At 70.3% G+C, this 57671-nt stretch carries 51 protein-coding genes and 2 tRNA genes (1 of these 53 running past the window's edge); 18 read left to right on the top strand and 35 right to left on the bottom strand.

The window, feature by feature from the left end:
• Both OP04_RS30790 and OP04_RS30785 read left to right on the top strand, forming a co-directional pair.
• A protein-coding gene (locus OP04_RS30790; protein ID WP_033343413.1) for a glycoside hydrolase family 88 protein crosses the window boundary here: on the top strand, positions 1-923 show its 3' portion. It extends 454 nt beyond the left edge of the window; the window shows 923 of its 1377 coding nt (coding positions 455-1377); its start codon lies off the left edge, out of view; the stop codon is at positions 921-923.
• Positions 920-1693: a 3-ketoacyl-ACP reductase gene (locus OP04_RS30785; RefSeq protein WP_033343412.1), complete on the top strand. Its 774-nt coding sequence runs from the start codon at positions 920-922 to the stop codon at positions 1691-1693. Before OP04_RS30790 ends, OP04_RS30785 begins: the two co-directional genes overlap by 4 nt.
• A gap of 298 nt (positions 1694-1991) precedes the next feature.
• Here OP04_RS30785 and OP04_RS30780 read toward each other — a convergent pair whose 3' ends face one another.
• Complete coding sequence (locus tag OP04_RS30780) at positions 1992-2225, bottom strand: hypothetical protein (protein WP_157240630.1); 234 nt, start codon at positions 2223-2225, stop codon at positions 1992-1994.
• A gap of 346 nt (positions 2226-2571) precedes the next feature.
• On the opposite strand from OP04_RS30780, the gene OP04_RS30775 reads away from it, so the two are divergent.
• The gene (locus tag OP04_RS30775; RefSeq protein WP_033343411.1) at positions 2572-3195 is read left to right on the top strand and encodes a hypothetical protein; all 624 of its coding nucleotides are present in this window, start codon (positions 2572-2574) and stop codon (positions 3193-3195) included.
• On the opposite strand, the gene OP04_RS30770 is transcribed toward OP04_RS30775, so the two are convergent.
• The 3 genes from OP04_RS30770 to OP04_RS30760 form a co-directional block, all read right to left on the bottom strand.
• Positions 3165-3575: a hypothetical protein gene (locus tag OP04_RS30770; protein WP_033343410.1), complete on the bottom strand. Its 411-nt coding sequence runs from the start codon at positions 3573-3575 to the stop codon at positions 3165-3167. The two genes, OP04_RS30775 and OP04_RS30770, sit on opposite strands and share 31 nt — an antisense overlap.
• A gap of 154 nt (positions 3576-3729) precedes the next feature.
• Positions 3730-3960: a DUF397 domain-containing protein gene (locus tag OP04_RS30765; RefSeq protein ID WP_033343409.1), complete on the bottom strand. Its 231-nt coding sequence runs from the start codon at positions 3958-3960 to the stop codon at positions 3730-3732.
• Positions 3930-4802 carry a helix-turn-helix domain-containing protein gene (locus tag OP04_RS30760; RefSeq protein ID WP_033343408.1) on the bottom strand — a complete coding sequence of 291 codons (873 nt, stop codon included), beginning with the start codon at positions 4800-4802 and terminating at the stop codon, positions 3930-3932. Before OP04_RS30760 ends, OP04_RS30765 begins: the two co-directional genes overlap by 31 nt.
• Before the next feature lie 446 nt (positions 4803-5248).
• Here OP04_RS30760 and OP04_RS30755 point away from each other — a divergent pair, with 446 nt between their 5' ends.
• The gene (locus OP04_RS30755) at positions 5249-5539 is read left to right on the top strand and encodes a hypothetical protein (protein WP_033343407.1); all 291 of its coding nucleotides are present in this window, start codon (positions 5249-5251) and stop codon (positions 5537-5539) included.
• A 7-nt stretch (positions 5540-5546) separates the two neighbouring features.
• Here OP04_RS30755 and OP04_RS30750 read toward each other — a convergent pair whose 3' ends face one another.
• Both OP04_RS30750 and OP04_RS55925 read right to left on the bottom strand, forming a co-directional pair.
• Complete coding sequence (locus OP04_RS30750) at positions 5547-6320, bottom strand: PASTA domain-containing protein (protein WP_033343406.1); 774 nt, start codon at positions 6318-6320, stop codon at positions 5547-5549.
• Entirely contained in the window at positions 6317-6508 is a 192-nt protein-coding gene (locus tag OP04_RS55925; protein ID WP_157240629.1) for a hypothetical protein, read from the bottom strand. Before OP04_RS55925 ends, OP04_RS30750 begins: the two co-directional genes overlap by 4 nt.
• Positions 6509-6891: 383 nt before the next feature.
• Here OP04_RS55925 and OP04_RS48640 point away from each other — a divergent pair, with 383 nt between their 5' ends.
• Positions 6892-8145 (top strand): hypothetical protein, encoded by a 1254-nt coding sequence (locus OP04_RS48640; protein ID WP_157240628.1) that lies wholly within the window; start codon positions 6892-6894, stop codon positions 8143-8145.
• 123 nt (positions 8146-8268) lie between these two features.
• Here OP04_RS48640 and OP04_RS30735 read toward each other — a convergent pair whose 3' ends face one another.
• Both OP04_RS30735 and OP04_RS30730 read right to left on the bottom strand, forming a co-directional pair.
• Positions 8269-9741, bottom strand: coding sequence for a glutamate--cysteine ligase family protein (locus tag OP04_RS30735; RefSeq protein ID WP_033343404.1), 1473 nt, complete (start codon positions 9739-9741; stop codon positions 8269-8271).
• A gap of 222 nt (positions 9742-9963) precedes the next feature.
• A complete protein-coding gene (locus tag OP04_RS30730) occupies positions 9964-10536 on the bottom strand; it encodes a YceI family protein (RefSeq protein WP_033343403.1) in 573 nt (190 codons plus the stop codon).
• 100 nt (positions 10537-10636) lie between these two features.
• Here OP04_RS30730 and OP04_RS30725 point away from each other — a divergent pair, with 100 nt between their 5' ends.
• The gene (locus tag OP04_RS30725) at positions 10637-11128 is read left to right on the top strand and encodes a MarR family winged helix-turn-helix transcriptional regulator (RefSeq protein WP_033343402.1); all 492 of its coding nucleotides are present in this window, start codon (positions 10637-10639) and stop codon (positions 11126-11128) included.
• A 433-nt stretch (positions 11129-11561) separates the two neighbouring features.
• On the opposite strand, the gene OP04_RS30720 is transcribed toward OP04_RS30725, so the two are convergent.
• The 13 genes from OP04_RS30720 to OP04_RS30660 all read right to left on the bottom strand — a co-directional run bounded on the left by OP04_RS30720 (position 11562) and on the right by OP04_RS30660 (position 26930).
• Positions 11562-14021 carry an ATP-binding protein gene (locus OP04_RS30720; RefSeq protein WP_033343401.1) on the bottom strand — a complete coding sequence of 820 codons (2460 nt, stop codon included), beginning with the start codon at positions 14019-14021 and terminating at the stop codon, positions 11562-11564.
• Between the two features lie 647 nt (positions 14022-14668).
• Positions 14669-15808: an acyl-CoA dehydrogenase family protein gene (locus OP04_RS30715; RefSeq protein WP_033343400.1), complete on the bottom strand. Its 1140-nt coding sequence runs from the start codon at positions 15806-15808 to the stop codon at positions 14669-14671.
• 10 nt (positions 15809-15818) lie between these two features.
• The gene (locus OP04_RS30710; protein ID WP_157240648.1) at positions 15819-17318 is read right to left on the bottom strand and encodes an acyl-CoA carboxylase subunit beta; all 1500 of its coding nucleotides are present in this window, start codon (positions 17316-17318) and stop codon (positions 15819-15821) included.
• Positions 17319-17471: 153 nt separating this feature from the next.
• Positions 17472-18785, bottom strand: a complete 1314-nt coding sequence (locus tag OP04_RS30705) for a hypothetical protein (protein WP_157240627.1) — start codon at positions 18783-18785, stop codon at positions 17472-17474.
• Positions 18786-18987: 202 nt separating this feature from the next.
• Positions 18988-19656 carry a hypothetical protein gene (locus OP04_RS30700; protein ID WP_157240626.1) on the bottom strand — a complete coding sequence of 223 codons (669 nt, stop codon included), beginning with the start codon at positions 19654-19656 and terminating at the stop codon, positions 18988-18990.
• A gap of 409 nt (positions 19657-20065) precedes the next feature.
• Positions 20066-20962 (bottom strand): hydroxymethylglutaryl-CoA lyase, encoded by an 897-nt coding sequence (locus tag OP04_RS30695; RefSeq protein ID WP_033343396.1) that lies wholly within the window; start codon positions 20960-20962, stop codon positions 20066-20068.
• Between the two features lie 2 nt (positions 20963-20964).
• Complete coding sequence (locus OP04_RS30690; protein ID WP_033343395.1) at positions 20965-22302, bottom strand: acetyl-CoA carboxylase biotin carboxylase subunit; 1338 nt, start codon at positions 22300-22302, stop codon at positions 20965-20967.
• Between the two features lie 18 nt (positions 22303-22320).
• Complete coding sequence (locus OP04_RS30685) at positions 22321-22938, bottom strand: TetR/AcrR family transcriptional regulator (RefSeq protein ID WP_033343394.1); 618 nt, start codon at positions 22936-22938, stop codon at positions 22321-22323.
• A gap of 20 nt (positions 22939-22958) precedes the next feature.
• Positions 22959-23516 (bottom strand): VanZ family protein, encoded by a 558-nt coding sequence (locus OP04_RS30680; RefSeq protein ID WP_033343393.1) that lies wholly within the window; start codon positions 23514-23516, stop codon positions 22959-22961.
• Complete coding sequence (locus OP04_RS30675) at positions 23513-24403, bottom strand: sulfurtransferase (RefSeq protein WP_033343392.1); 891 nt, start codon at positions 24401-24403, stop codon at positions 23513-23515. Before OP04_RS30675 ends, OP04_RS30680 begins: the two co-directional genes overlap by 4 nt.
• 10 nt (positions 24404-24413) lie before the next feature.
• Complete coding sequence (locus tag OP04_RS30670) at positions 24414-25190, bottom strand: SGNH/GDSL hydrolase family protein (protein WP_033343391.1); 777 nt, start codon at positions 25188-25190, stop codon at positions 24414-24416.
• 136 nt (positions 25191-25326) lie between these two features.
• Positions 25327-26439 carry an RNA-binding protein gene (locus OP04_RS30665; protein ID WP_033343390.1) on the bottom strand — a complete coding sequence of 371 codons (1113 nt, stop codon included), beginning with the start codon at positions 26437-26439 and terminating at the stop codon, positions 25327-25329.
• A complete protein-coding gene (locus tag OP04_RS30660) occupies positions 26436-26930 on the bottom strand; it encodes a SigE family RNA polymerase sigma factor (RefSeq protein WP_033343570.1) in 495 nt (164 codons plus the stop codon). The genes OP04_RS30665 and OP04_RS30660 overlap by 4 nt, the downstream gene beginning before the upstream one ends.
• 117 nt (positions 26931-27047) lie before the next feature.
• On the opposite strand from OP04_RS30660, the gene OP04_RS30655 reads away from it, so the two are divergent.
• The 3 genes from OP04_RS30655 to OP04_RS30645 all read left to right on the top strand — a co-directional run bounded on the left by OP04_RS30655 (position 27048) and on the right by OP04_RS30645 (position 29962).
• Entirely contained in the window at positions 27048-28781 is a 1734-nt protein-coding gene (locus tag OP04_RS30655; RefSeq protein WP_033343389.1) for a proline--tRNA ligase, read from the top strand.
• A 29-nt stretch (positions 28782-28810) separates the two neighbouring features.
• Positions 28811-29209 (top strand): CBS domain-containing protein, encoded by a 399-nt coding sequence (locus tag OP04_RS30650; RefSeq protein WP_033343388.1) that lies wholly within the window; start codon positions 28811-28813, stop codon positions 29207-29209.
• Positions 29210-29530: 321 nt separating this feature from the next.
• Positions 29531-29962 carry a SufE family protein gene (locus OP04_RS30645; RefSeq protein ID WP_033343387.1) on the top strand — a complete coding sequence of 144 codons (432 nt, stop codon included), beginning with the start codon at positions 29531-29533 and terminating at the stop codon, positions 29960-29962.
• 69 nt (positions 29963-30031) lie between these two features.
• Here the strand turns inward: OP04_RS30645 and OP04_RS30640 are convergent, their stop codons facing one another.
• From OP04_RS30640 to gyrB, 9 genes are all read right to left on the bottom strand, one after another.
• Positions 30032-30568 carry a YbaK/EbsC family protein gene (locus tag OP04_RS30640; protein WP_033343386.1) on the bottom strand — a complete coding sequence of 179 codons (537 nt, stop codon included), beginning with the start codon at positions 30566-30568 and terminating at the stop codon, positions 30032-30034.
• 15 nt (positions 30569-30583) lie between these two features.
• On the bottom strand, positions 30584-31477 hold the full coding sequence (locus OP04_RS30635; protein ID WP_232323796.1) for a glycoside hydrolase family protein: 894 nt from the start codon (positions 31475-31477) through the stop codon (positions 30584-30586).
• Between the two features lie 36 nt (positions 31478-31513).
• Complete coding sequence (locus tag OP04_RS30630) at positions 31514-32452, bottom strand: sulfotransferase family protein (protein WP_033343385.1); 939 nt, start codon at positions 32450-32452, stop codon at positions 31514-31516.
• 1248 nt (positions 32453-33700) lie between these two features.
• Positions 33701-33773: transfer RNA gene (locus OP04_RS30625), tRNA-Ala, on the bottom strand.
• Positions 33774-33786: 13 nt separating this feature from the next.
• Entirely contained in the window at positions 33787-33915 is a 129-nt protein-coding gene (locus tag OP04_RS55920; protein ID WP_232323795.1) for a DLW-39 family protein, read from the bottom strand.
• A gap of 85 nt (positions 33916-34000) precedes the next feature.
• A tRNA-Ile gene (locus OP04_RS30620) sits at positions 34001-34074 on the bottom strand.
• 141 nt (positions 34075-34215) lie between these two features.
• On the bottom strand, positions 34216-35163 hold the full coding sequence (locus tag OP04_RS30615; protein ID WP_033343384.1) for a DUF3566 domain-containing protein: 948 nt from the start codon (positions 35161-35163) through the stop codon (positions 34216-34218).
• A gap of 3 nt (positions 35164-35166) precedes the next feature.
• Positions 35167-37713, bottom strand: a complete 2547-nt coding sequence (gyrA, locus tag OP04_RS30610; RefSeq protein WP_033343383.1) for a DNA gyrase subunit A — start codon at positions 37711-37713, stop codon at positions 35167-35169.
• Positions 37714-37828: 115 nt separating this feature from the next.
• The gene (gene gyrB / locus OP04_RS30605) at positions 37829-39772 is read right to left on the bottom strand and encodes a DNA topoisomerase (ATP-hydrolyzing) subunit B (protein WP_033343382.1); all 1944 of its coding nucleotides are present in this window, start codon (positions 39770-39772) and stop codon (positions 37829-37831) included.
• Positions 39773-40292: 520 nt separating this feature from the next.
• Here gyrB and OP04_RS30600 point away from each other — a divergent pair.
• A complete protein-coding gene (locus tag OP04_RS30600) occupies positions 40293-40847 on the top strand; it encodes a hypothetical protein (RefSeq protein ID WP_033343381.1) in 555 nt (184 codons plus the stop codon).
• Between the two features lie 37 nt (positions 40848-40884).
• Here OP04_RS30600 and OP04_RS30595 read toward each other — a convergent pair whose 3' ends face one another.
• From OP04_RS30595 to dnaA, 5 genes are all read right to left on the bottom strand, one after another.
• Positions 40885-41586 carry a DUF721 domain-containing protein gene (locus OP04_RS30595; protein ID WP_232323794.1) on the bottom strand — a complete coding sequence of 234 codons (702 nt, stop codon included), beginning with the start codon at positions 41584-41586 and terminating at the stop codon, positions 40885-40887.
• Positions 41576-42742: a DNA replication/repair protein RecF gene (recF, locus tag OP04_RS30590; RefSeq protein ID WP_033343380.1), complete on the bottom strand. Its 1167-nt coding sequence runs from the start codon at positions 42740-42742 to the stop codon at positions 41576-41578. Before recF ends, OP04_RS30595 begins: the two co-directional genes overlap by 11 nt.
• Positions 42743-42816: 74 nt before the next feature.
• Positions 42817-43686 carry a phosphogluconate dehydrogenase (NAD(+)-dependent, decarboxylating) gene (gene gnd / locus OP04_RS30585; protein ID WP_033343379.1) on the bottom strand — a complete coding sequence of 290 codons (870 nt, stop codon included), beginning with the start codon at positions 43684-43686 and terminating at the stop codon, positions 42817-42819.
• Positions 43687-43720: 34 nt separating this feature from the next.
• Positions 43721-44854: a DNA polymerase III subunit beta gene (gene dnaN / locus OP04_RS30580; RefSeq protein WP_033343567.1), complete on the bottom strand. Its 1134-nt coding sequence runs from the start codon at positions 44852-44854 to the stop codon at positions 43721-43723.
• Positions 44855-46598: 1744 nt separating this feature from the next.
• Positions 46599-48524: a chromosomal replication initiator protein DnaA gene (gene dnaA / locus OP04_RS30575; RefSeq protein WP_033343378.1), complete on the bottom strand. Its 1926-nt coding sequence runs from the start codon at positions 48522-48524 to the stop codon at positions 46599-46601.
• Between the two features lie 631 nt (positions 48525-49155).
• Between dnaA and rpmH the strand changes: the two genes are divergently transcribed.
• From rpmH to OP04_RS30540, 8 genes are all read left to right on the top strand, one after another.
• Entirely contained in the window at positions 49156-49293 is a 138-nt protein-coding gene (gene rpmH / locus OP04_RS30570; RefSeq protein WP_033343377.1) for a 50S ribosomal protein L34, read from the top strand.
• 38 nt (positions 49294-49331) lie between these two features.
• Positions 49332-49787, top strand: coding sequence for a ribonuclease P protein component (gene rnpA / locus OP04_RS30565; RefSeq protein ID WP_051799371.1), 456 nt, complete (start codon positions 49332-49334; stop codon positions 49785-49787).
• Positions 49784-50068, top strand: coding sequence for a membrane protein insertion efficiency factor YidD (yidD, locus tag OP04_RS52155; RefSeq protein WP_085066889.1), 285 nt, complete (start codon positions 49784-49786; stop codon positions 50066-50068). Before rnpA ends, yidD begins: the two co-directional genes overlap by 4 nt.
• The gene (gene yidC, locus OP04_RS30560; protein ID WP_033343376.1) at positions 50061-51152 is read left to right on the top strand and encodes a membrane protein insertase YidC; all 1092 of its coding nucleotides are present in this window, start codon (positions 50061-50063) and stop codon (positions 51150-51152) included. The genes yidD and yidC overlap by 8 nt, the downstream gene beginning before the upstream one ends.
• A gap of 109 nt (positions 51153-51261) precedes the next feature.
• Positions 51262-51831 carry a Jag family protein gene (locus OP04_RS30555; RefSeq protein WP_033343565.1) on the top strand — a complete coding sequence of 190 codons (570 nt, stop codon included), beginning with the start codon at positions 51262-51264 and terminating at the stop codon, positions 51829-51831.
• Positions 51832-51888: 57 nt separating this feature from the next.
• Positions 51889-52680, top strand: a complete 792-nt coding sequence (gene rsmG, locus OP04_RS30550; RefSeq protein WP_033343564.1) for a 16S rRNA (guanine(527)-N(7))-methyltransferase RsmG — start codon at positions 51889-51891, stop codon at positions 52678-52680.
• A 542-nt stretch (positions 52681-53222) separates the two neighbouring features.
• Positions 53223-54251 (top strand): ParA family protein, encoded by a 1029-nt coding sequence (locus OP04_RS30545; RefSeq protein WP_085066905.1) that lies wholly within the window; start codon positions 53223-53225, stop codon positions 54249-54251.
• A gap of 141 nt (positions 54252-54392) precedes the next feature.
• Complete coding sequence (locus OP04_RS30540) at positions 54393-55469, top strand: ParB/RepB/Spo0J family partition protein (RefSeq protein WP_033343374.1); 1077 nt, start codon at positions 54393-54395, stop codon at positions 55467-55469.
• Positions 55470-57671 lie beyond the last annotated feature (2202 nt).

Raw genomic sequence — 57671 nt, 5'->3', positions numbered from 1 at the left:
CCGGCTACATCTACTCGTTCAACGGGCCGCAGTCGCTGTTCGTGGACACCATCCGGTCCTGCCGCGCGCTGGCCGTGTCGCACCTGCTCGGGCACGCTTTGATGGGCGAGCACGACGAGCGGATCTCGCTGCTCGGCCGGATCGTCGAGCACGCGCGCAACACCGCCCGGTTCAACATCTGGTACGGCGCCGGCCGCGACTTCTACGACCTGCGCGGCCGCACCGCGCACGAGTCGCTGTTCAACGTGAACGACGGTCACTTCCGCGCGCCGAGCACGCAGCAGGGCTACTCGCCGTTCAGCACCTGGACGCGCGGCCTGGCCTGGGCCATGCTCGGCTACCCGGAGCAGCTGGAGTTCCTCTCGACCGTGTCCGACGAGGAGCTCGACCCGTTCGGCGGGCGCGACGAGATCACCGCGATGATGCTCGACGCGGCCACCGCGACCTGCGACTTCTACCTGGAGAACACGCCGGTCGACGGCATTCCGTACTGGGACACCGGCGCGCCCGGCCTGGCCCACCTCGGCGACTACCTGGGCCGGCCCGCGGATCCGTACAACGCGCACGAGCCGGTCGACTCCTCCGCCGCCGCGATCGGCGCGCAGGGCCTGCTCCGCCTGGGCCGCTACCTGACCGGCGCGGGCCGCGCGGAGGACGGCCGCCGCTACTGGCAGGCCGGTCTCACGGTGGCGAACACGCTCCTCACCGAGCCGTACCTGTCGACCGACCCGCAGCACCAGGGCCTGATCCTGCACTCGGTCTACCACCGCCCGAACGGCTGGGACCACATCGCGGACGGCCAGCGCGTGCCGAACGGCGAGTCCAGCATGTGGGGCGACTACCACGCCCGCGAGCTGGCGCTCTACCTGCAACGGATCGCCCGCGACGAGCCGTACTACACGTTCTTCGGCGGCAACGCGTGAGCCGCGTCGCGCTGGTCACCGGCGGCTCGCGCGGCATCGGCCGCGGCATCGTGCTCTCGCTCGCGCACGCCGGCCACGACGTGGTAGTCAACTACGCGGGCAACGTGGACGCCGCGAAGGAGGTGGTCGCGGAGGTCGAATCGCTCGGCCGCCGCGCGCTCCCGGTGCAGGCGGACGTCTCCGTGGCCGAGGACCGCGCCCGCCTGCTCGACGAGACCTGGGCCGCGTTCGGACGGCTGGACCTGCTGGTCAGCAACGCGGGCGTGGCGCCGAAGGTCCGGGCCGACATCCTGGAGGCGGACGAGGAGTCGTTCGACCGGGTGATCGGCATCAACCTCAAGGGCCCGTACTTCCTGATCCAGTCCGCGGCCAACCGCCTGATCGCGCAGCCCTCCGACGAGGCCGGAACCCGCCCGAAGATCGTGATCATCTCGTCGAACAGCGCCTACACGGCCAGCACGAACCGCGGCGACTACTGCGTGTCCAAGGCCGGCCTGGCCATGACCACGCAGCTCTTCGCGGCCCGCCTGGCCGAACACGGCATCAACGTCTACGAGATCCGCCCTGGCATCATCGCCACGGACATGACCGACGCCGTCACCGCCAAGTACGACGACCTGATCTTCCACAAGGGCATCCAGCCCATCCGCCGCTGGGGCCGGCCGGACGACGTCGGCCGCGCCGTCGTCGCCATCGCCACCGACCTCTTCCCGCACAGCACCGGCCAGGTCATCGACGTCGACGGCGGCTTCCACATGAAGACCCTTTAAATCCTTCAAAAGCGGATATTCCCACTTACGCCGTGGCCGGGGCCCGCACGCTCCCGCGGGCTCCAGTCCCGCGCTGGTCCGGTCCAGAGCGCCCGCGAGGGCCGCCGTTGGTCGCGGCGGGTGACGCGACCAGCGGCGGCCCTCGCGAGGTTTTCCGGGACCAGCGGCGGAACCGGCTCCGATCGGCGATCGGAAGCGGAGCGCCAGCGAAGTCTTCCGAACGCCGGAGGTTTGCCCGCGGGAGCAAACGGGCTGTACCACGCCGGAAGCGGGAAATCCGCTTTGGGAAGCTCTTGACCTAGATCTGGCTCGGAAAACGAAGCGCGGCGGGAATGGCAGCCATGCGGACCAGGACCTGGCGGGGGTCGCGGGCGTGGCCGGAGTCGTCGAGGCGGACGCCGCGCACGAAGATCCAGAGGCCGTCGGTCATGCGCTGGGTGTGCATCAGGTCGTCGACCAGCAGCGTGAGCACGCCCGCGCCGAATTTGTAGTCACCTTCGGCGAGGACCAGCACGTCTCCGGGAAATACCACGGGTCCTGGCTCCACATCGACAAGACTGCGCCTGCCCCAGCCAAGAATGCAACTCCCACTTTTGTGGATTTTGCATTCGGGGTAGGAGTGATGCGGGGTCCCGGGCTCGATGACGCGCCCGGGACCCCGGCCGGGCCTCCCCAGGCCGGTCCTGCTCGCACCGCTCGCGTCGGGCGCGAAAACCTGTCCCGGCAGGTTATGGCGCGCCGACGGCTGCCCGCTAGATCCGGATCAGCCGTAATTTTTCGCACTAAAGGCCGTGCGGTCCCCTACGGGTGGCGGACCAGGGCACCGCCAGGGCGGATCCCCGATTCGCCGCACGTCGATGTGGGTAACGCTGAGTGGCATGACCGAAGCCGTGCACCTCGGGGCCATGCTCGCGCTCGCCGCTCTCTGGCTGACCGCCGGCGCACTGGCCGATGGTCTCCCCGGTGCGTCGTCCGCCCGGGTGCTGCGGCAACGGTCCGGCACGGTGCTCGCGCTCGCGGCCGGTGGCCTCGCGGTCCTGGTCGCGCTGCTGCTGATCCCGGCGCCGGAGTGGGCGCCGGCGACGCCGGGCGCGATCGATCCCCAACGACTGGCGCTGCTGCTTCCGCTGCTGCCGGCCGCGCTGGCCGCCGGGTTCGCGCTGCGCCGGGTGGCCCGCCTCTGGACCGGCGCGTCGGCGTTCACCTCCGCGCCGAACGTGCCGTTGCCACCGGCGCTGCGAGCCGGCGGCGCGCATCCGCTGCTCGCGATCCCGCTGCAGGCGACCGGCCTGGCCGCGCTCGCGGGCGGCGCGCTGGCCACCGGATGGCTACGGCTCGACGGCAGCGGCGCGATCGGTGTGCTGGTGACCGGGCTGGTGCTCGCGGTCATCGCACTCGGTGTCCGTCATGCGCTCCGGCACAGCCGGCTGGCCGAGAACGCGCTTCCGCTGCTGTCCCCCGTTCGGGTGGATCAGCGGCGTTCCATGACTCCCTGGGTGTAGATCAACTCCAGGATCGCGCGAGTGGCCTCGAACCAGCGGTCCAGCCAGCCCGGCTCCGGCAGCGAACCCTTCGGCGGCAGCTCCAGCAGCAGGCCGCGCAGCAGCGGGTGATCCGCGAGCGGGCCCGGGTCGGAGGTGTCCGGCCAGCCGGTGGTCGGGTAGATCGGCTCCTCAAGACCGGCCAGCGCCAGCGAGGGCAGCCGGGAGGAGTGGTCCATCGGCGGGTCGTCCAGCCCGCCGCGCGGGCTCAGCTCCACGTCCGGGCCGGGGTCGACGCCGTGCACCCGGTCGCGCTGCATCGGGCGGTAGCCGTTGAGGTGCCCGGTGAACCGGTCCTGCGTCGCCGACCCGTTGCCGAGATTGTCGGGGCCAATGCTCACTGATCTCGCCTGCCTTGCTCGCTTCGACTCGGCCCGGCGCCATACCGGGTTCATGAGTGCAACGAGGGTCCTGGCGGAACAGCCACGGCAATTGTCTGTTTTGCGGCATCCGGTGGGCCGGACGGCAGCGCGCGGCCCACCGGATGGACTGTGGTTAGAGGTCGGTCGTGGGTATGAACTCGCCGGTCTTGGTACCGGTGAGGAAAGCGGACCAGCCGCCCGGCGCGAGGATCAGCGCCGGCCCGTCCGGGTCCTTGGAGTCGCGAATCGCGATCGCCGGCGTGACGAAAGCGATCTCCACACAGTTGTCACAGTTGGGGCCGCTCCGAGTGCTCTTACGCCACGTCGCGTGCCTCAGGTCAACCTCTGTCTCCACTCCCACAATGGCTCCTTCGCCAGGTCCGCTAAGAGTGCGACGGACTCCTCCGGTCGGAGGGCCGCAGCGCGGATGTGATCGAAGATGAAGACGTACTTCCGCAACTCGTCGGCCTTCTCCAGGAACAACCCGCCGGTCGCGTTCTCCGCGTACACGACATCCGTGTCGGTGGGCTCGGGGAAGTCGAGAATTGTGAACGTTCCGTCCATGCCGGCATGCGCCCCTGCCGAGAACGGCAGGACCTGCAGCGTCACGTTCGGCAACTCGGCGCGGTCGACCAGATGCTGGATCTGGGCACGCATGACCGCGTCGCCGCCGACCGGTCGGCCTACTACCGCCTCATCGAGCACCATCCACAGGTCGATCGGGTCGTCCTGCATCAGCAACGATTGACGCTCGATTCGGACACGCACTCTCCGCTCCACCTCATCGGCGGATATATCCGGCCGAGCGGAGCGAATCATCGCCCGTGCGTACTCCTCCGTCTGCAGGAGACCGGGGACAACCTGCTGCTCGTAGGCTCGAACCGAGTTAGCCTCCGCCTCAAGGCCGACATATGCGCCGGTCAGGACCGTGCTGTACGGATGCCACCAGCCCTTCTGGCGGGCCTCGCGGGAAATCTGGACCAACTCGCTGGACTCGTCGCCATCAATGCCGTAAATGTCCAGCATCGCCCGGACATCGCGTGGCGTCGCACTCGTGTGGCCGGTCTCGATCCGTGAGACCTTGGAGGTGGAACAGTGCAGACGCTCGGCCACCGCTTCGATGGTCACACCGGCTTCTTCGCGGTGTTTGCGCAGCTCGGCGCCGAGACGGCGGCGCCGGACCGTAGGGCTTCGGCGCTGGGTCACCGCTACCTCCGGCTATGGGGCGGACCGGCCGGAACCACCCGGCCGGAAAGATCAATCGAGCCGGACCGGACCCCGAATTCGCGCCCACTGAACGGCACCACATTCAGTCTGACGGGTACGACGGAGTCGCATCAACCGGACCCGTTCCGAACGGGCGCGGTGCAACGTGCAACTTGCATTGACTAGGCTCGTGATGCAATCTGTGTGTATGGCGTGGGTCACTCAAAGTTCCCAGCTTGTCCGTTCAAGTAGGACGAAGTCCGACATGACGGGCAGGGCGGCGAGCCGGACACACCGCGCCACAGAGCACCCGTGACCCCTCACGCCGGTTCGATAACAATTCGCATCCAGCGAAACAGGTGATCAGAAACGCCATTCGTGGCCACCCCCGCACGTGCCACGGAACAAGACCCGATGCAGCGAAAACCGCGTATCAAGGAGTCGATGTGTTGCCCCGGTCCGGCGATATCCTCTGCGTAACCCGCTCGGCGAGCGTTCAGTTCGCGGAGCCGCTCTATTTCCGCGTGATCCGGGTCCACGACTGGCCGACCTATGACGGCTGGGTCTGGCTCGACGGATACGAGCTCAACGCGGGCGGCGACGCCGTGGAGCGCCGCTCGATCTTCGTCCAGGTGGACGGCCTGCGGCAGATCAACGCCTCGCCGGACACCAGGGCGGGCGCGCCGCGACGACCGGGTGGCCTGACCACCTCGGCCGTCGCGTTGCGCAGTCGCTGACCCTGGGTCAGCCGTTCGTGCCGGGGCTGGTGGGCGTGTTCGTCGGCCCGGTCGGCCCGGTGGTCCGCGGCGCACGCGCCACGGTGATCGTGACCTTCGTGCCCTTCGGGACGGTCGCGCCGCCCGGCGGGTCCGTGTCGATCACGGTGTCCGGGTCGAAGACGTCCGTGGTCTGGTAGACCAGCGCAAACGGCAGGTCGAGCGCGGCCAGCGACTGCTGCGCCTCCGCCAGCGTGTAACCGGTCATCCGCGGGACCTCCACGTCGGCGGCCTTGGTCGGGCTCGCGGCGGTGGTCGGCGGCTTGCTCGGCTCCTTGCTGGTCGGCTCCGCCGACGGCTCGCCGGTGGTCTTCTCCGCGGACGGCGTCGTCACGGCCGTGGTCGGCGTCGGATCCGCGTCGCCGCCGCCGGACTGCGTGGCCGCGTAGAGCGCGCCACCCAGCACCAGCAGCACGACCAGCGCGATCACACCCCACATGATGGGCAGCCACCACTTCCGGGTGGGCTCGTCCGGCGCGCCCCAGCCGGGATCGTCACGCGAGAACGGATCGGGCTGCTGCGCACCGAACTGGCCGCCGCCGGGCTCGGCGGGGCGGACCGAGGCGCGCGCGGTCCACGGGTCGGCACCGCCGGGACCTGCGGGTCCACCCTGGACCGGGTCCATGCGGCGGGTGCCGTCGTTGCCGACCGGGCGGTAGGGCGCGGTCTGGTCCATGCCGGGGCCGCCGGGGACCGGACGGTAGGGACGCGTCTGGTCGTTGCCGCCGGGGCCGCCGCTCACGGGGCGGTAGGGCGCGGTCTGATCTCCACCGCGCGGGCCGGGACCGGGACCGCTCGGACCGCCGGGGCCACCGGGCCGACCGGGACCACCCGGGCCGCCGGGACCACCAGGGCCGCCAGGGCCACCGGGCCGGCCGGGGCCGCCAGGGCCTCCGGGGCCGCCAGGGCCACCCGGTCCGTTTTGTCCACGCGGACCGCCCGGACCACCGGGGCCGAAGCCGCCGGGGCCGGGGCCCTGACCTGGACCGCCGTAACCCGGGCCGCCGCCCGTCGGGTGCTGCAGCCGAGTCTCCTCGTTCGCCGCCCACGGATCGGCCGGCGGGCGCTGTGGAGGCTGCTCCTCGCCGCCCCAGTAGCGCGCGTCGTCGCCACCCCATTGCCGCGTCTCGTCGGACGGGTTCCGGTCGTCACCGGGACGCCTGCCGTCAGCCATCGCTGTCCTCTCCCCGACAGTCGCCTGTCCTTGTGGCGGTTCGCCTAAACCTATCGGCCGATATAGCGCGGTGCGGTAACGACCCGCTCCCAGTTCGTCGCCTCGCGCCCGGTGGCCTCGGACCGTTACTCTCCCGGACATGGCCGTACGAGGCTGGGGTGGATCGATCGCGTCGGCAGTCGGCGTGGCCGCGGGCACCGGCGCAGCACAGTTAGGGCTCGGATACGGGCTCGGCATCATCGCATGGGTCCCGTCCCCGGACGGCACCGCGGAGCCGACCTGGGTGGCGAGCCTCACATGGGCGACCTGGATCGCCGCGACGTCCGTGATCGCCGGTGCCGTGTATGCGGACCGGCGCAGCGGGCCGAGCGCGCTGGCCGCCGATCCCACCGCGCGCAAAATCAGCGGAACGCTGGAGCTGGTGCTCTGGCGGATGGCCCTGTGCCTGGCCGCCGCGCTCGGTGCGGCACTGACCGTGGCGCTCGTCGCCGTGCCCGCACGTGAGGCCGCACAGGACTACACGTTCGCGCCGGAGACGATCGCGGCCGGTTACACCGTGATCGGCGTGCTGGTCGGGCTGGTGGTGTCGTTCGCCGCGGTGTCGTCCGCCGCCATAGCGGCCAACGTCATCACCACCACGGCCTGGCTGTGGCTGCTGGCCGTGGTCGCGGTGGTCGACGGCGCGATCGCCGGCCAGGGCTTCGCGGGCGCGCAGCTCGGCGTCTGGCGGATCACCGGCGACAGCGACGGTTACTGGATCCGTAGCCTGTACTGGCCCGGTGCCGCCATCTCGCTCTCCGCCGCACTGGTCGCGGGCCTGATCTCGGCCTGGTGGGGCGGGCGCCGCACCGATTCGAAGGTCGGCGTGTCGGTCTCCGGCGCGGTCGGCCCGATCCTGGTCGCGGCCGCGTACTTCCTGGCCGCGCCGCGCCCGGTCGGCATCGAGTCCTGGCAGGTGTCCGCGTACCTGGTCGCGCCGTACGCGGTGATCGCCGGTCTGCTCGGCTCCGTGATCATCGCGGCCGCCAGCCCGCGTCCGTCCTATGAGCGCGCGCTGCTGCCGGCTCGGGTGGACGACGACCCGGTCCCGGCGCCACGTGCGGCGCTGACCGCGGCGCCGGAGCCGGTCACGGCACGCGCGTCGGCCCGGGACAAGCAGGCACCGACCCCGGATCCGCAGCCCAGCGTGCCCGAGCAGTCGGGGCCGCCGAAGCTGCGGCTGAAGCCGAAGGCGGAGCGGCCGCAGCTGCCCACGTTCGACGAGCCGGAGCCGGACACCTCGGCGAAGCCACCCCGGAAGCGGCCCGGCGATGAGAACGACGCCGACCAGCCCAAACCCACGGGCCGGGCCCGCGCGTCGGTGAAGCCCAAGCCGCCTCCCTCCAAGGACTGACCCGCTGCCCTGAGGAAGATGCATGCTCAACCGCAGGCGACCAGAGGTGGCACATTGCCCCGAGGGAAAATGTGCCACCGCCGGGAGTGGCGCCGAGCCCGGGAGGAGCAGAGCGACGACCGGCTAGCTGGGCCAGAGGTGCACGGGCTCGTTGGTGCGCTGTAGTTCGGCGTAGGCGAGGACCATCTCGTGGAGCGCCTGCTCACGGTTCTTGCCGCGGCGTTCCGCGTCCGCGACCCGGGCGGTCTGCCACGCGGCGCCGGTCTGTCCGGTCCGGCACCGGCCCTCGATGATGCCGAGCAGCCGGTCGCGTTCGGCCGGCTCGACGCCGAAGCGGTCCAGGCCGTCGTACGCCATCGGCAGCAGCGTGCTCATGACCAGCTCGTCCGCGGGCAGCTCGCCCAGGCGCGGCCAGCTGATGTGCGCGTCCAGCCCGCGTCGTGCGGCCCGGTGGAAGTTCTCCTCGGCCGCGCTGAACGTGAGCTGCGACCAGACCGGGCGGTCCGCCTCGGCCAGCTCGCGGACCAGGCCGAAGTAGAACGCGGCGTTGGCCAGGATGTCGACCACGGTGGGGCCGGCCGGGAGCACCCTGTTCTCCACCCGCAGGTGCGGCCGGCCGTTCATCACGTCGTAGACCGGCCGGTTCCACCGGTAGACGGTGCCGTTGTGCAGCCGCAGCTCACCGAGGTGCGGCACGCCGCCGTCGTGCAGGACCTGGACCGGGTCCTCCTCGTCGAGGATCGGCAGCAGCGGCGGGAAGTAGCGCACGTTCTCCTCGAACAGGTCGAAGATCGAGGTGATCCAGCGCTCGCCGAACCACACCCGCGGGCGTACCCCCTGGGCTCGCAGCTCGTTCGGACGCGTGTCCGTGGACTGCTCGAAGAGCGCTATGCGGGTCTCGGCCCACAGGCGGCGGCCGTAGAGGAACGGCGAGTTCGCACCGACCGCGACCTGGGCGGCGGCGATGGCCTGGGCCGCGTTCCAGTAGGCGGCGAAGTTGTCCGGCGCGACCTGCAGGTGGAACTGGACGCTGGTGCAGGCGCCCTCGGCCGCGATCGAGTCGACGTAGGCGAGGATCCGCTCGTCACCGCGGATGTCGAGGTCGAGCGACTCGCCGCGGGCGGACATGATCTGCTCGTTGAGCAGGTGGTAGCGGTGGTTGGCGGAGAGGTTCTCCACGACCGTGTGCTGCTCGGTGAGCGTGGGCAGCACGCCGACCATCATGATCCGTGAGTCCGACTTCCCGGCCCGGTCCTCGGCGTGGTTCAGGCTGGTGCGCAGCGCGTGCTCGTAGTCGGCGAACCCGTTGCCGGCGATGAGTCTCGGCGACGCGTTCAGTTCGAGGTTGAAGCGGGCCAGCTCGGCCTGGAACAGCGGATCGTCCATGGTGGCGAGCACCTCGGCGTTGCGCATGGCCGGCTCGGCCTCGGCGTCGATGAGATTGAGCTCGATCTCCAATCCGGTGGTCGGGCGTTCCGCGTCGAACGCGAAGTCGTCCAGCATCAGGGCGAAGACATCGAGGCAACGGCGCACCTTTCGCCGGTACCGAACCCTGTCTTCCCTGGTGAAGGCGGCTGAGGTGACGTCCTTGCCCATCTGTCCTCCCGGCGCACGGCAGTGACGGATCTATGTGGAGGAGCCACGGCGCTCAGCCAGAGATTTAACGCCCCGTAAGCACTCAAGGACGCTCTGTCCACCATGCCATAAGGAACGCGACACCTCCAGTGCCGGATAGATCACTTCCCGCGCTGCTGGGAATCCCGGATACAGCAAAACCCCGGCCGTACGGGCGGCCGGGGCTTTGGGCTGTGCGGAGAGCTAGGCGCGGCGGATGGCCTCGGCCTCGATCTCGATCGTGATGCGCTTGCTGACCATGAAGCCGCCGGTCTCCAGCGCCACGTTCCACGTGATGCCGAAGTCCTCGCGGTCGATCTCGGTCTTCGCGGAGAAGCCGATGACGTCCTGGCCGTACGGGCTGCGGTTGATGCCCTCGAACTCGACGTCGAGGACGACCTGGCGGGTGACGTCCTTGATGGTCAGGTCACCGTGCAGCTTGAACTCGTTGCCGCTGATCTCGGCCAGGCCGGTGCTGCGGAAGGTGAGCTGCGGGTACTTCTCCGCCTCCAGGAAGTCGCCGCTGCGCAGGTGGGCGTCGCGGTCCGGCGCGTTGGTGTCGATGCTGGCGGCCTCGATGTCCGCGGTGGCGCTGGACTCCAGCGGGTCCTCCGCGATGGTGACGGAGCCGGAGACGGTCTTGAACTGGCCGCGGACCTTGCTCACCACCAGGTGCTTGGCGACAAAGCCGACACGCGCGTGGTTCGGGTCGATGTCGTACACACCGGCGGCCGGGATGCTCACACCGTTGTAGTCACGAACGTTCAGGTCGGTCATCGCACTGTCTCCCAGTAACAAGGTCTGCGGTCATGATGTCTGACGTGACAACTATATGCTCAGCAATGTTCCGCGTGTCAAGTATTGCTAAAGTTAACCGGTGACAACGAACCTGTTCGAGGACCCGCGCATCACCGCGATCGGCTTGTTCTCCGAGGCTTACTCGGGTCTGACCAACCGGTTCGCCGCCCAGTTCGACGAGCACGGCCTCTCCGCGGTCGAGCACGAGGTGCTCATGCGCCTGGCCCGCTCCCCCGGCCGCCAGCTCCGGATGACCGATCTCGCCGCCCAGACCTCGCTCTCCACCAGCGGCGTCACCCGCGTGGTGGACCGGATGGAACGCAGCGGCCTGCTCTGCCGCAGCGCCTGCCCCACGGATCGCCGCAGTTCGTTCGCCGTGATCACCGACGCCGGCCTGGCCCGGCTGAACGAGGCCCTCCCCGGCCACCTCGCGTTGATCGAGGAGTTCATCACCGGCCTGCTGACACCCGGCCAACTGGACGGCCTGCTCGACGCGCTGCGGGTGATCCGCGACGCCGCCAATCCCGGGGCGACGGTTGGCACAACGGACTCTCCTCACTCCGGAGAGTAGTCGTCAGCCCTCGATTCCGACCGGTAACCGGCAGAACAACCGGCAGAAGAGGCGTGCAGGACCGACATATCCGTCTAAAGGGACATGGGGCCCTTGGTAATCGGTTAGATTTCCCGCGCACGGGGACACACACCGGGGGGTGTTATACGCACGGAGGTCGGGGGGCCTCTGCGGGGTTTCCGTCGCGTCGCGCGCACACGGGGATGCGCGCCAACCGGCGCCGATCGCTCACGAAGCGATCGGCGCCGGTTCCTTTTTAAACCATTCAACGGTACGGGATGAGCTTCCTCCGCCCGGCCGAGCGCGAGGCTTCGGGCCGCTCGCGGGCAAGTGGGCGGTTCGCGGGCACCGGGTTCGCGGAAGCGCCGCAGTGTCCCTGCCGGCTGCAGAGTCGTCCCGAGGGCGTGGCCGGGTGCTGCGTGCCGGCGCGGCCTCAGCCGCCGATGCGGTCCTGCTCGGCGGGGAGGAGCGTGATGCCGCCGAGTTTGCAGACCTCGGCGAGGCGGGTCAGGACGGCCGTCCGGTGGGTCGCGTCCTCCGTGCTCGCCGCCACGCCGACCAGCGCCTCCGCCACGTCGCGCAGGTCGTGTCCGCCGGAGTGCGACGCCGCGGCCTCGGAGAACCACTCCGCGGCCAGCTCCCGCTCGCCGCGCCCGAGCGCCAGGTAGGCCTCGATCATCGCGATCTGGCCGCCGACCACGGCGGGGCGGCGCTCGTCCGGGTTGTCCGGCACGCTCAGCGGGCCGCGCAGGTCGGCCAGGATCCGGGAAGCCGTGTCCGCGTCGCCGGACTGCGCGGCCGCGATGCCGATCGTGCCGAGCACGCGCCGCCGGTGGCCGGGGTCGCCCTGCCGCTCCAGCACGTCCACCGCGCGGCGGCCCAGGGACTGCGCCTCCGCGTACCGGCCGGCGAGCCGGTTCACCTCGGCCAGGTTCGCCATCGCCAGTGCGCGCAGCCGCTCGTCGCCCTGCTGCGCGGAGAGCCGGTCCACCGCGGCCAGCCGGCGCCGGGCCGCGCGCAGGTCCCCGATCCGGATCTCGTGCCAGGTCAGATTGTTCTGCGCGACCGTCATGTCCCGGGCGCGGCCCAGCCGGGTGGCCAGCTCGAGCGCGACCTCGCCGTGGCGGCGCGCCTCGTCGAACCCGCCGTTCGTCATCCAGAGCGCGCAGAGCAGGTTCCGGGCCGCCAGCTCGCCGGCCGCGTCCTCCCGTCGCTGGAACTCGGTGAGCGCGCCGGTCACGGCCGGCACCTCCTCCGCGCCCGCGCCGTGCTCCAGCGCCAGCCGGCCCAGCCCGACCTGCGCCCAGGCCCGGATCCGCGGGTCCGCATCCTCGGTACGCGGGTCCGCGAGCAGGCGGCGCAGCCAGTGCCGGCCGACCACGTCCCGGCCGCGAAAGCGCCACCACCGGGGCAGCGCGGCCGCGAGGCGCAGCGCGGTGTGCGGGTCGTCGTTCGCGGCGTGGGCCAGGCCGGCCCACAGGTCGCCGGCCACCTCGTCCAGCCGGTTCACGCCGGCGGCCAGGTCATGGCCGGCCAGCTGCGGCGCGGTGCGCTCGGCCAGGCGCGCGAAGACGGCCGCGTGCCGGGTGCGGATCGCGGCCGCCTCGCCGCGTGCGACCGCGCGCTCCTCCGCGAGGTCCCGGACCACGTCGACCAGGCGGAACCGGAACGGGCCGGCCCCGCGCACGCCGAGCAGGCCCAGCTCCAGCAGCCGGTCCAGCAGCGGCAGCGGGTCGGCGGTCCCGGCGTCGTCGTCGGCCAGGATCGCGGCGGCCAGACGCACGGACCAGCGGTTGCGGAACGCGGCGAGCCGGCGCAGGCCCGCGCGCTCGTCCGGCTCCAGCAGCCGATAGCTGGCCGCGGCCGCGTCGCGCAGCGTCACGTCGACGGACGCGCGGAGCCCGGAGAGGTCGAGCACCCGGTCGCCGTACCGCTGGAGGATCTCGTCGATGTCGAGCAGCCGTCCGCGCGCGGCCGCGAGCTCCAGCGCGAGCGGCAGACCGCCGAGCCGCCGGAGCAGTGCGCCGAGCGCGGCGGCCTCCGCGTCCGTGACCGGGTCGCGGCGCACCTGCCGCAGCCGGGCCAGGAACAGCGCGGCCGCGGGGTAGCCGGCGATCTCGGACAGCCGGGCGGGCGCGTCCGCGGGCGGCGTCTCCAGCGGTCCGACCGGCCAGACGTGCTCGCCGGGCAGACCGATCGGGTGGCGGCCGGTGGCGAGCACGCGCAGGTCCGGATCGGAGTCGCAGAGCCAGCCGAGCGCCTCCGCGACCGCGTCCGGCGACCGCTCGACGCCGTCGACCATGACGAACACCCGCTCGCCACGCAGCCGGGCGCGCAGGTCGGCCGCGCGGGCGACGCCCAGCACGGCTGCCACCTGCGCCAGGATGTCACTGCCGCCGGCCATCTCGGTGACCACGATGCCGGCCAGGCCGCCGGGGTGGGCGGCGGCGACGCGCTCCGCGACCGCGAGCCCGAGGCTGGTCTTCCCGACGCCGGCCAGCCCGACCAGCGTGACCAGACCGGGCGGGCCGGTCGTGGCGAGCAGCTCCGCGATGTCGGTGACGTCGGTGTCCCGGCCGATCAGGTCGTGGGCCGGCGGCAGCCCGTTGCGGACCACGGGCTGTTCCGGCGGGGACGGGACGGCCTGGCCACGGGCGGACGCGAGAAAGTCGGCACGGTCCTGACCGGACAGCGAGAGCGCGGTGGCCAGCAGCTCGACCGTGGTGCGCTGCGGGCGGGACGCGCGTCCACGCTCCAGGTCACGGACGGTGCGCACGCCGATCCCCGCTGCGGCGGCGAGGTCGGCCTGAGTCATGCCCGCGGCGGCACGGCGTGCGCGGAGCAGTCCGGCGAAACCGGTTCCGCCCTGCTCAGCGGCATGATCCACGGTCATGGCGGAAGAGTACGGGCGCGTATCACACGCGGGAAGACGATCGTCGCGGGCCCGACGCGGACCGCGCCGATAGCCGACAGTGACGGGGGTCAGGGGGACGGGTATCGACGCGCGGCACGGTCCGGCATGCCACGCGGCGCAGCCCCGCACAGCACGCGGCCGGCGCGGCACACGGCGCGGTCCGGGCACAGCACGCGGCACGGTCCGGCGCGGTTCAGCGCGACATGTGGCGTAGTCCGACACGGCGCGGTGCAGCACGACACGACACGGCGCGGCGCGGCGCAGCACGGCGCAACACAGCGCGGCGCGGCGCGGTCCAGCAGGGAACGGGACAAGGCTCGGCGGGCGGCGCGGCGCGGTTCGGCACGATGCTCAGCGCGGTGGACACTCCACAACGCGCGGGGCCGGTCCGGGGCCGCGTCCCATGTGGTGACCCGCCCGCCCGGCGGCGCGGGACGCGCCTCGGTCGGCGTGAGTGCGGCGGGAATCGCGTGCTCTTTCCCGGCCACGGCGGAACCGGCTCCGACGCGAAGCGGCAAGCGGAGCGCCAGCGGAGTCTTGGCGCGCAGCGAGGTTTGCCCGCGGGAGCAAACGGACTGCACCACGCCGGAAGCGGGAAAATGAACTAGATCTTGATCTTAGAAACGCTAAATCCCCAGGTCGCGGGCGATGATCATGCGTTGGATCTCCGAGGTGCCCTCGCCGATCTCCAGGATCTTGGCGTCGCGCCAGAAACGGGCCACCGGCGTCTCGTTCATGAAGCCGTATCCACCGTGGATCTGGGTGGCATCCCGCGCGTTGTCCACCGCGGCCTCGCTGGCATGCAGCTTCGCGATCGCGGCGGCGCGCTTGAAGTCGGCGCCGGACAGCAGCCGCGCGGCCGCGTCGTAGTAGGCGAGGCGGGACGTGTGGGCCCGGACCTCCATGTCGGAGATCTTGAATTGGATCGCCTGGAAGTCGCCGATCGCGCGGCCGAACGCGTGCCGCTGACGGGCATAGGCCACGGACTCGTCGACGCAGCCCTGGGCCAGGCCGGTGGAGAGCGCGGCGATGGCGATGCGGCCCTCGTCGAGGATGCGCAGGAACTGGGCGAAGCCGCGGCCGCGCGGGCCGAGCAGGTTCGCCGCGGGGACGCGCACGTCGTCGAAGGCCAGTTCGTGTGTGTCCGAGGCGCACCAGCCGACCTTGGAGTAGCCGGGCAGGACGGTGAAGCCGGGTGTGCCGCTGGGCACGATGATCGAGGAGATCTCCTTGGATCCGTCCGGGTTGGTGCCGGTCACGGCCGTGACCGTGACCAGTGACGTGATGTCCGTGCCGGAGTTGGTGATGAAGCACTTCGTGCCGTTGATCACCCACTCGTCGCCGTCCAGGACCGCGCGCGTGGTGGTGCCGCCCGCGTCCGACCCGGCGCCCGGCTCGGTCAGCCCGAACGCGGCCAGCGACTCGCCGCTGACCAGGTCCGGCAGCCAGCGGGCTCTCTGCTCCTCGGTGCCGAAGCGGTAGATCGGCATGGCGCCGAGCGAGATCGCGGCTTCCAGCGTGATGGCCACGCTGGAGTCGACTCGGGCCAGTTCCTCCAGCGTCAGGCAGAGCGCCAGGTAGTCGCCGCCCATGCCGCCCGCGTCCTCCGGGAACGGCAGGCCGAACAGGCCCATCGTGCCCATCCGGCGGACGATGTCGTACGGGAACGCGTGCTTCTCGTAGAACTCGCCGATGACCGGCGCGACCACCTCGCGGGCGAACTCGCGCACGCTCGTCCGCAGCGCCTCGTGTTCCTCGGTGAGCATGACGACTCCTTCAGACTGGTGTCACGCCGTGGCGGCGGCGGGAGAACGCGCGGTCCTTGCCGTCGGCGGCCGCGTACCGCGCGATCAGCTCGGCGCGCAGTTCGCCCGGGGGCACGATGGTGTCCACCACCAGCTCACCGGCGAGGCGGGTGATGTCGATGTCCTGCTCGTACTCCGCGCGGCGGGCGGCGACGAACGCGTCCCGCTCGGCCTCGTCCTCGATCGCGGCGATCTTGTTGGCGTAGACCGCGTTCACGGCCGCCTCCGCGCCCATCACCGCGATCTTGGCGCTGGGCAGAGCGATCGTGGCGTCCGGGTCGAAGCCGGGGCCGGCCATGGCGTAGAGGCCGGCACCGTACGCCTTGCGGACCACCACGCAGATCTTGGGCACCGTGGCCTCGGAGACCGCGCTGATCATCTTGGCGCCGTGCCGGATGATGCCCTGTTTCTCCACCGCGGTGCCGACCATGAAGCCGGGCACGTCCGCCAGGAAGAGCAGCGGCACGTTGAACGCGTCGCAGAGCTGGACGAACCGCGCCGCCTTGTCCGCGGAGTCGACGAAGAGCACGCCGCCCTTGAACATCGAGTTGTTGCCGAGCACGCCGACGGTACGCCCGTCGAGCCGGCCGAACCCGATGGTCAGCTCGCGCGCCCACAGCGCCTGGATCTCCAGGAACGAGTCACGGTCGAGCAGCCCCTTCACGAACCGCCGCATGTCGAACGCCTGCCGCTCGCTGGCCGGGATCAGCCCGCCGAGGTCGATGGCGGGCGCGTCGGTGGCCGCGGCAGCGGGCGGCAGGGACGTCCAGTTGTCCGGGAGGTAGGAGAGGTAGCGACGGACCACGTCCAGCGCCTCGGCCTCGGACTTGCACAGGAAGTGGCCCACGCCGGACTCCGCGCAGTGGACGCGCGCGCCGCCCATCTCCTCCAGCGTGGTCTGCTCGCCGGTGACCATGCGGACCATCCGGTCGGAGCCGAGGTACATGCTGGCGTTGCCCTCGACCATGGCCACCACGTCGCAAAACGCGGGGATGTAGGCGCCGCCGGCCGCGGACGGCCCGAACAGCGCGCAGACCTGCGGGATCGCGCCGGACGCGCGGACCTGGGTGTGGAAGATCTTCCCGGCGCCCCGGCGGCCGGGGAACAGGTCGACCTGGTCGGTGATGCGGGCGCCGGCGGAGTCGACCAGATAGATCATGGGGTGGCCGCGCTCGTACGCCCGCTCGATGATTCTGATGATCTTCTCGACCGTGCGGGCGCCCCAGGAGCCGGCCTTGACCGTGGAGTCGTTCGCCATCAGGCAGACCGGGCGGCCGGCCACGGTGGCGGTCCCGGTGATCACGCCGTCCGCCGGCAGGCCCTCGGCCAGTGCGTTCGCATAGCGGCCGTCCTCGACGAACGAGCCCTCGTCGACCAGGTGGGCCACCCGCTCGCGGGCGAACAGCTTGCCCTTCGAAGCGTTCGCGGCGTGGTACTTCTCGGCGCCGCCCGCCTCGACGCGCTTGCGCATTTCCGCCAGATCGGCCTCGTCGAGCGCCACCGGACCCCTCCCGTAACCTCGCTTAACGATCGTTAGGCTAACGCAGAGAAGCGGCGTACGCTACCGAAAGCAGGAAGCCCCCGCGCACGAGGCGCGAGGGCTTCCCGGGTGTTGCTAGCTGATTCAGCCGAGGTTCAGCGACTGGGTCAGGTTGCCCAGCAGCGGCAGGCTGCTCAGCATGTTGGTGCTGTCGCCACCCTGGGACAGGGCGCCGACCAGCGGGAGGGACTCGCGCGCGTGACGACCCGCGGCAGCGTCGGCGTCGGCGCCGTACGCGTCCGGGCTCACACCGTCGTAGTCGCCCGACGGGTCGCCGGAGCCGTCGTCGACGGGCTCCTCGTCCATCGGCTCCTCGTCGACGGGTGCCTCGTCGGTCGGCTCCTCGTCAACCGGCTCCTCGTCCACGGGGGACTCGTCGGTCGGCGCCTCGTCGTCGCTCGGGTAGTGCGAGTCCGGGCCCTCCGGGGAGACGCCGGTGTCGTCGCCGGGGCCACCGTTGGAGCACTGCGCGGCGGCCTGGCCGTCGCCCAGCACGCCCGCGGCGATGCCGCAGATGTTGATCGGCACGTCGACCGGCACCGCAACCTGCAGGTTGTTCAGGATGCCGTCGGTGTCGCCACCGCCGACGCCCTGCTGGATGCCGTGCTCGCCCCAGCCGCCGCCGGTCTCGTTCTTGCAGTCCGCCGCAGCCTCGCCGTCGCCGAGCAGGCCGACCGCGACCCCGCACAGGTTGATCGGGATGTTGACCGGAACCGCGACCTGCGCGTTGTTCAGGACGCCGTCGACGTCGCCGCCGCCACCCTGGGTGATCGCGATGCCCTCGCCGGCGCCGTGGCCCTTGGCCCAGGAACCGTTGCTCAGCTTAGCGGCCGACTTGGCGTCGCCCACCGCGATGCCACCGGCGTTCACCGGAATGGAGATCGGCGCGAAGACCTGGAGGTTGTTGCCGATGCCGTCGACGTCGGCGCCGCCCCAGTTCTTGCCGTGCGCCTTGCCGTGCTCGGTGACCGGAGCCGACTCGGTGTCCGCGCTGGTACCGTTCCAGGCCTTGCCCTCGGCCGACGCGTCGCCGAGGATGCCCGCGGCGATGGTGCTGATGTTGACCGGAACGCTGACCGGGATCGCGGCCTGCAGGTTGTTCGCGATGCCGTCGACGTCGCCGCCGCCGCCACCCTGGGTGATCGAGTGACCCGCGAGCTCGTTCGAGCACTCGGACGCGGCGTAGCCGTCGCCGAGCACGCCGACCGCGATGCTGCACAGGTTGACCGGGACGTCGATCGGCGCCGCGATGGCCGCGTTGTTCAGGATGCCGTCAGTGTCCCCGTCGTTGGAGGACAGCTGCTGGATGTCGGCCGCCTGGGCGGCGGTCGGCGCGAGCAGGAGCGCGCCCGCGGTCAGCACACCGACGCTCAGAGTCTTGCGAACCCAAGTCTTCATGGGAAGGCAATAACCTTTCGAAATGAGATCAAAGAGAATGTCTCTTGCGGAATTTCGCTATTAGGTTGTGGTGCCGAATCCAAAGTCCGGCCGGGCGCGGCGGTGCCCTGGACCTATTCCTGTTTTCCCTGACTCCGCCGTGGACATACGCCCAGGTGGGTAACGGTGGGGAGATCCGCGAGGCATCGTGCCGGCGGAACCATCACTGGATCAGTCGGGTGAAACGGTCGGGGCCTCGGAATCGCACCGGGGGCACCACGACATCGGCCGGGGCGGTGAGCCGGGACGCGGCCCCCATCGTGCCCGTGACCGCGGCGGAATTGACGGTGGAATTGCTTCCCGACCCGCCGGTCGGGGCTCCCGTCGCGATGCCTTCCGGCAATGCGGCGGAAGGCTGCCCGGGAACACCCGCGAGGGCGTCCACGAGCGGGGACGGCTCGGCGTCGGGCGCCGGGCGCACGGCCCGCTCCGGCTCTGTGCCGAGCCGCGTGCCGGTCACAGCCACCGACGCCGACGCCCGGGTGGGCGTGGTGCTCGCGGCGGCAATACCCGGGATCGGGGTGACCGGGGCCGGATCCGTCGCCTGATCGAAGAAGGCGGCGGGGTCCGTGGAGCCGGTCGTTCCGCCGGTGAGGCGGAGCGGTGCGACCGTCTCCCGTTCCTGTGTGCGTGAGGGCGCCGGAAGATCGGCCTCCACCGGCTGGCGCGCCGGCATCACCGTGTCTTTCCGGGCCGAGATGCCGGTGCCGTGGAGGTGGTCCAGCGGCAGTACGGCGGAAACCTCGGCCGCAGGCGTCAGAAGCTCACCGACCAGCGAGGGTGCGCTCTCCTCGACCACCTCGGTGCCGAGGTCGCTGACGAGGGAGAACACGCGGTACGCGGTGTCGGTGGGCGTCTCAGGCGCTGCGGCCTGGGCGGCAGCACCGGAGAGCGGCCGGGCCGCCTCCGCGATGCCACCGACGACGAGCGTGCGCAGGCCAGGCCGCAGCGCGACCCGGTCTGGCCGGCGTTCCCGGCGATCCGCCATCACCTGGCTCACCGAGCCGTCCCGGGTGGGCAGGCTCTGTGATCGCAGGATCGCGGACACGCCGAAAGGCGGGATGGCCGACGCGGGCAGTGCTGCGCATGATGCGCGCCCAGCCCGTTGTCTCGCCATTGGTCCGCCCCTCGTCCATCGGCACGTCATTCAGCGGGCGTCTCATCCCTCACAAATTGGACGAAACGCTCTCACCGAATTAGGTAACGAAGCGGATAAGAGCGGGATACGCGACGAATCGGATTTACTGCGCGACCGTGCGATAGCGCGGACCGGCCCGAAGAACGCCGGACGGCAGCTCCCGGCCGGTAATCTCCTCGGCCAGCGCGGCCGCTTCCAGAAGTTTCTCCAGGTCGATGCCGGTGTCGATGCCCATGTCGTGCAGCATGTGGACCACCTCCTCGGTGGCCACGTTGCCGGAGGCGCCGGGCGCGTACGGGCAACCGCCCAGACCGCCCACACTCGCGTCGAACTCCTCCACGCCCAGGTCCAGCGCGGTCAGGATGTTCGCCAGGCCGGTGCCACGCGTGTTGTGGAAGTGCAGCAGCACGGGTGCATCGCCACGGACCGTGCCGACCACGGCCAGCAACTCCCGGACCCGGCGCGGCGTACCCATGCCGGTGGTGTCGCCGAACGCGATCCGGTCCGCGCCGTCGCCCAGGACGCGCTCCACGATGCCGGCGACCCGGGCGGGGGGCACGTCACCCTCGTACGGGCAGCCGAAGCTGGTCGCCACGATCACCTCGACCGTGCCACCGGCCGCATGCACGGCTCCGATCAGGCCGGTGATCTCGGTCAGCGAGTCGGACGTGGACCGGTTGATGTTGCGCCGGTTGTGCGTGTCGCTGGCCGAGACCACCACCTCGATCTCGGTGAAACCGGCGGCCAGCGCGCGCTCCGCACCACGCAGGTTCGGCACCAGCGCGGAGTAGCGCACGCCCTCGGCGCGCCGGGCCCGCTTCCAGACCTCGTCCGCGTCCGCCATCTGCGGGATCGCCTTCGGGTGCACGAAGGACACCGCCTCGATCCGGCGCACACCGGTGCCGGAGAGCGCGTCCAGCAGCCGCACCTTCGCGTCGGTCGGGACCGGATCCTCGTTCTGCAGCCCGTCGCGCGGGCCGACCTCGCGGATCGAGACCATGGTCAGTTTCCCCTCATGCGGCCCACGATGCCGGTGTCGTAGTCGCCGGAGCGGAACTCGTCGTTCTCCAGCAGCTCGGCGAAGAACGGCAGGTTCGACTTGGGGCCGGCGATGGTGAACGCGGCCACGGCGTCACGCGCGCGGGCCAGCGCCTGCGCGCGGTCGTCGCCGAAGACGATCAGCTTGGCCATCAGCGAGTCGTAGAAGCGCGGGACCGTGGTGCCCGCGGCATAACCGGCGTCGACCCTGACCCCCTCGCCGGACGGCTCCTCCCAGACCGTGACCGTGCCAGGGCCGGGCAGGAAGCGTTTCGGATCCTCCGCGTTGACCCGCAGCTCGATCGCGTGGCCGTGTTTTTCCACTGACGTGAACGTGGGTGGCAGGCCGGACGCCACCCGTAGCTGCTCCTCGACCAGGTCCACACCCCAGACCAGCTCCGTGATCGGGTGCTCGACCTGAAGGCGCGTGTTCATCTCCAGGAAGAAGAAGTCGCCGGTGGCCGGGTCGAGCAGGCACTCCACGGTGCCGGCGTTGCGGTAGCCGACCGCCTCGCCGGCCCGGACCGCCGCGGCCAGCAGACGTTCCCGCAGCTCGGGCGTGACCGCCGGGGACGGGGCCTCCTCCGCCACCTTCTGGTTGCGGCGCTGCACGGAGCACTCCCGCTCGCCCAGCGCCAGCACCCGGCCGTCGGCCAGGCCGAGGATCTGGACCTCCACGTGGCGTACCCGTGGGAAGTAGCGCTCCAGCAGCACGGATCCGTCGCCGAACATCCGCTCCGCGAACGCGCGCACCTTGTCGAACTCGGCGCGCAGCGCGGTCTCGTCCGCCGCGACGGCCATGCCCATGCCGCCACCGCCCGCGGCCGCCTTCACCATCACCGGATATCCCACGACCGTGGCCGCGTCCAGCGCGGACGCGATGTCGCCGACCGGTTCGCGGGTGCCGGGCGCGACCGGCACGCCGGCGGCCTCCATCAGGTTCCGCGCCTGGATCTTGTCGCCCATCGCGGTGATCGCGTCCGCGCCGGGGCCGACCCAGATCAACCCCACCCCCGCGACGGTACGGGCGAAGTCCGCATTCTCCGAGAGGAAGCCGTAGCCCGGGTGCACCGCCTGCGCGCCGGTCGACTTCGCCGCCGCCAGGATCGCCTCCGCGTTGCGGTAGCTGAGCGCGGGATCGGCCGGGCCGATGCAGACCGCCTCGTCCGCCTCGCGCACGAACGGCAGGTCCACGTCGACGTCCGAATGGACCGCGATCGTGCGGATGCCCAGGCGGCGGGCGGTGCGGATGATCCGTCGGGCGATCTCGCCCCGGTTCGCGACGAGCAGGCTCTCGATCATGCGGCGCCCTTCCGGTGTCTACATCGCGTGGAGAAGTGCGGACAGCGTGGCGGCGCGCAGCAGCACGGCACGGCGCTCGCGCTCCACCTCGCCGCCGAGGAACGGTGTGGAGTTCATCAGGCCGAACGCGGCGTGGGCCATCACCCGGGCCTCGCCGGCGCTCAGCTCCGGGCGCAGGACGGACAGCACCTGCACCCACTCCTCCACGTAGAGGCGCTGCAGGCGGCGGATCTGCCGGCGCGGCTCCTCCGGCAGCCGATCCAGCTCGTGCAGGTGCAGCGCGATCACGGCCGGGTTGGCCAGCGCGAACTCGACGTGGAAGTTGATCAGGGACTCGAGCGCGGCGCGGGGCTCACGGTCGTGGTCGGAGACGCGCTCGCGGCCGCCGGCCAGCAGACTCTCGCTCACCGGTATCAGCGCCGCGACCAGCATCGCCTCCTTGCCGGCGAAGTGGTGGTAAAGCGCGGGACCGGTGACGCCGGCGGCCGAGCCGATGTCGTCCATCGAGACGCCGTGGTAGCCGCGGGACGCGAAGAGCCGGACGGCGATGCCGAGGATCTCGTCCTTACGCGACCGCCGCCTGCCCTGGCTGGCGCCCTGTCCCGGGACGCTCGGGGTCTGCTGATCCACCGTCACCCGACCAGACTATCCCCATGTCAAGCAGAAACTGAACGATCGTTTATGCGAGCTGGGTCTCCGGCCGTCCACCACGGGCGGGAGGCGAGCGCGGCCAGGGCGACGCCGGTCGCGTTCACCAGGACGTCGTCGACGGAGGAGACACGGCCCAGGTCCAGCGCGTACTGCAGGATCTCGACCGTGGCGGAACAGGCCGCGCCGAGCAGCAGCAGGCGGCCGACGCCGCGCATCACGGCCCAGCGGATCGGGGCGAGCGCGCCCAGCCCGGCAAAGACGAGCAGATTGCCGCCCACCTGGTACGCGATGAACCCGGCCCCTTCCGCGAGCTGGTTCGGCAGGTCGGAGAACGGGATCAGGAAGACCTGGCCGGGTGCGTCCCGCGGGGTCAGGATCATCCACACCCAGGGTGCGGTGGTGATCAGCATGCCGATCTCGGCCGCGCTGTGCCGCCACGCGATCTCCCGGGACGCGCCGCGGCGCATCCGGAGTGCGGCGAGCCCGGCAGCGACCAACGCCGCCACCGGGACCAGCGCGAACGCGACGAGGACGACGCCGCCCCACTCGCGCCAGACGCTCAACGAGGATCCGGCCCCTTCACGATCGGCACGCGGACCAGGTTGCCCCACTCTGTCCAGGAACCGTCGTAGTTGCGGACGGCCGGGAAGCCGAGCAGGTAGCGCAGCACGAACCAGGTGTGGCTGGACCGCTCGCCGATCCTGCAGTACGCGATCACGTCGTCGGTGTCGCTCAGCCCCAGCTCGTCGCGGTAGATCGTGCTCAGCTCCGCGGCCGGCTTGAACGTGCCGTCCTCGCGGGCCGCCGACTTCCACGGCTTGTTCACCGCGCCCGGCACGTGGCCGCCGCGCAGCGCACCCTCCTGCGGGTAGGCCGGCATGTGCGTCAGCTCGCCCGTGTACTCCTGCGGGGAGCGCACGTCGACCATCGGCAGGCCGGCGACGGAGTGCGCCTCGACCTGCTCGCGGAACGCGCGGATCGGCGCGTCGTCGCGGACCGGCACCGGGTAGTCGGCGCGCGGGCGGGTGGTGCGGTCGCGGGTGAGCTCACGGCCCTCCGCCGCCCACTTCTGCCGGCCGCCGTCCAGCAGGCGCACGTCGGCGTGGCCGAAGAGCGTGAAGACCCACAGCGCGTACGCCGCCCACCAGTTGAAGTTGTCGCCGTAGAACACGACCGTGTCACCGCGCCCGATGCCCTTGGCCGCGCACAGCTCCGCGAACGCGTCCGCGGACAGGTAGTCCCGGGTCACGTCGTCGTTCAGCTCGGTGTGCCAGTCGACCTTCACCGCGCCGGGGAGGTGCCCGGTGTCGTAGAGCAGCACGTCCTCGTCCGACTCGACCACGACGAGACCGGGATCGTGCAGGTGCTCCGCCAGCCAGTCCGTGGTGACCAGGCGCTCGGGGTGGGCGTATTCCCGCAGGTGCGGCGCGGGATCAGTGGGTGCGGGCATGGTGATTAAGTTACGCGTCCTCCCGGACGATCGGCGTGAGGGACGGGCGTTTGGCGGAGATCAGGTCGCCGGAGGAGCGGCCGGTCAGCCGCCGTCTGACCCACGGGGCCAGGTAGCGGCCGGCCCAGCGCAGGTCCGCGCTGCGGGCGAGCAGCCACGGGGCCGGCGCCGGGTGCGGCGGCACCAGCATCCAGTCCTCGTCCACGGCCACGCCGAGCGCGTTGAGCACGTGGGCGGCGGTTCGGCGGTGGCCGATGTCGGACAGGTGTAGCCGGTCGATGCTCCAGAGCAGCGGGTTGCGGAACTCGTCGTCCGCGTACAGGTCGATCAGGTGCGCACCGGTCTGTTCCGCGGTCTCGCCGACGCGCGCGTTCATGTAGGCGACCCGCGGTCCGACCAGGCGCTGGCCGGGCAGCCGCAGCGTGACGTCCGCGAACCGGAACACGATCACGTCCGCGCCGGTGGCCCGGATCCGGGTCACCGAGTCGTGGAAGCTGTCGCAGACCGCGACCGGCTCGCACTTCGGGCGCAGGATGTCGTTGCCGCCGGCCGCGAAGCTGACCAGGTCCGGGCTCATCGCGAGCGCGGCCGGCAGCTGCTCGTTCGTGACGGACGGCAGCAGCCGGCCGCGGATCGCCAGGTTCGCATAGCGGAAGTCCGGACCGGCCTCGGCCGCGAGCCGGGTGGCGACCAGGTCGGCCCAGCCGCGGAACGTGCCGTCCGGGTACGGATCGTCCATACCCTCGGAAAAGCTGTCCCCGACCGCCACGAAGTTGCTCCAGCGCATACCCGTCCCCCAGGAGGTAGTTGCATTTACCAGGTATCTTGCCGAGCCTCCTTACCGATGGGTAGCCCTTTCCGGACGTGAGCTGGAGAACAACGCGGTGGTTTGTGTGTTGTTGTGCAGGCCCTCGGCCCTCCGGTCAGGGCCGCACCAGACGCAGCAGCAGCGAATTCAGCAGCTCGGTCGGCTCGGGGTCGTCGCCGGTCAACCGGCCGTCCGGCGCGAACGTCAGCAGGCTGTTGTGGTCGCCGTCGAGGACCCGGGCCACCAGGTCGCCGTTCGTCGTGAAGAACAGCTGGCGGATCGTCCGGCCGCCGGTGTCGAGCGGCAGGCTCTCGCCGGTCACCGTGTCGATCAGGTGCGTGCCGCGCCGGTTCCGCGCCGGCAACAGGTCGTTCTCCTCCGTGTAGCCGTCGATGATCCGCGCGGTGATCCGGGCGCCGTCCGGCGAGACCCCGGTGACCTCGACGCCGAGCACGCCGTCGAGCACCTCCCGCCGCTCGCCGGTCAGCGTGTTCCAGACCTCGATCGTCACCTGGCCCGGCCGTGGCTGGTGCGGCGCGGCCGCCCACTCGCCGTTGACCTCGGCGCCGCAGCCGAGGCGGAGGCCGCCGGTGTCCTCCGGCGTGAACGCGCCGTCCGCCAGCGTGTACCACCCGGTGAACGAGGTCCAGCTGTCCTGACTCCACCGCCCCGCCAGCAGCCGGACCGAGTCGGGCGACCAGACACAGCCGCCGTAGACCGACGGCTGCGCCGGGTCGGGGCTCTCCAGCGTGATCGCGGCGGCGCCGGACCCGTCCAGCCACGTCACCGGCAGGCCGGAGCCGGTCGCCCAGGACATGCGGGTGCCGTCCGGCGAGACGGTCAGCGTGTCCCGGATCAGGTGCTCGCCCGGATCGGCGTCGCCGGTCCACGCCTGCGGGACGTCGCGCAGGCCGTCCTCGCCCCACACCCGGACCGGGGACCGGAACATCAGCTGGTCCACGTAGACCGCGGACGTGGCCCCGGCCGGCAGCACGGCCGAGGGCGGCGGGTCCGGCGTGTCGGCGACCTCCGGGAACGCCTGATCCACGCGGCCCGTCGCAAGGCCGGCCGAGACCACGGCGAGAACGACGACGGTGGCGGCCGAGACCAGCACGAGCCGGGTCCGGGCGAGCCGGTCCGAGGTGTGCACCGCGCGGTCGCGCAGGTCGGCGGGCTGCGCCTGCTCGGCCAGGTCGTGCAGGCCGGCACGGAGGTTGTCGAGATTCATGCCAGGCTCCCGTCGTGGAGATCGGTCAGTGTGCGGAGCTTGGCCAGCGCCTTCGAGGACTGGCTCTTCACGGTGCCGACCGTGATGCCGAGCAGGTCCGCGGTCTCCGCCTCGGTGCGATCCTCGAAGAAGCGCAGCACGATCACCGCGCGCTGCCGGGGCGGCAGCCGCAGCAGCGCGGCCCGCAGCGTGATCCGCAGCGCGGAGTCGTCGTTATGTCCACGGTCCGGCAGGTCACCGGGCAGCACCTCGGCGATCCGGCGCCGCCGCCACCAGGAGACCTGAAGGTGATACATGATCTTCCGGGTGTACGCCTCGGCGTTGCCGACCTGTTCGAGCCGGTGCCAGGCCCGGTGCGCGCGGGCCAGCGCGGACTGCACGAGATCCTCGGCCAGGTGCTGGTCGCCGGTGAGCAGGTAGGCCGCACGGAGCAGCGCGGGCGTGCGGCTTCTGACGAAATCGTCGAAGTCGTTGGGTGGCTGTTCTGCCACCGGCGTCCTCCTGACGGCCGCGGAGAGGGTCATATCCGTCGAGACGCGAATTCCTCTTACGATGGTTGCCCGTATATCGGTCGCGGGCGCCGCCGGGGTGGGTCGTACCCTTTTCGCATGCTGCTTCGCATGTCGACCCTGTTCCTTCGCACGCTCCGCGAGGACCCCGCCGAGGCCGAGGTTCCGAGCCACAAGCTGCTCGTCCGTGCCGGCTACATCCGCCGCGCCGCACCGGGCGGCTACACCTGGCTGCCGCTGGGCAAGATGGTGCTGGACCGGGTTGCCGCGATCGTGCACGAGGAGATGCGGGCGATCGGCGGGCAGGAGGTGCACTTCCCGGCGCTGCTGCCGCGCGAGGCGTACGAGAAGAGCGGACGCTGGACCGCCTACGGCGACGACATCTTCCGCCTCAAGGACCGGCGCGGCGCGGAGTACCTGCTGGCCCCCACGCACGAGGAGATGTTCACGCTCCTGGTGCAGGACCTGTTCAGCTCGTACCGCGACTTCCCGGTGATCCTCTACCAGATCCAGACGAAGTACCGGGACGAGGCGCGGCCGCGGGCCGGGCTGCTGCGCGGGCGCGAGTTCCTGATGAAGGACGCGTACTCGTTCGACCTGTCCGATTCCGGGTTGGAAGAGTCGTACGCGAAGCACCGCGTGGCGTACCAGCGGATCTTCGAGCGTCTCGGTCTGGACTTCACGATCGTCTCGGCGCAGTCCGGCGCGATGGGCGGCTCCGGCTCCGAGGAGTTCCTGGCCGCGGCCGAGGTCGGCGAGGACACGTTCGTCGGCTGCGCGGCCTGCTCCTACGCGGCCAACACCGAGGCGGTAACCACGCCTTCTATTGAGCCCGTGTCAGTGGAGCACCCGGCGATCGAGGTGCACGACACCCCGGAGACGCCCACGATCCAGTCGCTGGTGGACCTGGCGAACGCGCGCGGGCTGGCCGGCCGCACGGACTGGACCGCGGCCGACACGCTGAAGAACGTGGTCCTGCAGCTGACCCGCCCCGGCTCCGCCGAGAAGGAGCTGCTGGTCATCGGCGTGCCCGGCGACCGCGACGTGGATCTGAAGCGCGTCGAGGCCCAGGTGCACCCGGCCGCCGTGGCGCTCTTCGACGACTTCGCCGCGCGTCCGGACCTGGTGCGCGGCTACATCGGCCCGCAGAAGCTCGACGCCCGTTACCTGGTCGACCCGCGCGTGGCCGCCGGCAGCGCGTGGCTGACCGGCGCGAACGAGCCCGGCCGGCACGCCACCAACGTGGTCTCCGGCCGCGACTTCACGCCGGACGGCACCATCGAGGCGGTCGAGGTCCGGGCCGGCGACCCCTGCCCGAACTGCGCGGACGGCACGCTGGAGATCCGCCGCGGCATGGAGATCGGGCACATCTTCCAGCTCGGCCGCCGCTTCGCGGACGCGTTCGGGCTGGACGCGCTCGGCCAGGACGGCAAGCCGGTCCGGATCACCATGGGCTCCTACGGCGTGGGCGTCTCCCGCGCGGTCGCGGCCATCGCGGAGCAGCGCTGCGACGACCGCGGCCTGGTCTGGCCGAAGTCGGTGGCGCCGTTCGACGTGCAGGTCATCCCGGCAGGCAAGGGCGAGCAGCTGGCGATCGCGACCACGCTCGCGGAGGAGCTGGTCGCCGCCGGCCTGCGCGTGCTGCTCGACGACCGCCCGGCGAAGGTGTCCACCGGCGTCAAGTTCGCCGACGCGGAGCTGATCGGCGCGCCGCACTCGGTCGTGGTCGGCCGCGGCGCCGCGGACGGCGTGGTGGAACTGCGCGTGCGCGCCACGCACGAGAGTTCCGAGGTGGCGCTCTCCGATGTGGTCAGGCTCCTGACCAGCGATTAAGCACCGTGTGCCGCGGGTAGGTGGTGGGCATGACGACAGTCGGCGCACTCATGACCCGGGCGGTCGTGTACCTGCCCGCGGACACCACGCTGGATGACGCCGCGCAGACCATGCGGGAGCGGGACATCGGCGACGTGGTGGTGACGGACGGCCCGGCGCTGGCCGGCGTGGTCACCGACCGGGACATCGTGATCCGCGCGGTCGCGGACGGACGCGATCCCCGGAAGGTCACGCTCGGCCAGATCGCCAGCCGCGATCTGGTGATGATCCGGCAGGACGCGTCCGCGGACGAGGCGCTCGGCCTGATGACGGAGAAGGCGGTCCGCCGCCTGCTCGTCTGCGACCCGGACCGCCAACTGGTCGGCATCGTCTCCCGCAGCGACCTGGTGGCGCCGCCCAGTAGTGAGCGCCGCCTACTACCTCAGTGAACGCCGCGTAGTACCGGCGAGCGTGTGTCAGTGAGCGTCCCACTTCGCGGTGGTTGCGGTCCGCACGCTCCCGCGGGCACCGGTCGTCGCTGGCGCTCCTCCCTTCCGCTGCCGCGGGTGGCTGAGCTCACACCAAGACCCGCCCGCGCGCTCAGTTCCGATGCCGGGAGGCAAGCGGAGCGCCAGCGGAGGCTTGGCGGACGGCGAGGTTTGCCCGCGGGAGCAACGCTGCCGCACCACGCCGGAAGCGGGAAATGAATTGGATCTCGCCCTTGATCTTGTTTTTCGTGATGGCCATGTCCGGCTAGTAGCGTGGTAATCGTGAGCGAGATGCCCGACAAACTGGCCGAGATCGTGGAAGAGCTGGCCTCCGCGCCGCGCGACGTGGTGCTGGAGATGCTGCTGGAGTTCTCCGACGCGGTCGCGCCGTTGCCGCCGTCGCTCGCGGGTGGCGGGCACGAGGGCATGGAGCAGGTGCCGGAGTGTCAGACCGCGTTCTTCCTGCGGGCCGAGGTGGGGGCGGACCGCGTGGTGACCGCGCACTTCGACGCGCCACCGGAGGCACCGACCACGCGCGCGTTCGCCGGCATCCTGGCGGAGGGGCTGGCCGGCGCGACCGTGGACGAGGTGCTGGCCGTGCCGGACGATCTCTACGTGCGGATGGGGCTCGCGTCGGTGATCAGCCCGCTGCGGGTGCGCGGCGGGAACGCGATTCTGGCCCGGCTGAAGCGGCAGGTCCGCGAGCAGATCTAATGTTTCCCGTGAAACCACATCGACGACCTTCATGAGGCGGGCTCGCGTGCCGAGCCCGCCTCATGAGCGTTATTGCAGCTCGCGAGCCAGTCCCTCGACGACTTCCGCCAGCGGCAGCCGCGCGGCGAGCGCACCCGGGATCTGAATCTTGCCGTGCCGGACGCCGGAACCGATCACCACGGCCGGCTGTGTCAGCACGCGCGGGTCGACCAGGATCGGCCACTCGGCCGGGAGCCCGATCGGGGTGATGCCGCCGTACTCCATGCCGGTCAGCGCGACCGCCTCGTCCATCGGGGCGAAGCTGAGCTTGCGCACGTTCAGGTGTTTGCGCACCACGCCGTTCACGTCCGCGCGGGTGGTGGCCAGCAGCAGGCAGGCGGCGTACCGGACGACGCCCTCGCGCTTGCCGGAGACGATCACGCAGTTCGCGGACGCCTCCAGGCTCACGCCGTACTCCGCGCAGAACGCGGCCGTGTCCGCCAGCGTGGCGTCGATCGCGGCGACCTCGGTCTCGTCCCGGCCGGGCCAGTCGCGCAGCGCGGCGGCGACCGGCGGGGCCAGCAGGTCCGGCCGGTCGAGCGCCGGCTCGGTCTTCAGGTTTCCCATCACCGGGCCATCGTGTCAGACCACCTCGGTACGCAGCTCGTGCGCGCCGTCCGGCCGGGTCCCCTCGTAGTAGATGCGGCGGCGGCCGTCCGGCAGGTCGATCAGGCTCAGGTAGCGCAGGCCGTGCGGCGCGTGCGGCGACCCGACCGGGTCACCCTCGTACGCGGTAAGCCGGCCGAACGTGCCGTGCGCCAGGCCGGTCCGCTCCTCCCAGTTCTCCTCCGCGGTGGCGCGGCCGTCATAGGCCACGGTCAGCTCGTCGCCGTCCGCGATCACCGCGGCGACCCGGACGCCGCGCGCGTCCCACTCGCCGGCGCGGCCGCTCAGCGCCGTGCCACGCCAGGTCCAGGTCACGCCGTCCGGGCTGGTCGCGTACCAGGTGGACATGCGATCGGCGTGCTCGTCCGTCTCCAGCGGGTGGCAGGACGCCCACAGGTGCCAGCCGCCGTCGTGGAAGAGCACGACCGGGTCCTTCACGCCGACCGTGTCGTCACCCGGCAGCACCGTGATCGGGCTCGCGGCGCCCAGCTCCTCCGGTGAGCCGGCCTCAACAAGGTCGACGCGCCAGTGCTTGGTGCCGGGCGTGGCCACGCTGACGTAGACGCGCCAGCGGCCCTCCGGCGTGCGGACCAGCGCGGGGCGCTCCAGCGACTCACCGCCGAAGTCCTCCTTGCGCAGCTCCGCGACCGGAGTGAAGCTGACGCCGTCGTCGGAGCGGGCGATCACGTTGACGAAGCCGCGTCCCTCACCGATCGGGCGGCGCAGGCGGTAGGCGAGGTAGATCGTGTCGCCGTCGCGCACGGCGCTGGGTGCGCCGGCCCAGGCGCCGGTCCGGCCTTCCGGGGGTGCGATCACGGTCGTACCCTCGTCCCAGCGCGGGGTGGGGAACGTCATCGTCGACGTGGTCACTCTTTGATCTCCTTGTCCCGAAATTTCCGTATTTAGTTATACGGCTTTGGCGCCGGCGGGCGTAACCCGCGTCCAGTCCTCATAGGCCGTCCCGGTGACCTCCTCCAACAGCCGGATCTCCGCCACGAACGCCGGAAGCACCTCCGCCCGCTGCTCCACCGTCACGCGCGGACGCTTCGACGGCCGGCCGCTGTGCAGCATGGTCAGCAGCGGCCCGCGGAACGTCTTCCGTACCCACACCGGGTAGTGATGCCCGATCCGCCCGCCGGTCCGCAGCAGGTAGCGCAGGCCGGCGTTGACGCGCGTGTCCGCCACCGAGAAGTTCACGTTCGCCTGCGGGACGGTGTCGATCACACCGGTCTCCACGCCGAGAAAGTCGCAGACCCGGTCCAGCGTCTGGGCCGGGCGCTCGCGCAGGTCTCGGTAACGCATGATCAGCACCTGCTCGCGCGCGAACAGCTCGAACAGATGCCGGACCTGACTGCCGTACTGCCCCAGCCCCGCGTAGTGCCAGAACGCGGCCCAGCCCGCCGCTATCCGCTCCGGCTCCCGCCGCATCGCGGCCACGAAGTCCGCCTCCGGCTCCAGACCGGCCGTCCAGAGATGCTGCCAGTTCGAGTGCGCGCGATCGACCGGGTCACGCAGCATCAGGATGATCTTGACGTCCGGGGTCAGCTTCCTGATCCGGCGCTGCGCCTCCAGATCATGCAGGTAGAACGGGGTGGCCTCGCCGGTGAGCACCTTTGCCGACGCCTTGGCGAACAGGGCCTCATAGTCCTCGCGCCGCCAGATGTGCTCCTGGTAGGTCTGCACGTCGCCCGGCCCACCGTACGTCGGGGGCGGGCCGTCGCTCAGGAAGAACTTCGGCTCCTTCACCTCGGACAGGTACAGCCCCGGATGCCTGGCCAGCGCGGCGTGCAACGCGGTCGTGCCCGCCTTCGGCACCCCGGCGATCAAGAAGTCGGGCAGCGCCATGCGTGTCCCTCCAACCGGCGTCAAAGTCGACATATCCCACTGTCTAGCTGGGATATTCGACCCAGGTTACCGATCTCGGGCTCGCGGCCCAAGCCTTTGGTGAGGCCCAGGCTGTTGCGGGGCGGTAAAAGCTCTGAGGGCAGACCTCACTGCTGGGCGGCCGCGGTCCCCGTGCTCGTGCGGGCCCCCGGTTCAGCGCCATTCGGCGCCGGTCACTCTCTGTGCGGCACTCCGCGGGGCCTTGCCGGCGAGAACGACTCTGCTCTCCCGCTCCTGCCGGCGTGAGTCGGCATGGCTGGACGAGCGATGCGAACGGGCGCTCCGCGCCCGAAATTTCGTCATAAAGCTGTCGTCAACCGGCACAGCGGGGATACCGCAGGCAGCCACCGCAAGCGAAAGGAGTGTGCGCTTCTCGGCGGCGCCCCTGCCGATGACCTGCTCCCCGTTTGGCCGGGTCGACGGCAGGCGGCGGGGCCATCCAGGCGGCCACCTCTGTATGTGCACAGCACACAAACAGAGAATCGGGTGCGCTGCACTCGGCGGGTGCAACAATCGCGGGCCCAGGTCAGCGGGCCAATCACGGCCGCAATCACCCGAGCTGCTGTGCCGGCTGGCGAGCAGGCAACTATGCGCAGTTCAGCACTGGCGAACGGTAAGGCGAGCAGGCCTCCGCAGACGGCCGGGCGAACGTAGACGACAGGCGGAGGCGCGGAGGCGGGTGCACGCGAGCGCAGCTGCGGGTTCGCGCGCGAACGCAGGGCGGGTGCGGCTGCGCGCGCGAACGCAGGGCGGGTGCGGCTGCGCGCGCGAACGCAGGGCGGGTGCGGCTGCGCGCGCGAACGCAGGGCGGGTGCGGATGCCGAGTGCGCGGGGGCAGCTGCGCGGGTGCGGTGGCAGGTGCGCGGGTGGCGAATGCGGTGCGCGGGTGGCGGGTGCTTGTCGACGCACTCCTGGTGTGGCTTCTCTTCCCAGCCCACCGCATGACCGGCAGGAAGGAGCGCCAGCGACGACCGATGCCCACGGGAGCAACGCCGCCGGACCACCCCGAAAGCGAAATATCCGCCTATAAAGTCCGAAACGGACCGCTCATGATCTCGCCGAGCGCAGCGAAGGCAACCCACCCACCACCCGCACCCAAGCGACAAACGCCCCCACCGCAACGCGGGGCGTCCGGGGGCTCGGCCCCCGGAGAATGCGACGAGCGCCCCCGGTCCGCGCATTCCGCGGACAGAGAGCGCCCAAAGCTCGTGGAGCCCAGGAGAATCGAACTCCTAACCCCCGCCTTGCAAAGGCGGTGCTCTGCCAATTGAGCTAGGGCCCCGAGATCGTGGAAGTTATCGGAGGTCGGGAGCGGTGGTGGCCTCGTGCCAGAGGGCGCGCTCGTCGCTCGACTGCTTGATCTTGCGGGCGACGAGGACGGCTGCGCCGACGACACCCGCGACGATCAGGAGCTTCTTAAACATTGGGGTTGTCCCCTCACTGTTTGAGCCGGCCGACCCGGGGTGTCGCGATCTCCGGGAAGATCTGGAACTCCGGGAGAATCGAAAGTGGGGCTAGCTGGAATCGAACCAGCGACCTCAGAGTTATCAGCTCTGCGCTCTAACCGACTGAGCTATAGCCCCGTGCGACCGGGAAAGATTACCGCACCTGACTCGGACCGCCCAAATCGGGGGGTCCGGGCCGGTCCGGCGGCCAGGAGAAGTATTGCGCGGGTGCCGTGGGCGTGGCCACGCAATTTCTCCTGACCGCCGGGCCGGGCTGGATCAGTCCCGTTCGGCGAGCGTCAGCTCGACGCCGCCGACGAGGTCGGCGCAGACGTTGTAGATGAACGCGCCGAGGGTGGCCAGCGCGGTGAACAGCACCACGTTGACCAGGCCGATCAGCGCCGAGGTGCCGATCACGCCCTTGGCAGTGATCTTGAAGCCTCCGCCGGCGTCGCCGCCGGAGGCGGAGACGAGCTCCTTCAGGCTCTCGTTGACGCTCTGGAAGACGCCCATCGCGTCGAGTGCCAGGTAGAGCACGGAGGTGGCGACGATCACCACGATGAACAGCACGAGCGACACCGCGAACGAGAACTTCATCACGGACCAGGGGTCGATCCGCTTGACGTTCAGCCGGGCGCGGCGCGGGCCGCGCGCGGCGGCCGAGCCGACCGCGTTGCGCGCTGCCCGGATCGTGTCCGTGACGCGGGCCGCGCCGACGCTCCGCACGGCGCCGGTGAGCTTGCCGCCGAGGCTGCCGGTGCTGGTCCCGCTCGCTGCCGCCGCGGCTGCAGCCGCGCCGACGCCGGCCGGGATCCGCTCGGTCCGCTCGCCGGGCGGACTGGACGGGCTGCCGGGGGTCTTGATCGGCGGCGTGGTCGTCCGGCCGGGCGCGGTCGCCGCCGCGCCCTTGGACGCCGGGGCGCCCGTGCCGGCCGCAGCAGGCTTGCCCGCGGGCACGACCACCGGTTTCGTGGTGTCCTTGTCAGCTCCCGCGCCGGGGGTCGCCGGCTTGGCGGTCCCGGCGGGGGTGGCGGCCGACGCCTCGTCCGGCGGCGGCTTCATCCCCGGTGCGCGCGTGAATTTCGGGGACGGTGCGTCGGTGGAGGATCCGACCATCGCCCGGCCGACGACCGCACGGCCCTTCGCCTTGGCGTCGCCGTCGGCGGAGTCCTTGCCGGCCGGTGTCGCCGAGCTCCCCGCTCCCGACGTCGCCTGTGTCTCCGTCATTCATCAGTCCTGTTCGTCAGGCTCGTCGGCATTGCGAGCAATCGCCACGATGGTCACGCCTTCTGGGAGATCCATGAGCTTGACCCCCATTGTGTTCCGGTCCCGCGTACGACGTACAGGCTTCACCGGAGTCCGGATCACGCCGCCGTTGCTCGTGATCGCGAACAGTTCATCGTCCGGGTTGATGACAACAGCGCCGACCAGACCACCCCGTCGCTCGGTGATCTTGGCGGTTAGCACGCCCTTGCCTCCACGTCCCTGCACCGGATATTCCTCGATGGGAGTCCGCTTCGCGTACCCACCGTTGGTGGCCACCAAAACGTCCATGTCTTCCTGGACGACCTCCATCGCGAGCAGCTCGTCGTCCTCGCTGAAGCGCATGCCGATGACACCGGAGGTCGCACGTCCCATCGGGCGCAGCGTATCGTCTGTCGCCTCGAAGCGGATCGCCTGAGCCTTCTTCGAGACAAGGAGGAGATGGTCACCCGGCCCGGCCAGGGCGGCTCCGACCAGTTCGTCGTCTTCGCGCAGGTTGATGGCGATGATGCCACCGCTGCGGTTGGAGTCGAACTCCTCCAGCTTCGTCTTCTTGACCAGGCCGGACCTGGTCGCGAGCACCAGGTACGGCGCGACGTCGTAGCCGGGGATCACGATCACCTGGGCGATGTGCTCCTCCGGCTGGAACGCCAGCAGGTTGGCCACGTGCTGGCCGCGCGCGGTCCGGCTGGCCTCGGGCAACTCGTACGCCTTCGCCCGGTAGACCCGGCCCTTGTTCGTGAAGAACAGCATCCACGAGTGGGTGGACGTCACGAAGAAGTGCGAGACGATGTCGTCCTGGCGAAGTGTGGCACCACTCACACCCTTGCCGCCGCGCTTCTGCGAGCGGTAGAGGTCGACTTTGGTGCGCTTCGCGTACCCGGTCCGTGTGATGGTGACCACCACGTCCTCGCGGGCGATGAGGTCCTCCATCGAGACCTCGCCGTCGAACGGGATGATCTGGGTACGACGCTCGTCGCCCCACTTCGTGACCGTCTCGCGGAGCTCGTCCGAGATGATCGCCCGCTGCCGCTCCGGCTTGGCCAGGATGTCCTTGAGGTCCGCGATCTCGATCTCGATCTTGGCGAGCTCGTCGATGATCTTCTGACGCTCCAGCGCGGCGAGACGCCGCAGCTGCATGTCGAGGATCGCGTTGGCCTGGATCTCGTCGACCTCGAGCAGCTGGATGAGGCCCTGGCGGGAATCCTCGACCGTGGGCGAGCGCCGGATGAGCGCGATCACCTCGTCGAGCATGTCCAGCGCCTTCACCAGGCCGCGCAGGATGTGCGCGCGCTCCTCGGCCTTACGCAGGCGGTACGCGGTCCGCCGGCGGATGACCTCCATCTGGTGGTCGACGTAGAAGCGGATGAACTGCGCCAGGTTCAGCGTGCGGGGCACGCCGTCGACCAGCGCCAGCATGTTCGCGCCGAACGTCTCCTGCAGCTGGGTGTGCTTGTAGAGGTTGTTCAGCACGACCTTCGCGATGGCGTCGCGCTTGAGCACGATCACCAGGCGCATGCCGGTACGGCCGGAGGACTCGTCCCGGATGTCGGCGATGCCGGCGAGCTTGCCTTCCTTGATCAGGTCGGCCATCCGCTCGGCCAGGTTGTCCGGGTTGACCTGGTAGGGCAGCTCCGTGACGACCAGCGAGGTGCGCCCCTTGGCGTCCTCCTCGACCTCGACCACGGCGCGCATGCGGATCGAGCCGCGGCCGGTCCGGTACGCGTCCTGGATCGCCTGGGTGCCGACGATCATGCCGTTGGTCGGGAAGTCCGGGCCCTTGACGATGCCGATCAGCTCTTCGAGCGTCTCCGCCTCGTCCGCGTCCGGGTTCTCCAGGCACCACTGCACCGCGGCCGCGATCTCGCGCAGGTTGTGCGGCGGGATCTTGGTGGCCATGCCGACCGCGATGCCCTCGGAGCCGTTGACCAGCAGGTTGGGGATGCGCGACGGCAGGATCGTGGGCTCCTTGGCCCGGCCGTCGTAGTTGTCCTGCATGTCGACGGTGTCTTCGTCGATGTCCCGCAGCATCTCCATGGCCAGCGGGTCGAGCTTGCACTCGGTGTACCGCATGGCGGCCGCGGGGTCGTTGCCCGGCGAGCCGAAGTTGCCGTTGCCGTCGACGAGCGGGTAGCGCAGCGACCAGTTCTGCGCCATGCGCACCAGCGCGTCGTAGATGGACGAGTCGCCGTGCGGGTGGAACTGACCCATCACGTCACCGACGACACGGGAGCACTTCACGTAGCCGCGGTCCGGGCGGTAGCCGGAGTCGTACATGGCGAAGAGGATCTTGCGGTGCACCGGCTTGAGGCCGTCGCGCACGTCCGGGAGAGCACGGCCGACGATGACGCTCATCGCGTAATCGAGGTACGACCGCTGCATCTCCACTTCGAGGCCGACCGGCTCGATCCGGCCGCCGGCGGCAAGCGCGGCGGCGGTCGCGGCATCGGTCGCGGCCGAAGCCTCCGGCGCCTCCGGCTGCTCGCTACCCGTGGACTCGGGAGTATCCGTCACAGTTAACCCTAACTACGATCAAAAGCGGCATTTCCCTGTGGATAACCGCTGTGGAAAGCGTGGAAGCTGTGGATAACTCTGTGGTTGCGGACGGCCACTCACCGCCCGCAGGCCACTAGATGTCCAGGAAACGCACGTCCTTGGCGTTGTTCTGGATGAACGAGCGGCGTGCTTCCACGTCCTCCCCCATCAAGACGCTGAAAAGGTTGTCCGCGGTTGCGGCGTCGTCCAGGCTGACCTGGCGGAGCGTGCGGGTCGCCGGGTTCATCGTGGTCTCCCACAGCTCCGGGTAGTTCATCTCGCCGAGACCCTTGAACCGCTGGATGTCGTCCGGCTTCGCGTTCGGCTTCTTCTCCTGGCGGAGCGCGATCAGGCCGTCCCGCTCGCGGTCCGAGTACGCGTACTGCGCATCGTCGCCCTTGCGGTTCCACTTGATCTTGTAGAGCGGCGGCGCGGCCAGGTAGACGTGCCCCAGCTCGACCAGCGGACGCATGAAGCGGAACAGCAGCGTCAGCAGCAGCGTCTGGATGTGCTGACCGTCGACGTCCGCGTCCGCCATCAGGACGACCTTGTGGTACCGCAGCTTCTCGATGTCGAAGTCGTCGTGGATGCCGGTGCCCAGCGCCGTGATCAGCGCCTGGACCTCGTTGTTCTTCAGCACGCGGTCGATGCGCGCCTTCTCCACGTTGAGGATCTTGCCGCGGATCGGCAGGATCGCCTGCACGCGCGGGTCACGACCCTGCTTGGCCGAGCCGCCGGCCGAGTCGCCCTCGACGATGAACACCTCGGACTCGCGCGGGTCCGTCGACTGGCAGTCGGCCAGCTTGCCCGGCATCGAGCCGGACTCCAGCAGCGACTTGCGGCGGGCCAGCTTGCGCGCCTGAGCGGCGGCGATGCGGGCACGGGCGGCCTGCGACGCCTTGGTGATGATCATGCGGGCCTCGGCCGGGTTACGGTCGAGCCAGTCCACCAGCCACTCGTTGCAGACCTTCTGCACGAAGCCCTTGGCCTCGGTGTTGCCCAGCTTGGTCTTGGTCTGGCCCTCGAACTGCGGGTTCGCCAGCTTGACCGAGATGATCGCGGCGAGACCCTCGCGGATGTCCTCGCCGGAGAGCTTCTCGTCGCCCTTGAGGATCTTCTTCTCCGCGCCGTACTTGTTGATCAGTGTGGTCAGCGCGGACCGGAAGCCCTCTTCGTGCGTGCCACCCTCGTGGGTGTTGATCGTGTTCGCGAAGGTGTAGACCGACTCGCCGTACGACTCGTTCCACTGCATCGCGATCTCGACCGCGATGCCCTCGCCCTCGGCCTCGAACTGGATGACCGACTTGTGGATCGGCGACTTGGTCTGGTTGAGGTGGCGGACGAAGTCGGCGATGCCCTCCTTGTAGCAGAAGGTCACCTCGCGCTTCTTGCCCTCCTCGTCCTGCTGCCGCTCGTCCAGGATGTGGATGGTCAGGCCCTTGTTGAGGAAGGCCATCTCCTGGAGCCGGCGGTAGATCGTCTGGAAGTCGAACTCGATCGTCTCGAAGATCGTCGGGTCCGGCCAGAACGTGACCGTGGTGCCGCGGCGGTCGGTGTCACCGAGCTGCTCGATCGGCACCGACTTGGCGTTGTTGAACCCCTGGCGCCACAGCGTGCCGTCCTTGTGGATCTCCACGACGACGCGGGTGGAGAGCGCGTTGACGACGGCCGCGCCGACGCCGTGCAGGCCGCCGGAGACCGCGTACGCCTTACCGTCGAACTTTCCGCCGGCGTGCAGAACCGTGTAGGCCACCTCGACACCCGGCTTCTGAAGCTTCGGGTGGAGGTCGACGGGGATGCCGCGGCCGTTGTCGGAGACGCGCACGCCACCGTCGTTGAGCAGGGTCACGTCGATCGTGTCGCAGTAACCGGCCAGTGCCTCGTCCACCGCGTTGTCGACGATCTCCCACACCAGGTGGTGCAGACCGCGCTCGCCGGTGGAACCGATATACATACCGGGCCGCTTGCGCACCGCCTCGAGGCCCTCGAGCACGGTGAGTGAATCGGAGTTGTACTCCTGCTTTTCTTCCGCTGCCACCCTTGGCCACTTTCTCGCCTCGCCACACACCCGAGGGGGCGGACGCTGCGGGTTCGGCGGGCAGACAGCGACTCGGACACGGCCGGGGCCGCGACGGTCACCGCAGGCAGCCCGCGGATCGCGATCGGCGGGACGTCGTGGCCGACCCCGTCACGGAGTGTGTCTCCGCGACGGACTTGCCCACGGCGTCCCGATCGCTTCCATCCTACTGTGCCCGGACGACATTCTCCGGGTGCGGCATCCCGTTCCGGGCACCTGAGACCCCCGTAGCCGCGAGAACCGGTCGATCTCGAATCCCCCCACGGACCCCGGGCAGGCAAGGGCGGCCAGGTCACTGGCGCATAACGTGACGAAAGCCGCGGTGAGCGCGAAAATGCGTGTCAGACCGTCACGCTGCGATAGCAGAAATGAGTGACGAAGCACGCATCGGTGCCGGGGGTCGCGCGCTTCTCCCCGGTGCCGTAATTTGTCCCGGCGGCGTCCGATTGCGGTCGAAGGCGGTAAGGGAAGGTGACCCTCGATGGGGCTTGACAACGTCGCCGTGCAGTGGCCACGTACGGGCAGGTTCTACGACCCCGTGGCGCCTGCCGCGTTCGTGGACTTCGCCGCGCTGGCCGACGCGCCGGACGTGGCCTCACCCACGGCCGCGCTGGCCGGGCACATCGCCGAGACCGGAACTGTGCGCGCCACCGCGTACACCGAGCTCGTCGACCTGCTCCTCGGCCTGAACGGTGTGCTCTACGCCACAGAGGCGGCGAACGAGGACGAGGACCCGGTGATCGACCCGGACGGGTGCGCCTGGATCGCGGGCGGCCTGGAAAAGTTCGTCCTCGGGCACGAGAAGCTGGGCGACCTGGTCACGTTCGACACGGTCGGCGCGGTGCTGCGCACCGCGATCGCGGACAGCCGGCTCGCGGAGCAGCAGCTCCGCTGGCTCGGCACCCGGATGGACTCGCTGCGTGACGAGTCCGGCGGGGCGCCGCAGTGGGCGTTCCCGCTCTCCGAGCTCGCGGTGCTGGCCCGCTTCTACCGGCGCTGCGCGGACCGGGCATTCGCGGTCTACGCGGACTATTAAAGATCAAGATCACACGGGGGTACGGAGGAGAGCGCTCCTACCCGTAGGTGTCACGAGGGCCTCTGCCGCGCACGCGGCGGGGGCCCTTGCTCCAGCTGGGCGCGGCCGGCCCGTGGATGTGCAGCTTCTTCACCACGCCGTGGCCGATCTCGCCCGCGATCCGCTTGATCAGGCCGGCCGCCAGCAGTCGCAGCTGCGTGGCCCACGCGGTCGACTCCGCCTCCACGGTCAGCTCGCCGTCCTCCAGCTTCACCGGGCGGCTGTGCGCGGCCACGTCCGCACCGACGATCTTCTCCCAGCCGCCGAAGATCGACGCCTCCGCCGTGGGGCGCTGCCAGCCGCGGTTCTGCACCAGGCGGTTCAGCATCGCGCCGAGCAGCTGTGGATCGCGCGGGTCCGGCCCGGGACCGGAGTAGCCGCGCAGCCGCCGCCCGGACTCGCCGCCGCCCTGCTGCGGTGACCGCCGCTGCGTGCGAGCGGCGTCCCGGCGGGCCTTGGCCGCGTCCAGCACGGCGCGCGCCAGCTCCGGCCCCTTCGGCGCCCCGGTGCCGTTCGAAGTCCCGACGCCGTTCGCGGCCCCGGCGCCGTTTGTGCCCCCGGCACCGCTCGGGAGCTCGGTGCCCGGCGGGACCGCCCGGCCCTTCGGGAATTCCGCGCCTTTCGGGGCCTGCGGGCTCGTCGGGAATTCCAGGCCCCGCAGCGGCTCCTGCGGGCCCGGAGGCGGTTGTTCAGTCGGCACGGTGGACCTCCCCCTCGGAGACCGCGAAACGGGCGCCACGCAGCGCCTCCGGCACGTCCTCGGCCACGGCGCAGGTGACCAGCAGCTGGGCCGCGCCGGCCACCAGGTCGGCGAGGCGCGCGCGCCGGCCCGCGTCCAGCTCCGCGAACACGTCGTCCAGCACCAGGACCGGCTCGATGCCGTCCTCGCGCAGCAGATCGTAGGCGGCCAGGCGCAACGCGAGCGCGAACGACCAGGACTCGCCGTGACTCGCGTAGCCCTTGGCCGGCAGGTGGCCGAGCGTCAGCAGCACGTCGTCGCGGTGCGGGCCGACCAGCGTGGTGCCGCGGTCGACCTCGGCCGGGCGCGCGTCGGCCAGCAGCCCGGTCAGCAACTCCTCCAGGCCGGCGCGGTCCGGCAGCGGGTCCGGCGGGTCACTCAGCCGCTCCGTGCCACGACCGGAAGAGCCGATCTTGTACGCGATGGCGGCCGCGCCCTTCCCGGCCGCGACCGCGTCGTAGGCCTTCGCGATGTGCGGGCCGAGCGCCGCGCACAGCTCCAGCCGGCCGGCCAGCAGCTCCGCGCCGTACCGGATCAGCTGCGCGTTCCACACCTCGAGCGTGACCAGGTCGGCGCCGTCCCGCTCGCCACCGGCCCATTTCCGCCGCTGGTAGGACGTGCGCAGCAACGCGTTGCGCTGCTTCACCACCCGCTCGTAGTCGGCGCGCACGCCCGCGTACCGCGGCTGACGCGCGACCAGCAGGTCGTCCAGGTATCTGCGGCGCTCACCCGGGTCGCCGCGGACCAGCTCCAGATCCTCCGGCGCGAAGAGCACCAGCCGCAGCGCGCCGAGCACGTCCCGGGAGCGGCGGACCGGCGAGCGGCCCAGGCGGGCCCGGTTGGCGCGGCCGGGCACGATCTCCAGCTCGACGAGCAGCTCACGGCCGTCGTGCACGATCGCGCAGCGGATGACCGCGGTGGCGGCGCCGGCACGGACCAGCGGGGCGTCGGCCGCGACCCGGTGGCTGCCGAGCGTCGCGACGTACCCCATGGCCTCGATCAGGTTTGTCTTTCCGACACCGTTCGGCCCGACCAGGACGGTGCCACCGGGCTCGAGGTCGATGCCGACGCGCTCGTACGAGCGGAAGTCGACGAGTTCGAGCCGACGGACATACATCCAGGGGTCCTTTGCTGAGCCGACGGGGGTGTGACGCTCGATTGTCGCGCACACCCCCGGCCGAACCCGGACCCCTACCGCTTGACGGCGTGACCGCCGAACTGGTTCCGCAGGGCGGCGACGGCCTTGATGGCCGGCGAGTCGTCCTGGCGGGAGGTGAAGCGGGCGAAGAGCGAGGCGGCGATCACGTTCATCGGGACGCCGAGACGGATGCCCTCCTCGACGGTCCAGCGGCCCTCGCCGGTGTCCTCCGCGTAGCCCTTGATGCCGGCCAGCTCGGGGTCCTCGTCGAGCGCGCGGTCGAGCAGGTCGAGCAGCCAGGACTTGACGACCGAGCCCTCACGCCAGCTCTTGAACACCTCGGGCACGTTCGTGACCAGCTCGGACGCCTTGAGCAGCTCGTAACCCTCGGCGTACGCGTGCATCAGCCCGTACTCGATGCCGTTGTGCACCATCTTCGAGTAGTGACCGGCGCCGACCGGGCCGGCGTGCGCGAAACCGAACTCGCCCTCCGGCTTGAGCGCGTCGAAGATCGGCTGCGCGTGCGCGACGTGCTCGGCGGAACCGCCGACCATCAGCGCGTAGCCGTTGGTGATGCCCCAGACGCCGCCGGACACGCCGACGTCCATGTAGCCGATGCCGAGCGCGCCGAGCTTCTCCGCGCGCGGGCCGTCGTCGCTGAACTTGGAGTTCCCACCGTCGATGACGATGTCACCGGCGGAGAGCAGGCCGCTCAGCTGGTCGATGATGGTCTCGGTGACGCCGGACGGCACCATCACCCAGACCACTCGCGGCGCTGCGAGCTTCTCGACCAGGTCCGGCAGGCTCTCGGCGTCGGTGATCTCGGGCCTCGGGTCGTAACCGACCACGTCGTGGCCGGCAGCGCGAATCCGCTCGCGCATGTTGCCGCCCATGCGGCCTAAGCCAATCAGGCCCAGTTGCATTTCGTCCCCCTTGCAGGTGTTCTGCTCCCGCGTGTCAGCGGGTTACCCGGATCGGCATGATCAGGTAGCGATACCCAGTAATGATCTCGCCGTCATCGTTCGCGGGGGACAACACAGCCGGTTTGAACGCGTCGACGAACGACAGCACGGCCGTGGGCGCGCCGAGGCCGTTGAGCCCGTCCAACAGGTACTGCGGGTTGAAGCCGATGGTCAGTGCCTCGCCGGTGAAGGTGGCGTCCATGGCCTCGCTGGCCCGTGCCTCCTCGGTGCCGCCGGCCTCGACGACCAGGCCGTCCTCGCTGAAGCTGAGCAGGATCGGGGTGGTCCGCTCGGCGACCAGCGCCACGCGGCGGGTGACCTCCTGGAGTGCGGAGACCGAGACCCGCGCCTGCGCGTTGTGCGTTGCCGGGAACAGCGACCGGACCGGCGGGTAGTTGGCGCCGTCCAGCAACCGGCTCGTCGTCCGGCGGGTCCCGCCGGCGAAACCGATCATTCCCTCGCCCGCGCCGCCGTGTGCCAGCGCCAGGGTGACCTGGCCGCCCAGCGGGCCGAGCGTCTTCGCCGTGTCGTTGAGGGTCTTCGCCGGCACGAGCGCGTTGATGCTGATGTCCGGATCCTCCGGCGACCACTCGATCTCGCGCATGGCGAGCCGGTAGCGGTCGGTGGCCAGCATGGCCAGCGAGGAACCGTTGAGCTCTAGCCGCACGCCGGTCATCATCGGCAGCGTCTCGTCACGGCCGGCGGCGATCGCCACCTGGCTGACCGCGGCCGCGAACACGGACGCGTCGACCGTGCCGGCGCTGGCCGGCATGTCGGGCAGGCTCGGGTAGTCCTCCACCGGCATGGTCGGGAGCGTGAACCGCGCGCTGCCGCAGACCAGCTCCAGGTGCGGGCCGACCGCGGCGATGTCCACCGGCTTGGCCGGCAGCGCCTTGGTGATCTCGGCGAGCAGGCGGCCGGAGACCAGCGCGGCGCCGTCGGAGTCGCCCTGCACCTCGACGCTCACCTGGCTGGAGACCTCGTAGTCGAACCCCGAGACCTGCAGGACGCCGTCGGTGACCCGCAGCATCACACCGGCAAGCACCGGCACGGACGGCCTGCTGGGCAGGCTCTTGGCGGTCCACGCCACGGCGTCGGCGAGCGCGTCGCGCTCCACTCGGAACTTCATGGCCATGCCTCCGCGTCGACTGGTTGGGCATCCCTATTCTGCCGGTCCAGCGCCAAGAGGTGGGTACGCGGGCCAGACCCTGTGCGGACCGGGTCGAACCGGCCCTGACCTATCGCACCTTAGGTCTCCCCGAGGATCACGACTTCCCCGCCCCCGCCCGTCTCGTCGAGGAGTTGATCGTGCTTGGCGGAGCGTGAGTTTCAAGATCCTCCACAGCGTGATGATTGAAGTTCTTTATTTCTAGAAATACAGAGAGTCGTAATCATCGGTGCTGTGGATTCTGGGGATAACCCGAGTATCTGCAGGTCAGGAAGTTATCCACCGGTGGTTACGCAGTGGATAACCGGGGTATAACTCGGCAGGTTCTCCACAGGCCGTTTTGTTGTCCCCTGGTTATCCACTGCGTGGGACCGGTTATCCACCGGTTATCCACGGGGTTTTCCCCCAGGTGTGGATTACGAGGCGCGGGCCCGTCGCCCTGTGCACAAAAGTTATCCCCAGAACCTTCAACAGGCTATGCACACGGTTTCCACAGCTGGGGACAACCGACTACTGCGTGTGATCGTCCACAGCTGTTTCCCCAGGAGTTATCCCCAACTGTGGACAACCGACCTCGATCCTCAGCCGGAGTTATCCACCGTCTGTGCATAACTCCGGTGGATGGCCTGTGGATGAGGTGTGGACAGTGTGGACAACCAACCAATCGGATGATGTGGATAGAGTCGGCGACCTGTGGATATGGAACTTCCGCGGGGCGAACTTCTGACCTGCTTCTCCACAATCTGTGGATAGATGCCTGTGGAGAACCCCCAAAACCTGTGGATGCCTGTGGACGAGGCTCGCACGCAGTGGACAACCGGTGGATAACTTCTGGGGATAACTTTTCCCGCCCAAAGCGCCCTCCTACACTGTCGGATAGCGAGGCGCTCCAAACACGCGTGGTCACAGTTGGGTAACGGCCCCCTGGAGGCCCGTCCACAGCCGCCCGGACGGCCAGATTCACCCCTCTGAACCCCTGCGGCGTCTTCGCAGCCGCCGTCGCCGCCCCGGCCTGCCGCGCAAGGGCGGGCTGTTACCGGTGCATGCGTGCCGTGCGGAGTGTTCAACACCACTCGACTGGTCGCCCGAGGCGGCCGGGCGGGTGTGGTGGCGACCCAGCGCTTTACCTGCGAGACGACGCGGATGAACCCGTTGCCGAGCTCAAGCCGACCGCCCGGACGTGAGAACCGCGTGGCCGCCGCCGGTGAGACCAGAGCTGGGCGGCCCTGCCGATGAGCCGCTCGGCTTGACGAGGGCGGGCCAGCCAGGCCGCACGACACTCAGCCGGGCGGGAAGGGAACGGTCCCCGGGGCCGTGATGGCCGGGGCGCGTCGAGGGACGAGAGCAGCGACGGGAGCCGCGTGGGTTTCCTCGACCACGGCGGGACCGGCTCCGACCGGCGATCGGAAGCGGAGCGCCAGCGGAGCCTTCCGAACGCCGGGAGGTTTGCCCGCGGGAGCAAACGGCCTGGACCACGCTGGAAGCGGGAAGATCGGGGTTTGGGTCGTCTTCCAGGCTGGCTTGAGTGCGGGAGCAAACGGGCTGCACCACGTTGGGAGCGGGAAGGTCAGGGTTCGGGGTTGTTCCTGTATTGGCTTGAAAGCCCGCAGGAACGCACGTGGCCGTCCCCTGGCCGGCTCAAGCGCCCGCGGGCGCAGACGGGCCGGACCACCGTGAGAAGAGGCCGGCTCACTGCGTGGCGGGGCTAGGAGTTCTGTTTGATGCGGTTGGTGAGTTCGGCGATCTGGTTGTAGAGGGAGCGCCGTTCGGCCATCTGCTGGCGGATCTTGCGGTCCGCGTGCATGACCGTGGTGTGGTCGCGGCCGCCGAAGGCCTGGCCGATGCGGGGCAGCGAGAGCTCGGTCAGCTCGCGGCAGAGGTACATGGCGACCTGGCGGGCGTTGACCAGCACCCGGGAACGGGAGTGGCCGCGGAGGTCTTCGAGGCTGACGCCGAAGTACTCCGAGGTGGAGACCATGATCTGGTCGGCGGTGATGTCCGGGCCCTCGGGGCCGGGGATGAAGTCGCGGAGGACCTCCTCGGCCAGGGAGAGCTGCACCGGGGATCGGGTGAGGCTGGCGAACGCGGTGACCCGGATCAGCGCGCCCTCGAGCTCGCGGATCGAGGAGGAGATGCGGGACGCGATGAACTCCAGCACGTCCGGCGGGGCCATCAGGCGTTCCTGGGCGGCCTTCTTCTGGAGGATCGCGATGCGCGTCTCCAGGTCCGGCGGCTGGATGTCGGCGAGCAGGCCCCACTCGAAGCGGGTGCGGAGGCGGTCCTCGAGCGTGGTGAGCTGCTTCGGGGAGCGGTCCGAGGTGATGACGATCTGCTTGTTCGCGTTGTGGAGCGTGTTGAACGTGTGGAAGAACTCCTCCTGCGTCCGTTCACGGCTCACCAGGAACTGGATGTCGTCGATCAGCAGGATGTCGGTGTCGCGGTAGCGGCGCTGGAACGCGCTGGTCTTGTCGTCGCGGAGCGAGTTGATGAACTCGTTGGTGAACTCCTCGGTCGACACGTAGCGCACGGAGCGTGCGTGGCCGAGCGTGGTCGCGTAGTGGCCGATTGCGTGCAGCAGGTGTGTCTTGCCCAGCCCGGAGCTGCCGTAGATGAAAAGCGGGTTGTACGCCTTCGCCGGCGACTCGGCCACGGCCACGGACGCGGCGTGCGCGAACCGGTTCGAGGAGCCGATGACGAACGTCTCGAACATGTACTTCGGGTTCAGCCGGTTGCCGGCCGACTCGCCGCCAGGGCGGGAGCGGTCCAGACCCCCGGGGCCGCCGGTCACGCCGGGACGGAGGTCACGCACGGCGCGACCGGGGCCGCTGTCGCCGGGGCCGGTGTCCGCGGGCTCGTCCGCGATCTGCGGCGCGACCTGGCGCTGCTGGTCACGGCCGAACGGGGGTGGGGTGTCGTCGTTGAACGCGTCCGCACGCTGCGGGCGGGGCTGCTCGTCGCGGCGCTGCGGTTCGGCGCGCTCCACGGGCTGCTGCTGCGCGTAGTGCGACTGCTGGTTGCGGGACTGAGGCGCCTCCGCGCGGGGCGGTGCGGCGAACAGCGCGGCCTGGGCCTCGTCGCGGGCGGCCTGCTGCTCCTGCGGGCTCTCCCGGCGGCCACCGTTCTGCGGCGCCGGGTCGTAGTAGCGCGCGGTCGGCGGTTCCTCGTCGCGACGCGCGTCGCCACGGTTGTCGAATCGGCTGTCGGTGGGGGCGTCGTCGGGAAAGGTCGCGCGACGGGTGTCGTCCGCGCGGTCGGCGGGCTCGTAGTCGGCCGGCTGCGGCGGAAACGGATCCGAGTCGAAGAGCGCCTCGCGCTCCGGGGCCGGAGCAGGCGTGCCGTAGATCGTGCCGGGCGGGCGGGCGGTGCCGTCCTCCGGCGGGCGCACCGTGACCGCCACCTGTATCGGGCGGCCGAGCCGGCGGGAGAGCGCGTCGGTGATCGCCGGGCGCAGCCGCGACTCGATCACGTCCCGGGCGTGTGCGTCCGGGACGGAGAGCAGCGCGGTGTCCTCGACGATCGCGCGGAGCCGGGTGAGGCGGAGGTAGGCGCGCTGCTGCGCCGACACGATCTCCTCTGCGAGATCTTCGGTTGCGGCGCTCCACATCGAGGCCAGGTCGACCGTGTCGGCCACCGTCCCGCCACCCCCATCGCTCCCGACATCACCGGTCGCCTGCCGGCCGGTTGCCGCTTTCGTCTACTGGTCGTCGGAGCCGCGGGTAGGCGGCCGAATCACCGCCGGCACCCCCTGCCGGCAGCGCTGACGCTGCTGCTACCCACGTTCGTCAAGACCGTCGTCCACAGGTTATCCACACCCTGTGTACCGACCGATTGTGGCTTACCGTCCGTCGCTGGTCAGACCTGCCGAACTGCGGTGGCGCGATGAGAGGGTCCACCGTGCCGAACGACTTTCCCCCTCGTCCGGTTCTGGCCGCCGGTGTCGCCACCGGCAAACGGGCACGCTAACAGCGATGGCCCTGCAGCATCAACCGGCGACCGGCGCGGACGGCCTGGTCGGTCACGAAGAGCCAGTTCACCGGGGGTACGTCGGCCGGCGCATTTTGACGCCCGGTGGGGTGCGCGCGTACTCTGGGCAGGCTATTCGGCCTTCTGTAGCGGCCCGACGGGCGACTCCCGACACGGCCGGTTAGCATTGGACAGAGACTTCGGGCCGTTTGCAAGATCATCTCCGGCCTCGGGGAACGTAGGTAAACGACCTCCGGCTCGCGGACGCGTGCCCGGGCCGTACGAAGACGGAGTTTGACGTGAGCAAGCGCACCTTCCAGCCGAACAACCGCCGCCGTTCGAAGACCCATGGCTTCCGGCTGCGCATGCGCACCCGTGCGGGTCGCGCGATCCTCAACACGCGGCGCTCCAAGGGCCGCGCCAAGCTGTCTGCCTGAGGGTCCGACCTCGCCGGTCAGGAGGAGGCAGGTCAGTCGTGTTGGCCGCAGCTCAGCGACTGCGGCGTAGCAGCGACTTCGCCGTAGCGATCCGTGCTGGCCGTCGGGCCGGCCGCGGAGCCGTGGTGGTTCATCTCCACCTCCTGTCCACGGACGCCAGCGACGCCCCCACGGGTGTCGAGGGCGTCGGGCAGCTCGAGACGATCGAGCCGGTGCTCGCCGACACGGCGCGCGCCGGCTTCGTCGTTTCCAAGGCGGTCGGGAACGCGGTGGCGCGCAACCTGGTCCGCCGCAGGCTCCGGCATCTGGTGCGGGAGCGGATCGGTGCGCTGCCACCGGGCGCCACGCTCGTGGTGCGCGCGCAACCGGGGGCGGCGCTCGTGGCGTACTCCCAACTGGCTCTAGATCTTGATGCGGCGTTGCGGGCCGCTGTCGCCCCGCGGGAACGCCGATCCGGGAACGGCGCCAAGCGGCGCCGGGGAGGCGCCGAATGAGCGGCACCGAGCGTCCGCCTTCGCTTGCGGCCCGTGTGCTGGCGCGCGGCGTCATCGCGTACCGTCAGTGGATAAGCCCGGCACTGCCGGCACGCTGTCGTTTCTATCCGTCGTGCAGCGCATACGCCCTGGAGGCGGTGACGCGGCACGGAGCTTTGCGGGGGAGCCGGCTCGCGATCTGGCGGCTGCTGCGCTGTCACCCCTTCCATCCTGGCGGATACGACCCGGTGCCTGACCCGGACCGCCGTCGCGCGAATGTGACTGGAGCCGGAATTGTTTAGCCTGGACCCGATCTACTGGGCGATTTCATGGATTCTGCTGAAGTGGCACGCCGCATGGGACGCCATCGGGATCCCCGAGACCACCATCCTCGGGACCAACTGGTCCTGGATCCTCGCGATCGTCTTCCTCGTGCTGACGGTGCGCGTCGTGCTCTTCCCCGTCTTCGTCAAGCAGATCAAGTCGCAGCGGGCCATACAAGCACTGTCGCCGCAGGTCAAGGCGCTGCAGGAGAAGCACAAGGGTGATCGCGAGACCCTCCAGAAGGAGATGGTCGAGCTCTACCGCAAGGAGAAGGCGAACCCGCTGATGGGCTGCCTTCCCATGTTCATCCAGATCCCGGTCTTCTTCGGGCTCTTCCACGTGCTGCGCCGCCTCGACCCGGGACGGACCGCGAAGGAGCTGTACGGCTGGAGCGCGGCGCAGTTCGACGGCGCCGCGAACGCCAAGCTCTTCACCGTGCCGATCGCCGGCAAGTTCGGCTCCACCACGGACGAGCTGGTCCGCCTCGGCGCGAACCGCGGCACCGTGATGGTCGTGGCCGGCATCCTCGTGCTGATCATGATGGCGACGACGTTCCTCACCAGCCGTCAGATGATCCTCAAGACCGGCTGGGCCGAGGACCCGCAGCAGAAGATGGTCCAGCGTCTGATGCTGTACGGAATTCCGCTTTCTCTGCTTGTTTCGGGCTATTTGTTCCCGATTGGTGTGATCATCTACTGGGTGTCGAACAACCTCGTCACCCTCGCTCAGCAGCAGTGGGTGCTCCGGAAGTTCCCGCCACCGCCCTCGGCCACGACCACGGGCAAGACGGGAGGCTCCGGCGCCGGCCGCCAGAGCGAGCCCGCCAAGACCGGCCTGTTCGGTCGCAAGACCGCGCCGGAGCCCGTCAAGTCGTCCGTCGACACCAAGGCGCTCGCCCCCAAGCCCGGCGCCAAGCCGGTCCGCCCGGCCAAGGCAGCCCAGGCCAACGGCGCCGCCCCCGCGAAGGCCGCCGGCACGCCCGGCAAGAACGCGGTCGGTCGTACCGGCGGGGTCTCCTCCCGGGCGAAGAAGGGCAACCCGTCGGCGAGGCCGAAGGGCTGACGCCCGCTCCCCAACAAACGTGCCCGTCGCCCCGGCCCCTCATCGGCCGGGGCGACGGGGAACCAGCGGACCGGTGACGGTCCGGCCCAGCGAGTACGGAGATGACACCGTGACCGATACCAGCACTCCCCACGCTGACCAGGACCTCGAGATCGAGGAGGCGGCCGCGGACGCCGCGGAGGACAGCGAGGAGACCAAGGAATCGGAAGGACCGTCCGACACCGACCTGTTCCACCAGAGCGAGATCGCGGCCGACTACATCGAGGGTCTGCTGGACATCCTCGACTACGACGGCGACATCGACGAGCTGGTCTCCGCCGGGCGCCCGATGGTCGAGGTCGTGGGCGGACGCCTGCAGCCGCTCGTCGGCCAGCGCGGCGCCACGCTGGAGGCGCTGCAGGAGCTGACCCGGCTGGCGATCTTCCGGGCCACCGGCTCCCCCAGCCGGCTGCTGCTCGACGTCGGCGGCTACCGCAACGCCCGGCGCAAGGAGCTGGCCTCGGTCGCGCGCAACGCGATCGAGAAGGTGCGCGAGCACGGCGAGCCGGTGCGGCTGGAGCCGATGTCCGCGTTCGAGCGCAAGTGCGTGCACGACGTGATCAACGCGGCGTCCGGCGTGGAGAGCGAGTCGGAGGGCGTCGAGCCCAGCCGTCGCATCGTCGTGCGGCCGGTCGACTGATCCGTGCGCGATACCGCTTCCGGCGGCTCGGAGGGCGTGCAGCCTTCCGGGCCGCCGTTGTCTGCTGAGTCTGCATACGCCGGGCCGGTTGAGCTCTCGGGCGTACCCCCATTTGATCTTGGTGTTCCTGATCTTCTGCGGCCGGCCGCTCTGGCGCTGTTCGGGGATCGGCTGGAGCTGGCGACGCGGTTCGCGTCGCTGCTGGGGACCGAGGGTGTGGTGCGCGGGCTGATCGGCCCGCGCGAGGCGCCGCGCATCTGGGAACGGCACCTGCTCAACTGCGCCGCGGTCGCCGAGTTAATCCCGTCCGGCGCTTCGCTCGTCGACGTCGGCTCTGGTGCCGGTTTGCCCGGTATCGTGCTTGCGGTGGCACGTCCTGATCTCACGATCGCGCTGGTCGAGCCACTGGCACGACGGACTGCCTTCCTTTCCGAGGCGGTGACGGAGCTGGGCCTGGACGACACCGTGACGGTGGTCCGGGGCCGCGCCGAAGAGGTCGCCGGGGGACCCCTTCCCCCCGCCGACATCGTCACCGCGCGGGCGGTAGCGCCGCTCGACCGGCTTGCGGGCTGGTGCCTGCCCCTCGCCGCGCTCGGCGGGCGACTCTTGGCCCTCAAAGGGTCGTCGGCCGCCGAGGAGATCGCGGAGCACGAGGCCGCGGTGGGTCGGCTGGGCGGTGCCACGCCGGTCGTCCGGTGGTGCGGGGAGACGCTCCTCGACGACCCGACGACCGTGGTGGAGATCGTCCGCGAACGGCTGGTCGTGCCGGCACGGTCGGGGAAGGCTGCCCGCCCGGAGCGCCGGTCCTCGGGTCGGTCCTCCGGGGGCGGGAGACGACGGAGGGGCTAGACATGCGGGGTCGGCGGCGTAACAAGCGGAAGCCCAACGGCAGGCGCGAGGTGGCGTCGCCGGCCTCGCTGCTCTCCCCGGTCTCGCCGGCGCCTTCTTTCGCGTTCGGGAAGTTGCCGGCCTCATCGGTCGCTCCGGTCGTGGTGCCGGTGGGGTCGGTGCCGTTGTTGCCGACGACGTTCGCCGCGCCGCTCTCCTCCGCGCTGGCCTCGACCATGAGGTCCGGGCCGGTGGCCGTCGATCCGCTCCTGGAGGCGGCGGACGGCACCGGATGGCCCGGCTGTGACGTCTACTGCTCCGGCGTACTGCGGCTGAAGTCGGGTTTTATGGTCTTCGGGTCCGAGCCTTCTTCGTTTCCCGTGAAACATGGACCGGATGGACGTGGCCATGGGCGCCCGACGGCCGTAGGCTGGCCGCGCGTCGATAGTGTGGACTCATCCGATTCTGGCAGGGATGACACGGTGCAGGACTACTCCTCCTCTTACCCCGTTTCACGTGAAACGCGCTATGACAACTCGCCGGGCGGGCCCGCGTACGGCAGGATTGATCCTGCCCCGGCAGGACCGGGTGGATTTGAGGGCGAGGAGTATCCGGTGCCGCAACCGCGGGTGGGAAACGGCTACGGCGGTCCCGAGCTGCCGGCCGAGACAGACCAAGAATCCTATGTTTCACGTGAAACGTCGGCGTCCGCCGACAACGATCTACCCCTGGCCATGGAGGCGTTGCGCGCGGTGCAGATCCTCAACCCGACCGGCGAGGTGACCATGCCTCGCCCGGCGCATCCACGGATCATGTGCGTGGCGAACCAGAAGGGTGGCGTGGGTAAGACCACCACCACCGTCAACCTGGCGGTCGCGCTGGCGCTGCACGGCAACCGTGTGCTGGTCGTCGACCTCGACCCGCAGGGTAACGCGTCCACCGGGCTCAACGTCCCGCACCACGCGGGCGTGCCGGACGTCTACGACTGCCTGATCGACAACGTGCCGCTGGCCGACGTCGCCCAAGGCGTCGAGGGCATCCCTAACCTCTGGTGCGTGCCCGCGACCATCGACCTGGCCGGCGCCGAGATCGAGCTGGTCTCGGTGGTCGCTCGTGAGTCCCGGCTGTCCCGGGCCATCAAGAGCCACCCGGAGCAGTTCGACTACGTCTTCATCGACTGCCCGCCGTCGCTCGGCCTGCTCACGGTCAACGCGCTCTGCGCGGCGCAGGAGGTGCTGATCCCGATCCAGTGTGAGTACTACGCGCTGGAGGGGCTCAACCAGCTGATCAACAACATCAACCTGGTCCGGCAGCACCTGAACCCGTTGCTCGACGTGTCCACCATCCTGCTGACCATGTACGACCGGCGGACCCGCCTGGCCGACGCGGTCGAGCAGGACGTGCGGAACCACTTCGGCGAGAAGGTGCTCCAGGCGGTCATCCCCCGGAACGTCCGCGTGTCCGAGGCACCCAGCTACGGGCAGTCCGTCGTCACGTACGACCCGGGCTCCCGCGGCGCCACCAGCTACTTCGAGGCCGCCCGCGAGATCGCCGAACGCGGAGCCAAAGAGGACATGGCCCGCAACGGGTAGCCGACACGGCGCGCTTTAGCATGGTCGGTTCCAGGGTGGCGTGATGCCGGCCCCTGGTGTGGTTGAGTCGGTGGCGTTGTAGCGGATTGCCGCGGTGGGCGCGGCGGGCGCGGGTTCATGGGAGCAAGGAGAAGCGGGCACATGAGGAAGGGTCCTAAGGGCGGGCTCGGGCGTGGACTCGGAGCTCTGATCCCGACCGCGCCCCCGGCCGAGGCGCCGCCGCCCGCGGTTGTCTCCGCGCCGCCGGCTGCTCCCCCGCCGGCGGCTGTTCCCGCACCGGCGGCTGCTGCTCCGTCGGTCGCTGAGGCGCCCGTTGCGGCTCCTGTCGCCGAGCCGGTCGCTCCCCCGGAGCCGGTAGTCCCGGAGGCGCCCGGTCTTCCGCTCGCGCCGGTGCCCGGGGCACGGTTCGCCGAGATCTCGGTGTCGGACATCATCGCCAACCCGAAGCAGCCCCGGCACGTCTTCGACGAGGAGGCGCTGGAGGAACTCAAGATCTCCATCCAGGAGGTCGGCTTCCTCCAGCCCATCGTCGTCCGCGAGCTCGACGAGTCCGGCAACTACGAACTCGTCATGGGCGAGCGCCGCTGGCGGGCCGCCCAGGCAATCGGCCGCGAGACCATCCCGGCGATCGTCCGCGACACCAAGGACGACGCCATGCTCCGGGACGCGCTCCTGGAGAACATCCACCGCGCCAACCTGAACCCGCTCGAAGAGGCGGCCGCGTACCAGCAGCTGCTCGAAGAGTTCGGCGCCACCCACGACGAGCTCGCACGCCGCATCGGCCGCAGCCGCCCCCAAATCACCAACACCATCCGCCTCCTCAACCTCCCGCCCGCGGTCCAGCGTCGCGTCGCCGCCGGCGTGCTCTCCGCGGGCCACGCGCGGGCACTCCTCGCGCTGGAGGACGCCGAGGCCCAGGACGAGCTCGCCAGCCGCATCGTCAAGGAAGGCATCTCGGTGCGCGGCACCGAGGAACTGGTCTCCCTGGCACAGCTCGACGGCCCGAGCCAGAAGAAGGCCGCGCAGCGCCGGGCGAAGCCGCACGCACCCGCGCTGACCGACCTGGCGGACCGGCTTTCTGACCGCTTCGACACCCGCGTCAAGGTCGACATCGGCCAGCGCAAGGGCAAGATCACGATCGAGTTCGCCACGGTCAACGACCTGGAGCGGATCGTCGGAATAATCGGCATGGAGCGCAACGAGGAAGAGCCAGGCTGAGGCCTGCTTCTCTCGGGATCGGCTCGGCGGGCTCTCACGGCCCTCCGGGCCGATTTCTTTTTCCGGGGGTACGGAGGGGAGCTGCTCCTGTTCTCGACTTCCGCCGGGGGCCTTGCTGTTGTTTCACGTGAAACGGTGAGGCCTGCGTTGTGGCGCCTGTGGACGTTGCTGGCGGCCTTTTCGGTGGTGGGTGGTGTGGTTGCCTCACTCCGTGTTGGGCGTTGGGTACAGCGGCTCTCGGGTCGTCGGTGGGATCGGTTGTGTTGTGGTTCGGGGGCTTCGTTCTTGCCGGGCCGGCTGGTGGCCTGGGGAGCGGTCCGAGCGTGCGGCGCGCTTGCCTTCTGCGGCTGCGTTCGAGGACGCTGCTGGTCCTTTAGCCTTGCTCCTCCTCTCGTTGGCGAACTGGGTGGGCTGGCGGGCGCATCGTGTGGCGGGCTGTGGCCGAGTCGGATGCCGTCGGGTTCGGGTCGCGGCCATGATCCCGCGGAAGGGTTGGCGGTGAGGTCGGGTGCATCACGGGATCCCTGGGCCGGCGCTGCGATGCTTCGGCGGTTGGGCGTACCGGCGGCGGGCGTGCCTTTTGAAGGATCGCGGCGACCTACTGCTTCTGGCTTTTAGGCAGGGTCGAACCAGTTCGCCGGACTGTTGGCGTTGGCGGTAGCCGCGGGACCTTCGTGGGCCGGGCGATTGTTGATCACGCGGTTTCACGTGAAACCGGCGTGATCCGTGGCGGTGTCGATCGCGCCTTCAGGCGTTCGGGCTATCCAGTGGCGGCGACCATTGCTACGCCGGATCTCTCTCAAGGCCCCCTCCTGGTTGTCGGATGGCCTCGCGCGGCGGGCGTCTTTCGAGCTCTCGATTCGGGGTCTACCGGGTGAGGTCGATCGCCCCGCCCCGCCGGCGCCTGGCATCTGGCGGGTCGATCGGTAGGGAGATTGGTCTTCTCGTCCCGTGCGGGTGCCAGCGCCGGGAGATCACTCGGGCGGAGGGCGTTGTGGAGCGACGATTCCTTGCTCCTCGCGGTGGGGGCTGAGGAACGGCGTTTCACGTGAAACAAGCAAGTTCCGGCGGGGGTCGAGTTGGCCGGCGTTGACCGTTCCTGGAGACGGAATGAATGCGGTGTCCGGGCGGAGGTTCGGCCTCCGCCCACGCGGGCACCGCGCATTCAGGTACCGGCCCAAGGTCGGTGGGCGCGCCTGCCCGGCTCCATGACCGCACGCCCGAGACGCCGTCCCGCGAACGCGATGATCTGTGTCGCTCCGGGATCTGTGTTGCTCCGGTTTCAGTCCGCGCAATCGGCTAGGTTCCAGCGAGGCGGAAGAGCTCACGGGAACCTGCCCTCTCGCATCCTTCGTTGACTTCGATCGGGCGGTATACCCCTACCCGCCGATCCGGACGTCAGCATCGCCCGGTGCCCGGTGCCCGGTGCCCGGTGCCCGGTGCCCGGTGCCCGGTGCCCGGTGCCCGGTGCCCGCGGTTCCCTCCATTGGCCGACCCGGTCTCGGCCGACCTTGATTCCCGCGGGCTTCAGCTCATGCCACTTCCGACTCGGTCCCACGCGCTGGTACCCCGAAGGATGTAGCAGTCGTTGGGGTGGGAGCGAGATGGTGGTGCGACTCTACGAGTCGGCTAGGCCTCGGTGCTCGATCAGCCGCTCGCATCGTGTGTGCCGCCCGGTGTTACGCCCGCCGATCCGCGAAGCACGACTAAGAGGGTTCCTGTTCCTGCATCGTCGGCGTCAGTACCTGCGGCCTGCGCGCTGGCCTTGTCGACCACACCGCGGTAGCGCCGGTCAGGAGGTGGCAACACTTCAGGCAGCCGTCCGGTGGTTCGGAGTCATCGGCGAGCGTTGCCGACGCTGTCGAGCGCCGAACGTCGTGTCGCTGACCAACGATTTCTTGTCCTCATCTTGAGCCTCCGCCGGACAGGGCTTTAGCCGGCCAGCAGGTGCCGCTTTGTCGTCCTGCTGCCGACTGCAGGTCCCAAGTCGACGAAACACCCTGATCCTCCGGACCATGTTTCACGTGAAACGTGGGCACAATCCGAGAGGCCCGGCTCGGACACGCAAGCCACCGCGCACCCGCCCTTCTCCTGAGTCCGACTCCGCGAGCGACGTGGCGCTGTCCACTGGGTGCCTCGGACGTCGGTTCCCTACGCGGGGCGCGGGGCGCGGGGCGCGGGGCGCGGGGCGCGGGGCGCGGG

The sequence above is a fragment of the Catenuloplanes japonicus genome (genome assembly GCF_000717135.1).
GTDB lineage: Bacteria > Actinomycetota > Actinomycetes > Mycobacteriales > Micromonosporaceae > Catenuloplanes > Catenuloplanes japonicus.
The sequence above is the reverse complement of the archived record's forward strand: the minus strand, read 5'-3'. Positions and strand labels throughout refer to the sequence as shown.

Excerpts from the sequence above, each read along its gene's own strand:
- OP04_RS30775 (WP_033343411.1), top strand. The coding sequence starts at position 2,572 with ATGACCGAAGCCGTGCACCTCGGGGCCATGCTCGCGCTCGCCGCTCTC.
- OP04_RS48640 (WP_157240628.1), top strand. The coding sequence starts at position 6,892 with ATGGCCGTACGAGGCTGGGGTGGATCGATCGCGTCGGCAGTCGGCGTG.
- OP04_RS30735 (WP_033343404.1), bottom strand. The coding sequence starts at position 9,741 with ATGGGCAAGGACGTCACCTCAGCCGCCTTCACCAGGGAAGACAGGGTT.
- OP04_RS30730 (WP_033343403.1), bottom strand. The coding sequence starts at position 10,536 with ATGACCGACCTGAACGTTCGTGACTACAACGGTGTGAGCATCCCGGCC.
- OP04_RS30720 (WP_033343401.1), bottom strand. The coding sequence starts at position 14,021 with ATGACCGTGGATCATGCCGCTGAGCAGGGCGGAACCGGTTTCGCCGGA.
- OP04_RS30715 (WP_033343400.1), bottom strand. The coding sequence starts at position 15,808 with ATGCTCACCGAGGAACACGAGGCGCTGCGGACGAGCGTGCGCGAGTTC.
- OP04_RS30710 (WP_157240648.1), bottom strand. The coding sequence starts at position 17,318 with ATGCGCAAGCGCGTCGAGGCGGGCGGCGCCGAGAAGTACCACGCCGCG.
- OP04_RS30705 (WP_157240627.1), bottom strand. The coding sequence starts at position 18,785 with ATGAAGACTTGGGTTCGCAAGACTCTGAGCGTCGGTGTGCTGACCGCG.
- OP04_RS30695 (WP_033343396.1), bottom strand. The coding sequence starts at position 20,962 with ATGGTCTCGATCCGCGAGGTCGGCCCGCGCGACGGGCTGCAGAACGAG.
- OP04_RS30690 (WP_033343395.1), bottom strand. The coding sequence starts at position 22,302 with ATGATCGAGAGCCTGCTCGTCGCGAACCGGGGCGAGATCGCCCGACGG.
- OP04_RS30675 (WP_033343392.1), bottom strand. The coding sequence starts at position 24,403 with ATGCCCGCACCCACTGATCCCGCGCCGCACCTGCGGGAATACGCCCAC.
- OP04_RS30670 (WP_033343391.1), bottom strand. The coding sequence starts at position 25,190 with ATGCGCTGGAGCAACTTCGTGGCGGTCGGGGACAGCTTTTCCGAGGGT.
- OP04_RS30665 (WP_033343390.1), bottom strand. The coding sequence starts at position 26,439 with ATGAATCTCGACAACCTCCGTGCCGGCCTGCACGACCTGGCCGAGCAG.
- OP04_RS30655 (WP_033343389.1), top strand. The coding sequence starts at position 27,048 with ATGCTGCTTCGCATGTCGACCCTGTTCCTTCGCACGCTCCGCGAGGAC.
- OP04_RS30650 (WP_033343388.1), top strand. The coding sequence starts at position 28,811 with ATGACGACAGTCGGCGCACTCATGACCCGGGCGGTCGTGTACCTGCCC.
- OP04_RS30640 (WP_033343386.1), bottom strand. The coding sequence starts at position 30,568 with ATGGGAAACCTGAAGACCGAGCCGGCGCTCGACCGGCCGGACCTGCTG.
- OP04_RS30630 (WP_033343385.1), bottom strand. The coding sequence starts at position 32,452 with ATGGCGCTGCCCGACTTCTTGATCGCCGGGGTGCCGAAGGCGGGCACG.
- OP04_RS55920 (WP_232323795.1), bottom strand. The coding sequence starts at position 33,915 with ATGTTTAAGAAGCTCCTGATCGTCGCGGGTGTCGTCGGCGCAGCCGTC.
- OP04_RS30615 (WP_033343384.1), bottom strand. The coding sequence starts at position 35,163 with ATGACGGAGACACAGGCGACGTCGGGAGCGGGGAGCTCGGCGACACCG.
- OP04_RS30600 (WP_033343381.1), top strand. The coding sequence starts at position 40,293 with ATGGGGCTTGACAACGTCGCCGTGCAGTGGCCACGTACGGGCAGGTTC.
- recF (WP_033343380.1), bottom strand. The coding sequence starts at position 42,742 with ATGTATGTCCGTCGGCTCGAACTCGTCGACTTCCGCTCGTACGAGCGC.
- gnd (WP_033343379.1), bottom strand. The coding sequence starts at position 43,686 with ATGCAACTGGGCCTGATTGGCTTAGGCCGCATGGGCGGCAACATGCGC.
- dnaN (WP_033343567.1), bottom strand. The coding sequence starts at position 44,854 with ATGAAGTTCCGAGTGGAGCGCGACGCGCTCGCCGACGCCGTGGCGTGG.
- yidD (WP_085066889.1), top strand. The coding sequence starts at position 49,784 with ATGAGCGGCACCGAGCGTCCGCCTTCGCTTGCGGCCCGTGTGCTGGCG.
- OP04_RS30540 (WP_033343374.1), top strand. The coding sequence starts at position 54,393 with ATGAGGAAGGGTCCTAAGGGCGGGCTCGGGCGTGGACTCGGAGCTCTG.